The following is a 57,671-nucleotide window of genomic DNA, read 5'->3' as shown; positions in this document are numbered from 1 at the left end:
GTTCTCCTTGGCTAAGTCGTTCAGGTAGTCGAGCTCCTCGCAGCTCACCTCGTACTCCTTGCTCAGGCCGTAGTGGGTCTCATACATCTTCTTTCCCACCGTCTCGTAGTCGCCTTTTTCCAGTGCATCGCAGACAGCCAGCACGCGATCTTTCTCGCCGAGCACAAAGTGGGCGCGGGTATAGTCTTCCTGGCTCACCTCAGCTTTTACGGCCTCCAGCTCGTCCCAGTCGGCATCGCGCAGAGTCTCGAACGTCTTTCCCGGGAAGTGTGCGGCCAGCGCCTTCACCACGTTCTCGCAGGAATTGCGGCGGTCGTTGTAGGGAGAGCCCTTGAGTTCGTGCTTCACCTTGGAATTGAGCAGCACCAGCTTATAGCCTTTCGGCTCGAACGGGAAGTACTGGAACTCGCGGCTTCGGCAGTCGAGCCGCATGAGCTTGCCCTGCTGTCCGAACACAGAGGCAAACTGATCCATGATGCCACAGTTCACGCCGATGTACTTGTGCTCCGTGGCCTGACCGGCGAGCACCATGTCCCACTTGGACACTTTGTTGTCGCCGAAGAGGTCGTTCAGTGCATAGGCGAAGCAGCTCTCCAGGGCTGCACTCGATGACATGCCGGCGCCGAGGGGCACGTCGCCGGCAAAGGCGGCGTTGAACGGCTTCACATCTACGCCCAGCGCCATCATCTCACGGCAGATGCCGTAGATGAAGCGGGCCCAAGTGGCCTTGGGTCCCTGGGGGTCGTCAAGGGTGAAGTGGGCCATATCTTTCAAGTCGATGGAGTAAACGTTGCAGGTCTTCTGCCCGTTGGGGCGCACCTCGGCCATGATGCCTTGCTGCACGGCACCCGGAAACACAAACCCGCCGTTATAGTCGGTGTGCTCACCAATGAGGTTGATGCGGCCGGGAGATGCGTAAATATTTCCCGTCTTGCCGTCGAAATGCTTGATGAAGCGGCTTCTTACGAATTCTATATCCATATTTGTATCGTTTAAAAAGTGAATGGTTAGTCTTGTTGATGAGCGAGTCCCGTCTTCGATCCCCAGTTGCAGAACCAGATGATGTAGGCGTAGAAGACGAACAGGCAGCAGGTAGCCACGATGACGCTCGTGCTGTCCACCAGCTTGCCCATGAGGGGCATCAGGATGGCTGCACCGATGACACCCGTGTTGATGACGCCCGTGGCCGACTTGGTGTGGGGGCCAAGCTCTTGCAGACCCAGGTTGAAGATGAGCGGCCACATCACCGAATGGAACAAGCCTGCGGCAATCATGCACCAGATGCCCACCATTCCCGGCAGCACCACGCTCAGGGCGATGCACAGCGCGCCCAGGCAGAGACAGGCCGTAAGCAGCTTCCGTGGCTCAAACTTGGCCAGGATGGCGGCTCCGAGGAAACGGCCCACCATCATGCCTCCCCAGTAGAAAGCCAGGTAGCTGGTGGCCAGGGCGGTGTAGTCGGAGCCCTCGCCCACCATGTCGCGGAACTTGTAGGGCAGCATCGACGGCACGCCAATCTCCACGCCCATGTACATGAAAATGCCCAGGGCGCCGAGCCACACGTGCGGGTATTTGAACACGCTGCTCTTGTACTCGCGGTGCACGCCGGCCTCCTCGGCCTGCTTGCCCTCGTCGATTTTCGGCAGTTTCAGGAACACCAGAATGCCGCAAATCAATATGGTGAAGATGCCCAAGCCGAGGAACGGGCCGGGAACGGCTTTCGGCTCAGGGGTCTGTCCGCGGATGATGACATAGGTGATGAACAGCGGAGCCAGCGTGGTGGCCACGGAGTTGAGGGCCTGGCTCAGCGTCATGCGGAAAGCGCCCCTCTCCGGGCTGCCAAGCACCATCACGTAAGGATTGGCCACATTCTGCAACATCACCACGCCACAGGCCACCAGGCACATGCTGGCCAGGAACACCGTATAGACGTTTGCGCCGGCGGCTATGGCCGAATCGATGCCAATGGAGTTGATGACGAAGCCTGCACCGGCCACTCCAAGGCCCAGAATGAGCGTGCCTTTGTAGCCGATTTTGCTCATGAGCATGGCAAAGGGAATGCTCAGCAGGTAGGCCCCGTAAAAGGCGGTGTTGACGTATTGCCCCTGTTGGGCTGTCAGGTCGAAGGCTTTGGAGCAGAAGGAAATCATGGAGTTGTTCATCGTTGTGATGAATCCAATGAGGAAGCAGACGATGAACACCACGATGAGTGCGAACATATAGTTCGGTCGTTGACTGGTTGGGTTTTGTTCCATTTGATATTGGTTTTTACTGATTCATTCCAAGTAGAAAAAGGGAATAAGGGACGGATGCCAAGCCGTTGGCTGCCAACGCCTTGCTCATCCCTCCCTTATGCTTTGCCCGATACTACTCCACACCGAAACGATAGATGGTTTTCTGTTTGTATTGCTCGCCCGGATTCAGCACCACCGAGGGGAAGTACGGGTGGTTGGGTGTGTCGGGGAAGTGCTGGCACTCAAAGCAAATGCCCGAGCGACGGGGGAACGTAGCTCCGTGCTGGCCCTTGTAGCCGTCGGCCCAGTTGTCGGTGTAGAGCTGCACGCCAGGCTCTGTGGTGTACACCTCCATGGTGCGGCCGCTCACGGGTTCAGTGATTTTGGCGGCGAAGCTCAGCTCGCCTTCCTCCTTTTTGTTCAGCACATAGCAGTGGTCGTAACCAGCGCCGTTCTTGATTTGCTCGTCGTCGGCGTCAATGTCGCGCCCCACTTCCTTCGGCGTGGTAAAGTCGAACGGAGTGCCTTTGACGAAGCGAATTTCGCCCGTGGGGATGGAAGTGTCGTCGATGGGGAGGTAATAGTCGGCATTGATCTGGCACAGCAGGTTGTCGATGGTCGGTGTGGGGTTGGCGATGCCGCTCAGCGAGAAGAAGCCGTGGCTCGTCAGATTGATGACCGTTTTCTTGTTGGTGGAGGCCATGTAGTCGATGTGCAGCTCGTCGTCATCGGTCCAAGTGTAGACCACGGTAGTCTTCAGCTCGCCCGAATAGCCCTCTTCACCGTAGGCGGCCACGTAGTGGAGCACGAGCGTGTGGTCGTTCATCAGCTCGGGATCCCACACGCGGGCGTTGAATCCTTTCTTGCCGCCGTGCAAGGCGTTGGGCCCATTGTTCACCGGTACGAAGTATTCTTTGCCATGCAGCGTGAAGCGGCCCTTGGCAATGCGGTTGCCGTAACGTCCAATCAGCGTGGAGAGATAAGGCTCCGGCGAGTTGATGACGTCCTGTATATTGTCATGGCCTTGAATCACGTTGGCCCGCTTGCCGTTTCTGTCGGGCACCATGATGGCTACCAGCGCACCGCCATAATTGGTGATGGCCACCTCGTTTCCCTTACTGTTCTTCAGGATGAAGAGGTCGGTCTTCTTTCCGTTTACTGTGGCCTGAAAGTCTTCACGCTTCAGGCCACAGCTGTTTTCCGTTTCAGCTGTGTTCGTCATAAACAATAAGTTTTTAGTTGTCTTACGTATCTGCAAAGTAACTAAAAATAAAAGACAAATCCAAGCTAAAGCGTGAAAAAAACGGTGGAGCCGGTGTTAAAAATAGTTTAACGTCAGGAGGTCAGCCACGACATAGCTCGACCCGCCTATGAAGACGAAATCGTCGGGGGCGGCATCGGCCATGGCTGCCCGGAGGGCAGCGGCGACCGTGGGGTACTGGCGGCCGCGGAGTCCGTGGGCCGAGCCCAGGGCCTGCACCCGCGGGGCGGGTATGGCGCGGTGGTTGGCGGCCTGTGTCCAGTAGTAGACGGCGTTGCGGGGAAGCAGCCGCATCACGGCGTCTATGTCCTTGTCGTCGACCATGCCGAACACTATGCGCAGCTGTCTGCACGGCTGGGCCGCGATTTGCGGGGCCAGCAGCTGCCAGCCGCCCACGTTGTGCCCGGTGTCGCACACCACGCGCGGGGCCTCGTGCAGCTGTTGCCAGCGGCCCATCAGGCCGGTGAGGCTGGCCATGCGGGGCAGCGCCCGGCGCACGTCGGCGGCCGAGACGTGCAGCCCTGTCCTGTCTTCGAGCCGCCGCAACACGCTGACAGCCGTCAGCACCGTGTTGGTGTTGAGGGTCTGGCAGTCGCCGCCCAGCTCGCCGTGCAGCGGGCCGTAGCTGCGCGTCTGGTAGTCGCGGCCGCCCGTTGCGACGGCTGTTGAGGCCGTCACCTCGGGGTTGTTCTGGGCAAAGACGACGGGAGCCTGCCGGCCGGCAGCCGCCCGCTCGAACACGGGCCGCGTCTCGGCCACGGCCTCGCCTACCACTACCGGCACGCCGTGCTTGATGATGCCGGCCTTCTCGCCGGCTATCTTGGCCAGCGTGTCGCCCAGAAACTGGGTGTGGTCCAGACTGATGTTGGTGATGACCGAGAGCAGGGGAGTGATGACGTTGGTGCAGTCGAGCCGGCCGCCGAGCCCCACCTCGATGACGGCTACGTCCACCTTTTGCTCCTTGAACCAGAGGAAAGCCAGGGCCGTGGTGAGCTCGAAGAACGAGGGATGCAGCGGCTCGAAGAAGCCGCGCTCCCGTTCGACGAACGTCACGACACGCTCCTCGCTGATGGGTTCGCCGTTCACGCGGATGCGCTCACGGAAGTCCACGAGGTGGGGCGAGGTGTAGAGCCCCACGCGGTAGCCGGCCTGTTGCAGGATGGCGGCCAGTGCGTGCGAGCACGAGCCCTTGCCGTTGGTGCCGGCAACATGGATGGTGGGGTAGGCGTGGTGGGGGTGGCCGAAGTGCGAGTCGAGCGCGAGGGTGTTGCCCAGGCCCTCTTTATAAGCCGTGGCGCCCACGTGCTCGAATACGAGGGTGCTGCTGAACAAATAGGCTACAGTCTCTGGATAGTTCATGATGGTATGGAAACCGCACGATAATTCCGGTGAAATCGCAGTGCGAACACGCGGTAATCGCGTTGCGATTTCACCGGAATCATCGTGCGATGACGGGCTAATGGTTAATTGAAATGGCTGCGGAGCTTGTCGAAGATGCTCTGCCGGGTGGTCTTGTCACCCTGGAAATTCTCGCTCTCGCGCAGTTTTTCGATGGCCTTGCGCTCGTCGCGCGAGAGGGTCTTGGGCACATAGACGCTCATGCTGACAATGAGGTCGCCCATGCCCGAGCCGTAGCCCTTGACGGCGGGTAGGCCCTTGCCGCGCAGCCGCACGCTCTTGCCGGGCTGAGTGCCGGGGTCTACCTTGAGCTTGATTTTGCGGCCGTCGATGGTGGGCACGTCCACTTCGCCGCCGAGGGCAGCCGTGGGGAAGTCGAGCAGCAGGTTGTAGAGCACGTCCTGCTTGTCGCGGATGAAGGTGTCGTTCTTCTCTTCCTCCACCAGCACTTGTATGTCGCCGTTGATGCCGTTGTGGGCGCCGGCGTTGCCTTTGCCGTGCACGTTGAGCACCATGCCCTCTTCCACGCCGGCGGGAATGTTGATTTCGACCACTTCTTCGCCCTTGACGGTGCCCGTGCCGCTGCACTCCTTGCACTTGTTCTTGATGACGGTGCCCTCGCCGTGGCAGGTGGGACACTCGGCCTGGGTGGTCATCATGCCGAACATGGAGCGCACCGTGCGGCTCACAATGCCCGTTCCGTGGCAGGTGGGACAGGTCTCGGGCGCAGCGCCGCCCTCGGCGCCCGAGCCGTGGCAGTGGCTGCACGCCACGTCCTTGCGCACCTTGAACTTCTTGGTGACGCCGCTGGCCACGTCCTGAAGCGACAGTTTCACCTTGAGCCGCAGGTCGCTGCCGCGGTAGACGCGCTGCTGATCGCCGCCGCCACCGCCGAACCCGAATCCGCCGAACCCGCCGCCGTGGCCGCCGAAGATGTCGCCGAACATGGAGAAAATGTCGTCCATGTTCATGCCGGCACCGCCGCCGAACCCGCCGAATCCGCTGCCTTGCGGGCCGTTGAAGCCGAACTGGTCGTACTGCTGACGCTTCTGGGCGTCGTGCAGCACCTCGTAAGCCTCGGCGGCCTCCTTGAATTTCTCCTCGGCTGTCTTGTCGCCGGGGTTGCGGTCGGGGTGGTATTTGATGGCCAGCTTGCGGTAGGCCTTCTTGATGTCGTCTTCCGAGGCGTCCTTGGCGACGCCCAATACCTCGTAGTAATCTCTTTTCTCTGCCATGGATGTTCAGTTAGCGCGTGTGTTGCTTAGCGTTGCGATGGGGGCGGGGCCTACTGCCCCACGGCCACCTTGGCGTGGCGAATCACCTTGTCGTTGAGGGTGTAGCCGGTCTGCACGCAGTCAATTACCTTGCCTTTCTTGTCGTCGCCCATGCCGGGCACCATGGCAATGGCTTCGTGATAGTCGGTGTCGAAGTCGCGTCCGTCCACTTCCATCTTCTTCACGCCCAGGCTTTCCAGCGTCTTCAGGAACTTGTTGAAGATGACGCGCGTGCCTTCCTTGATGGCCGCGGGGTCGTCGCTGGTGTCGGCCAGGGCGCGCTCGAAGTCGTCGAGTATGGGCAGGATGGCCGTGATGGCCTTGGCCCCGCCGTTGAGTATCAGCTCGGTCTTCTCCTTGAGCGTGCGCTTTTTGTAGTTGTCGAACTCGGCGGCCGTGCGCAGCAGCTGGTCTTTCAGCCGGGCCACCTGCTCTTGTGCCTCCTCCAGCGGGGTCTTGGATTCCTTCGACTGCCCGGCTGCGGTCTCCGCTCCATCGGTCTGGGCCTCGTCCTGGGCTTCGTCGCCGGCCTTCTGGTCGCGTGTGTCGTCGTTCTGGGCGGTGCATGCTTCGGCCTGCTGTTCCTTGGGGTCGAGGTTGTCGCCCTCCACCTTTATCTTTCTTTCAGCTTTGTTTGTTTCTTCCATGATATGATGAATTGAATTTAAGAGAGTGGCTGCAAAAAGCATGCCACTCTCTCGTCTTTACGCCGCCAACGGGGTGGGGCGGTTGCTATAATATAATAAGGTGTCAGGCCTTGCCATACATGCGGGCCTTCTGCTCCTTGATTTGTTCGTCGTAGATGTACTCGTCGTAGGGCATGAGCTTGTCGATGGTGCCGCCGGGCGTGAGTTCAATGATGCGGTTGGACACGGTCTGGATGAACTCGTGGTCGTGGCTCGCGAAGAGAATGTTGCCCTTGAACGCCACCAAATTGTTGTTGAACGCCTGAATGCTCTCCAAGTCGAGGTGATTGGTGGGCGTGTCGAGAATGAGGCAGTTGGCGTTTTGCAGCTGCATGCGCGCAATCATGCAGCGCATTTTCTCGCCGCCCGAGAGCACGTTTACCTGCTTCTCCACCTCTTCCTGGCGGAAGAGCATGCGGCCCAGATAGGCTTTCATGGCCACCTCGTTGCCGGGGCCATACTGGCTGAGCCAGTCCACGAGGTTGAGGTCGGTCTCGAAAAACTTGGTGTTGTCCAGGGGCAGGTAGGCCGTGGTGATGGTTACTCCCCACTTGTATTCGCCGGCGTCGGCCTGGCGGTTGCCGTTGATAATCTCGAAAAGGGCGGTCATGGCCTTGGGGTTGTGGCTCAGGAACACCACCTTTTCTCCCTTTTCAATGTTGAAGTCCACATGGTCGAAGAGCACCGTTCCGTCGGTATCCACGGCCTTGAGACCCTGCACTTCGAGTATCTGGTTGCCCGGTTCGCGCTCCATCTGGAAGATGATGCCGGGATATTTGCGGCTCGACGGGCGAATCTCGTCCACGTTGAGCTTCTCCAACATCTTCTTGCGCGAGGTGGTCTGACGGCTTTTGGCCACGTTGGCCGAGAAGCGGCGGATGAACTCTTCCAGCTGTTTCTTCTTCTCTTCGGCCTTCATCTTCTGGTTCTGCGCCTGTCGCAGGGCCAGCTGCGAACTCTCGTACCAGAAGCTGTAATTGCCGGCAAAGACGGTTACTTTGCCGAAGTCGATGTCGATGGTCTGGGTCGAAACAGAGTCGAGGAAGTGTCGGTCGTGGCTCACTACGAGTACCGTCTGGCTCTCGTCAATCTCTCCAAGATAGGTCTCCAGCCACTCCACGGTGTCGAGATCGAGGTCGTTGGTGGGCTCGTCGAGCAGCAGGTTGTCTGGTTTTCCAAAGAGAGCCTTGGCCAGCATCACGCGCACCTTCTCGTTGTTGGAGAGTTCGCTCATCTGTTTCTGGTGCAGGTCGTCCATGATGCCCAGGTTTTGCAGCAGCTGTGCAGCGTTGCTTTCGGCCTCCCATCCGTTCATCTCGGCAAACTTCTCCTCCAGTTCGGCGGCGCGGTTGCCGTCTTCCTCGGTTATCTCGGCCTTGCCGTAGAGGGCGTTGCGCTCGTTCATGTTGTTCCAAAGGGCCTCGTAACCCATGAGTACGGTGTCCATCACGCTGTAGGCGTCGTATTTGAAGTGGTCCTGTTCCAGCACGGAGAGGCGCTCGCCCGGCCCCAGCTCCACGGAGCCTTTGTTGGGTTCCAGCTCGCCGCTGATGGCGCGCAGCAGGGTGGATTTGCCGGCTCCGTTGGCGCCGATGACACCATAAATGTTTCCGCGTGTGAACTTGATGTTTACGTCTTTGTAGAGAACTCGCTTGCCAAACTGGATGGCGAGGTTGGTCAATGTTATCATTTCAATGTTTTAATACCTGATTGAACGTTGTTGAAATCGGCTGCAAAGGTACAACAAATCCCCGAGATAACGGTGTTTTAACGGTAAAAAGCCGGTGCGTGGCAGGGTTTGGGCATGGATGCGGGCCTACTGCGCCTGGTCCGTGCACGGCTCTTTCATGGCCCGATGCTCCCTCGGCTGCTTGTGGCGTGCGCACGAAGACTTGAGCCGGCAACCGTGGCAGGGGTCGCCGGCATGCGTCAGGGCATGGTATACGCGGCGGGCCACGTATGCCGTGCACACTACGAGGATGAGTCCAATGAGAATATACTGTACTGCCATAAGCCGGAGCTATCAGAACGGCGACGGCCGTCCCGCCATGCCGACTTGCATGCTAATTTCATGCCAAAAGAGAAAAAGCAAGGGCAATTTCTTGTTCATGCTATTTATTTTGGTTATTTTTGCCCTTATCATTGCTTTAATTTCTGATCTATGTCTCGTTTGAATCATCATCTGGTCATCATGGCAGGTGGGGCGGGCGACCGTTTCTGGCCCGTGAGTACTGCCGAAACTCCCAAACAGTTTGTCGATGTGCTGGGCACGGGGCGCACGCTGATACAAATGACGCTCGACCGTTTCGGCGGGCTGTTCGAGCCCGACAGGGTATGGGTGGTTACCCATGAACGCTATGCCGGACTCGTGCGGGCGCAGCTCCCCGAAGTGCCGGCCGACCACGTGCTGCTGGAGCCTTGCAGCCGGGGGACGGCTCCCTGCATCGCCTATGTGAGCTGGTGCATCAAGATGGCAGACCCTAAAGCCAATGTCGTGGTGACGCCGGCCGACCACCTGGTGACCGATGTCGAAGCCTTTAAACACGTCATTGGCAACGGCCTCACCTTTACAAGCGAGACGGATGCCATCCTTACAGTGGGTACGAAACCCATGCGGCCGGAGACCCGTTACGGCTATATCCAGGCCGACCTGAGCTCTAATTCTGCGCGCAACAAAGGGGTGTTCCGCGTGGATCAGTTCCATGAGAAGCCCGACTTGGCCACGGCAACGCGCTACATTCAGGAGGGCAACTACTATTGGAACATGGGCATCTTTATCTGGAGCGTGGAGACCATCGTGAACGCACTGCGCATCTATGCGCCGCGCATCAACCGTATTTTTGAACGCCAGAAAGACGTGCTGGACACACCGGAAGGGCGGGAAGCCGTCGCCGGCGTCTATGCCGACTGCGAGGGGATCTCGCTGGACCACGCCGTGTTGGAGAAAGCAGAGGAGTTTTTTGTCTGCCCGGCCAGCTTCGGATGGAGCGATTTGGGAGCGTGGAGCTCGCTGCTCTTGGATGCGCCCCACGACCTTTACGGCAACGCGGTCGTGGGGAAAGACGTCAAATTGGTGGACTGCCGCAACTGCATGGTACACACATCGCAGGAGCGAAAGGTGGTGTTGCAGGGGCTGGACAACTGTATCGTGGCCGAGCGCGACGGCGTGTTGCTGGTGTGCCAGCTCTCCGAAGAGCAGCGCATCGCCCAATTTATTTAACGGTATTGAGCACCAGCTTCTGTGATTTTCCCTTGTCATCTCGGATGGTGAGCACCACCTTGCCGGCCTTTTTGCCGGCCCGGAGGATGACGAGGGCAGAGCCGTTGCAGAGGCTGCGCTCGGCAACGGCATGCAGTTCGTCGGAGGCATTGTTGCCATTGTCCACGGCCACGATGCGCGCATCGCCCGTCACGCTGAACGTGAGCCGCTGTTGGGCCGAGACCGCCCGCCGTCCGCGGCTGTCCAATGCAGTGATGCGCACGTGCTGTAAATCCTGCCCGTCGGCATGCCAGACCTCGGCATCGGGCTCCGCTTTCAGCCGTTTCATCTCGCCGGCAGTCTCGATGCGGTGGCTGGCCACGCGTTTCCCTTTCTCGTCGTAGGCCACAGCCTCCAGCCAACCGGGCTGGTAGGTCACTTGGTCAAACTGCAGCTGGTTGCGCTTCTGCGGGTCGGCCGTATTGGCTTGCTCGGCTATCTTATGTCCGTTTTCCACGAGTTCCACGCGATGTGCATTGGTGAACACCTTGACTGTGAGCTGCTGACCGGGGATGCGGTTCCAGTGGTCGCTCATGCCGTCGTTGGAAAAGACGATGCCGTTCCACTCGGTTTGGCGCGCCTTGCTGTCGACAATGCCAATATGGCAGACCGGTTCCTCGGGCTTAAACATAGAGCGAAGCAGCCACGCCATGGGCTTGGGCTGAAGCGAGATGTCGAACACGCCGTCGGTCCAGCCCTTTCGTGGCCAGCCCATGCTCTCGCCCAGGTAATCAATCATGCCCCAGTAGGCCAGCCCAATCACCTTGTCGAGGTCCATGCCGAAGAAGTTGGGGCCCATCATCGAGAGGTTGGCCTCGCTCTGGTAGAACGTCATCCAGGGAAACTTGCGGCCGTCGCCGGGGAAGTACATGTAGCGGTAGTTGTAGGCCTGAACGTCGGTTTGCAGGGCCAGGTCGCAGGGCAGCGAGTCGGTTTGCAGGTTACGGCCGCGCGGGTGCATGGCTACAGTGACCTTGCGTGTGTCGTCGTAACGCTGGAGCACGGCCTTGAGCATCCGATAAGGAGTGACTCCTCCGTCGTCGAAGGGCAGGTTGGCGTAGGTCTGCAACTCGTTGCCGAGGCTCCAAAGAGCCACGCAAGGGTGGTTGCGGTCGCGCTTGATCCACTCCGGCAACTGGTAAGGCCACTGCTGCATCCACGGTGTGCGACCTCCCGTGTACTGCTGCAACCACTTGTCGTAGAGCTCGTCCACGACGACAAAGCCCAGCGAATCGCAGAGATTGAGGAAACTCTCGGAATAGGGATTGTGGCTGGTACGGACATGGTTGAACCCGAAGTCCTTGAGCAGTTTGAGCCGCTTCTCCATGGCGCGCGGATAAGCGGCGGCACCAAGGGCACCCAGAGTGTGGTGGTTGGCTATGCCCTTGAGCAGCAGCTTGCGGCCGTTGAGCTTGAGTCCAAAGTCGGGACCAATCTCAAAGTTGCGGATGCCGAAACGCGTGGACACGCAGTCGACAGCCCGGCCCTCATGATTATATAAGGTGACGCGGGCCGTGTAGCGATAGGGATCGTCGATGTTCCACAGATGGGCATCGCTTACAACAACAGGTTCCCACCGCAGTTCGTTGGTCTTGTACCGCCGCATGTAGGGCATGTCCTGCCGTTTGGCGTAAACCGTGCGCCCCGTATTGTCGATCAGTTCCAACTGCAGATTCACGGAGTTGTACTTGGTCAAGTTGGCCACTTCTACCTGTACATGCACCTCTCGGTTGTCGGTGGTGGTGACGTAAAGCGGGTGGCGCGCAAAGTACAACTGGGCGTCAGTGGTGACCAAATGCACGTTGCGGAAGAGGCCGCCGCCGGTGTACCATCGCGAGTCGGTGGGGCTGCCGGTCGAGGCCCGCACGGCAATAGTGTTGGGTTGGCCGTAGCGCAGCTTACGGGAGAGGTCGATTTCGAAGCCCACGTAGCCGTAGTCGGTTCCTCCCACACGCTCTCCATTGAGATAAACGTCGCCTACATACATGATGCCCTCAAAGTCAATTAGCACACGCCGCCCCTGCCAACCGGCATCGGGGGTGATGGTTTTGACATACCAGCCCTCGCCCATCTCTTTGAAAGCCCGGGCCGAAAGCCGGCTCTTGAAGTTGGAGGCTCCGTCGGAATTGTTCTCCCTTTCGTCGGCCGAGGGGGCCACCCACGGCTGTTCTATCTGGAAATCGTGGGGCACGTCCACCGTGCGCCAGCCCTCGGTATTGAGGTGTTGCGGGTCGGCCTGTCCCCAATGGAACTTCCATCCGTCGTTCAGATATTCGACGGTGCGCTGTCCCATGGCCGGGGCGGCCAGCAGGAACAGCGTCAAAAGAGTGCAGATTGGTTTTTGCATGTTTGTTTTTTATTGATGGGTTGAGGATGATTTCAACTGATAGAGCGTCACGGGAGCGGTGAGGCCAGAGGGCATCGGGGCCCAGTTGGCGTAGCTGGTCTTCTTGTAATTGATGTCGACCACGTTGATGTCTTCCATCCGTCGCCAGGCCACGCCCTCGCGGTCGAGTTGGCTGATGCGGTTGGCCGGCAGGTTGGTCACCTCAATACGGATGATGTTGAGCCCGGGCTTGAATTTGTTGGAGAACTGAAGCGTATAGGGTACGGCCCAGGCACAGCCCACGAACGAGCCGTTGACGTAGAGGCGCGCGCTCTCGCGCACGTCGCCCAGGTCGATGATCCAGTCGTTGCTGGCGGCGAGTTCCTGCTTGGTCAACCTCACCGAACATTCGTAAACGCCCGTTCCCCGCAGCGTGCGCGTGGTGTCGTCGAGTGTCTCCCAACCTTGCAAGCCATCCAGATGGAACGTCTTGCCACAGCTTGGTTCGGCCTCGGTGAAGCGCAGGGTCCAGCCTCCGCGCAGCTCTTTGGCCTTGTCGGCGGCAGACAAGGTCTTGCGGCTGGCGAGGGCAGTGCCGTCGGGCAGCCGGCTGCTGTCGCCGTCGAGGCGCAGCGTCCCGCCATCGGTAAAGGTCTGTAGAATCATGCTTTCGCCCGAGCGCAGGCTGACATGCACGGCCCCATTGCCCATGTCGGCCCGGTAGCGACGGCCATTCATCGGGTCGAACCACAGGGCTTGGGCGCAGGGCACGGCCAGGCGCACGTCGCCATCAACGTCGCGGCTGCTGAGGTTGGCGATGAAATAATGGTGCCCCTTGTCGTTAGCCCGGCGAATCATCTTGAGCCCAAGCCGCGTCTTCAGCTCCTCCGGGCGGGCTGCACGGGCCAGCTCGGCGGCCTCGACACCCACAACAATCTGTGCACCCTGGGCGCGTAGGGCCTCGATGTGGCGGTTCACGGCGGGAGTAAGAATGTTGTCCTTGCCGGGGATGACCAGGGCTTTGTAGCGCGTGCCGGCGGCGGTTTGCAGCATGCCGCCGGTGAAAGTGGTGGTGAGCAGGTAGCGTTCGCTCACGTAGTCGCAGTCGTAGCCCATGCGATCCAGCTCGTCAATGGCATGCACGAAGTCGGGGGCGAGCCGCCCCATGGTGTGAATGGCCAGCTGCATGAGCCGTTTTCCCTTGGACTGCATGTTCCAGAGGTCGCGCACCGGCACGTAGACCAGAAAGTCATTGTCGGGCCGCCCCCACTGCAGGAAGCTCTGGCAGCGCGTGATGTAGTCCATGAAGAAAGGCGCGTCGCGCCAAATCGTGTTGGTGGGACTCATGTCTACCGAGGCGTAGAACTTCCACCCGGGCCACGCGGCCTCCCTGGGCGAATAGGCTGTGCCGTGGAAAAACATGTGGTTCACGCCGCCGCAGAACATCAAGTCCATGTCGGGCTTCATCTGCGAGAGCGAAGTACGAAAGTGTTCCGTCAGCCAGGTGAAGGTCTCGCTCGACGTGAAAGGCTTGCCGTTGATGTGTGCAGCCGACGAGGCCCACTTGTACATGGAGAAGTCGGAGTCGTTCTTTCGCGTCATGCCAGCGTCCCTGCGCAGCCCGCGAATGCCGAAGTCGGTAAGGCCGAAGCCCTCTATCTCCGGGATGTCGACGGCCGAATAGCAGTCGATGAGGTTGGCGGGTGAGCCGTGGGCCTGGTTGCGGGTGATGGCGCCATGGCTGTGCGCCCAGGCAGTCCAGGTCTGTGTGAAGTTCTCGAGCAGCAGGTCGGCCAGCGTCTCGCGGTAGTCGGCCACCACTTGGCGGTCGCCGTCGACGAGCTTGTCCATGCAGGCTTCGAGCGAATAGCCCCGCCTGCGTCGGAACTCATCGAAGAGTCGGGTGGTGTAGTCGCCCTCGGACACCTCGTAGCTGTCGTTGAAAAAGGTGTGGGGATAGGGAGTATGCGTGCGCTCAAAGGCCTCGGCAATGTGGTTCAGGTAGTGTTCTACGGCCGTTCGGTCGAAATGATCCACCACCCATCCACTGCCGCCGGGCGCGGGTCGCTTCACTTTCATCACGCCAAGCCGCTGCCACAGGCTGATGACGCGCCAGCTCTTCTTGCCGATGGGGAAGTAATAGCGGCCCACAAAGCGGGTTTGCCCATCCTTGTCCACGCCGGGCGTGCGGCGTAAAGCCTTGTAGCTTCTCCGGTCTACGGTGTCGTTTTCGATGACCATTTTGGAGGCGCTCTCCTCCAAGGGCACCCACGGGCCGCCGAAAGGCCAGCCCGTTCCGGTGGCCATGTCTATCTCTATGCCAAGCCGGCTGCCCAGGGTCTCGCAGTGGCGCAGCATTTCCATCCACCGGTCGGAGAGGTAATCGATGTTGTGTTGCGCGTTGCCCTGCACGCCATAGATGGGTGTTATCTCTACGGCTCCCACGCCGTGGGCGGCATATTGCCGCAGGTTCCATCCCAGATTGGCCGTGTCTACGGCCGACCCCAGCCACCACCAGCGGAGCCCGGGCTTAGCTTCCCGGCTTGCCGTCGGCCACTGCTGGGCTTTGGCAGGAGCCATGGCCATGGCTGCGAAAACCAGCGATAAAAGGATTTGTCGTTTCATTTTTTCAAATAGATTGTTTTTGATTGTTTTGTTTGTTTCTGTCTGTTCCTCGTTTTTCCCCTCGTCGTCTTGCCGCCTCTCACCTCTTTATATATAGCGTTGCCTACTCATGGTGGTAGGGTTCTCCCCGCATGATGGTGCATGCCCGATAGATTTGCTCGGCAAAGACCAGCCTCACCATCTGGTGGCTGAACGTCATGCGCGAGAGCGACAGCTTTTCGTTGGCCCGCTCGTACACGGCCGGCGAGAAGCCATAGGGGCCGCCAATGAGAAAGACCAGCCGGCGGGCCGTGTTCTGCCGCGCCTGAAGCCATGCGGCAAACTCCACGCTCCGCAGCTCCTGCCCGTGCTCGTCGAGCAATACCAACGTGTCGGAGGGCTGCAGGAGCTTCAATGCAAGCTCGCCCTCGCGCTCTTTTTGCTGGCTTTCCGTGAGGCTTTTGGTGTTCTTGAGTTCGGGAATCACTTTCACCTCGAACGGCATGTAGTGGGCCGTGCGGCCCACGTAGTCGTCGATGCCGGCGGCAAAATGCTTATTGACCGTCCTGCCGATGAGTATAAGTACTGTCTTCATCGCTGTAGATGGTTTTGCCCTTACGTACGGGACAGAGCGTTTCGTCGGGGCTGATGGCCTGGTACTGGTCGCGCCGTTTGGGGTTCATGGGGAACCAACCTTTCTCCACACGTTTCTTCTGGGCAAAGATTTCGCCGATGGACCAGAGCATGCTGGCACCCACCACACCCACGATGGACGAGACAATGGTATTCTCGATGAGCAGCGAACAGACGATGCAGACGACGCCTCCCACCAGGAAAAGCCACCACGGTTTGGTGCCCAAATAGTATTCGGTCTTGATGACAATGGGGTGGAAGAATCCGATAATCAGAAAGGTGCAGACGGCAATAATCAGGCCTGTGAAGTACAGCATAGGGTTGGCAGGGTGTTAATGATTGAATGGCAAACCGGGCGCGTGTCCGGTGTAAACGTGCGCAAATTTACGAAAAAATATCCATACGCGTGGGCCTGTTTCCGAAAATAATCACTATCTTTGCCCGTAAACACTTAAATATTAACATTCAACATCAACCATTATGGAAAATAACGCAGAGCTGATTGCCCAGTGTGAGGCAAAAGCCAGGCAGTGGTTGTCGCCCGCTTTCGACGAGGAGACGCGCCGGCAGGTGCAAGCCATGCTTGACAACAACGACAAAACGGACCTTATTGAGAGCTTCTACCGCGACCTGGAGTTCGGCACGGGCGGCCTTCGCGGCATCATGGGCGCCGGCACCAACCGCATGAACATATACGTGGTGGGCATGGCCACGCAGGGTTTTGCCAATTATCTGAAGAAAAACTTTAAGGACAAGCAGCAAATCTCGGCTGTTGTGTGCCACGACTGCCGCAACAACAGCCGTCTGTATGCCGAGACCGTGGCCCGCATCTTCTCGGCCAACGGCATCAAGGCCTATATCTTTGACGATCTTCGCCCCACGCCCGAGTGCTCGTTTGCCATACGTCACCTCGGCGCACAGGCCGGCGTGAACATCACGGCCAGCCACAACCCCCGCGAGTACAACGGTTACAAGGCCTACTGGGAAGACGGCGCACAGGTGCTGGCACCCCACGACAAGGGCATCATCGACGAGGTGAACAAGGTGAACATCGACGATGTGAAGTTTGAAGGCAACCCCAATCTGATCCAGATCATCGGCGAAGACATCGATGAGCCCTACCTGCGCCAGATTCGTACCATCTCCATTGACCCCGAGACCATCCGCCGCCAGCACGACCTCAAGATTGTCTACACGCCGCTGCACGGCGCCGGGCGCGTCATGATTCCCCGCTCGCTGGCTTTCTGGGGCTTCGACAACGTGCACTGTGTGCCCGAGCAAATGATTAAGGACGGCAACTTCCCCACCGTGGACCGCCCCAACCCCGAGTTTGCCGAAGCCCTCACACTGGGTCTGCGCGACGCCAAGGCGCTGGACGCCGACATCCTCATGGCCAGCGACCCCGATGCCGACCGTGTGGGCATGGCCTGCAAGAACAACAAGGGCGAGTGGGTGCTCATCAACGGAAACCAGACTTGTCTGCTCTTCCTTTGGTACATCATCACCAACCGCCAGGCCACGGGCAAGATGAAACCGACGGACTTCATCGTGAAGACCATCGTGACCACGGAGGTGATTCGCAAGATTGCCGAGAAGCAGCACATCGAAATGCGCGACTGCTACACGGGCTTCAAGTGGATTGCCAACGAGATTCGCCTCTCGGAAGGAAAGCAGCAATACATCGGCGGCGGCGAAGAGAGCTACGGCTTTCTGGCCGAGGACTTCGTGCGCGACAAGGATGCCGTGTCGGCCTGCTCGCTGCTGGCGGAGATCTGTGCCTATGCCAAAGACCACGGCAAGACGCTCTACGACATCCTGATGGACATCTACATGGAGTATGGTTTCTCCAAGGAGTTCACCGTTAATGTGGAGCGCCCGGGCAAGAGTGGCGCGGAGGAGATACAGCAAATGATGGTCAACTTCCGCAATAACCCGCCTCAAGACCTCGGCGGTTCCCGCGTAGTGCTGTGGAAGGACTATAAGACGCTCGAGGCCAAAGACGCCCAAGGCCGCACCACGAAGCTCGACATGCCCGAGCCGAGCAACGTGTTGCAGTGGTTCTGCGACGACGATACCAAGGTGAGCGTGCGCCCGTCGGGCACCGAGCCGAAGATTAAGTTCTACATAGAAGTCAAGGCTTCGATGACCTCGGCCGACCAGTATGTGGAGCTCGACCGGCAGGGAGCCGACAAGGTGGAGGCCATCAAGCGCAGCCTCGGCCTGTAACGGGCCGCCGTTCGCCACCCTGTCAGGGAGCGGCAAGCACGGGAACCGCACTTCGGGTTCCGCTGCTTGCCGCTCCTTTTTTCGTTGGTATTGTCCGTGCAATCGCCTGAACGATTGCCCGGCGGCTTGTCCGGCTTTTGTCTTCAGCCGTTAAACGCGATGCGATGAAGCGTAGATCGCGTTGCGATTACGGCCCAAACGCGCTGCGTTCTGCCCGTAATCGCAACGCGTTTGAACCGCGGACGCAACGCCGCCGGCTGCCGGCGGAATACGCCCGACGCCTTGAGCGCCCCGGGAAATCCAGCCGGCGGTCCATGCAGCCCCCGGTGGGGTCTGTGCCGGGCACGACACATGTCTTTGCCCCGAGGCCGGGATTTAATACTTTCTGCGCAGTGGATGGAGTTGTAGATTCAAGGAAAGGCAATTGCCGGAGTGCTGTTTCCGTCCGATGTGAGCGGGCACAAAAAAGGAGTACCGCTGTACTCCAACCTTGTTAACCTTAAATCTAATACTATGAAAAACACATTGCAAATTTACATAAAAATCGTGATTTATAAGCCAGTGGTAATAAAAAACCAAAAATAAATTCCCTGACGGCTTCCCTTGTACCGGTAGAAGTGTCAAGGCCAGCATAGATTTCCTTGTCCTAAACACATGCTCGTGGCACAATTTGTATTATCTTTGAGAGGTATTAATAATCCTCAAAATGTAGGCTTATGAGAATCGTATGCGGCCTTGACGTGCACAAAGATAGCATTTATCTTTGTATTTTGAGCAGCACAGGCGAAATTATTGAGAAAGTTTTCGGTGTTCTGACCTGCCAGTTACAGGAAATGCGTGATCTGATGCTCACACATCACGTAGAGGAGGCCGGCATGGAAAGCACGAGTGTCTATTGGATTCCTGTATGGCGTGTGCTTGAGCCGCACTTCAAGCTGAAGCTCATCAACCCCTACTTCATCAGGCAGCTTCCCGGCCACAAGAGCGATGTCAAGGATGCCCGGTGGATAGCGGAGTGCATGATGAAGGAACTTGTCCGTGGCAGCTTCGTCCCGCCCGAGCGCATCCAGCAGCTGCGCCAGTATGACAGGCGCATCTACGACCTTGACGATGAGATTGTCCGAAAGCTCGCCAAGCTCGACGCCGTCGTCCAGCGGTGCAACATCCGGCTGGGCAACTACGTGTCCAACACGGACAGCAAGAGCTACAAGTCCGTCATAGACAGGATCTGCGAGGGCGTGACCGACCCCAAGGTGCTTGTGGAGGAGATTCACGGCCGTATCATCAATCGCCACGGGAAGGACACCATCATCTCCTCGCTCACGGGATGCGTCACGGAATGCGACATGGACATCCTGCGCCAGCTCAAGGCCGAGATAGACATGGCCGGGCAACATAAGCAGGAATGCATGGACAAGATGCAGGCCGTCTGTGAAAGGGAATACTCCGCCGCATTGCAGAACCTACAGACCATACCGGGAATAAAGATGAGGGCCGCCACCTCACTGATTGCAGAAATCGGAACGGACATGGGCCATTTCCAGACGGCAAACCATCTTACTTCATGGAGTGGCCTGAGACCACGCAACGACCAGTCGAACAAGACCATAAAGTCACGCTGCATCACCCATGGCAACCGCTACCTGCGCCGCACCCTCATCCAATGCGCCTGGGGCGCGAGCCGCACCCAAGGCTGTTTCTTCAACCGCTTCTCCTATCATCAGACACAAGTCCGCAGAAAGAACAGGATGAAAGTACAGGTCGCCATTGCGCGCAAGATGCTTGTCTGCGCATGGCACATACTCAGCCGGAACGTCCAATACAAGGACTTCGACAACAGAATCGGGACTTCCGACGAAAACGGATGACACGATATACCGGTCATGGAAAGGCTATTATCTTTGTGATGGCACGCGACCTCGCTTTGCAAATTAACCCACGACATGGCCGGCGATGGAACCCAGTGTGAGCCCGGAGCTCGAAGAGGAAAGTATCATTATCGTTTATGCAGGCCTGGAGACGGGCCTGTACGCAACCAATATGGAACGAGGTGGCGAACTCCGGGTGTTTGAGTTACCTGGAAGGGCTTTTATTTTCGGTTTTATAGAGGAAAGATACGTTGTTTAGTCCATAGTTGCAAATAAATGGCCGGAATATAGTGTATTTGTAACATTTATTAGCGCTGACCTCCCCTAAATTAAGATCTGTTAGCCGTTATCTCTTGAATTTTCGGTATAGTTTCCATCCAAGCATAAAGGCGTCGAAGAGGCCCGCCCCCGTGTTGAGGAGGCTGTTTATGCGCTTGGCACGAGACGCATTCTTGCTCAAAGCCGCGGGCGGACTGAAGAGCGAGTGCCACTGGTTGCGGATTTTGCCATCGTCTTTCAGCATGTCTTTCTGCAGGAGTGACTTGCGAAGCTGAATCTCTTCGATGGTGTTGTAGGAGGCGGGAGAGGAAGGATTGGTGAGCATAAGGCCGGATTGACTTGACGGTTAGCTTAACAGGAGCGAGGCGAGAAACTTGACAAGCGGGCGCTCTATCCATTGCTTGCGAAAGGTGAGGCACAACAAGAGCATCGCCAAGTAGGCGCATGCAATGATGGCAAACGCCGCAACGCCGCCAACAAGCGGCATGAGGGCATAGGCTGCAGCGAAGCTCAGGTAGATCAACATGAGCGAAAGCAGCACGCAGAGTATGGCCATGATGGCGATGGCAGTGAGGATGCGCACCGTCTTTTCCACCATGTCCAGCTTGATGTATTCGCTTTTCAGTCCCACATAGTGCTTGATGGTTTCCACAAGCTGGCCTATGGTCTCTATATTCTGGTCGTTTGAAAACATAACAATTGACGAGGTTTACCTTCATGGTTGAGGCTCTCTGCCGGGCGGCAGAAAGCGAAAGTACGGATGAAACGGAAGACGGGCAGCGGCCCCCTGCTGTGATAGTGGCGTGCCGCTGCCCGTGCCCGTCTTGCGACATAGGAGCTTACTCGGCAGCTTCTACGGCATCTTTGATGTCGTCGACCAAGTCGTTCGCATCTTTGCGGTTGAGCTTGATGTCGTGTTTCTTACAGAAGTCGTCTACTGCGTCTGCGATTTTGCAGCGCGTCTCTTCGCCCTTTTCCGGAGCCAGAAGCAGACCTAAGGCCGCTCCGGCGATGGCACCCCCAAAGAATGCCCCAATGTAACCGATTGCTTTCATATTTTAATCTTTTCGTTAAAGTAAGAAATGTTCTTGTTGCAAATATAGCGATTTCGCGTAAAACGGCAAGGGTTGCGAAAGGTTTTTTTTGTTAAAAGGTGTCTATTTGCCTGATTTAACAAACTTTATGCGCCCTTGTTTTCAGCGTTTATGAATATTTTCGTAATTTCGCACAGCGAATATCAACAACTAAAATACAGAGAAATGAAGAAATTATCGGTAATGGGCATGGCCTTGTGCGTGGCTTTAGCTTTCACCAGTTGCAAACCGCAGGAGAGCGCCTACAAGAAAGCCTACGAGAAAGCCAAGGCTCAAGAAGAACAGTCGCAGGCTTCCCGGCCCGCACAGGAGGAGGCTCCGGTAGTGACTCCGTTGGTGGAAAAACCTGCCAGCCAGACCACGGTCATCAACGTGAACAACGCCACGGTGCGTACTGAAGACGTGACCGTGGTGAGCGGCGCCGGTTTGCAGGCCTACAGTGTGGTGGTGGGCTCGTTCTCGCTGAAAGCCAATGCCGAGGGCATGCAGAACACTTTGAAGCAGGGCGGCTACGACGCCCAGGTGGCTTATAACTCCAGTCTGAACATGTATCGCGTCATTGCGTCTACCTATGCCGACAAGGCACAGGCCGTGCAGAGCCGCGATGCCATCCGCGGCAGCCAGTACAATCCGAAGAGCGACGCTTGGTTGCTGTTCAAGAAATAAGGTTTGGGCCGAGACAACGACAAGACTTTTGCATATTTGGCAAGGATACTATCCATAGACTATGGCAAGAAACGCACGGGGCTGGCGGTGACCGACCCCCTGCAACTCATTGCCAACGGTCTGACAACAGTGGAAACCAAAGACCTGTTCGACTTTCTCTCGCAGTATGTGGTGCGGGAGGAGGTCGAACAAATTGTTATCGGCAAGCCCATGCAGACCAGTGGGCAGCCCTCGGAGAACCTGGCGAGGGTGGAAAATTTTGTGGGCAGATGGCGCAATGCCCACCCCGCGATTCCCATCGATTATTATGACGAGCGCTTCACTTCGGTGCTGGCCCACCGGGCCATGATAGAGGGCGGAGTCAAAAAGAAAGCCAGGCGTGAGAACAAAGGGCTTGTAGACGAGATTAGCGCCACGATTATTCTTCAGGATTACATGAACTCAAGAAAATGATATTACCTATCTATACTTACGGCCAACCCGTGCTGCGAAAGGTGGCCCAGGACATTCCCGCGGACTATCCCGACCTGAAACAGTTCATCGCCGACATGTACGAGACGCTCGAGGCCTCGTCGGGCGTGGGGCTGGCAGCCCCCCAGGTGGGCAAGTCCATCCGGGTGGTGGTGATCGATCTGGATGTGCTGAAAGAGGATTTGCCCGAGTATGCCGGGTACCGACACGCGTTCATCAACGCCCATATAGTGGAAGTAGACACCAAGTCGAAGCGGGAAACCATGGAGGAGGGCTGCCTTTCCATCCCCGGACTTAGCGAGAATGTGACACGCTACTCCCGCATTCATGTGCAATATCTGGACGAGGAACTGCAGCCGCACGACGAATGGGTGGAGGGCTATCTGGCCCGCGTGATGCAGCATGAGTTCGATCACCTGGAGGGAACGATGTATGTAGACCGGGTGACACCCCTGCGCAAGCAGCTCATCCGAAACAAGCTGCGCGGCATCATGCAGGGCAAATTCCACTGCAACTATCGGGTGAAGTCCAGTCGTAAGTAGTTTTTCTTTCCTCCTTTTACTTTTTTTGCAGGCATGAAGCGCAACATCATCGTCATGCTCATGGCGTTACTGGCCACCGTCAGGGCGGGTGCCCAGTACAATGTGGACCGGCTGATTACCAGCGGCGAGGTGGCCTTGCACTATGAAGATTATGTGCTCTCCATCCAGTATTTCAACAAGGTGCTGGCACTGAAGCCCTATCTGTGGCTGCCGTGGTACGACCGTTCGGTGGCCAAGTTCTATTTGGATGACTACGTGGGGGCTGAGCAGGATGCCACCAAGGCCATAGAATTGAATCCCTATATTGAGCAGATACTCGACCTGCGCGCCATCTCGCGCATCCGTCAGGAAAAATATGAGGAGGCCATCGGCGACTACACCAAGGCCATCAGACTGAATCCGTTGGTGTCGAGTTTCTGGCTCAACCGGGCCATCTGCCGTCTGAACGTGAAAGACTACGACCAGGCGCTGCTCGAAGCTGACACAATTATCCAGCGTTGGGCCAACGTAGCCACCAGCTATTCGCTCAAAGCGGAGGTCTATCTGAACAAGCGCGACACCGCGCAGGCCGACACATGGCTGGCCAAAAGCCTGGCCGTCGACCCCTACAATGCCGATGCCTGGACCACGCGCTCGTACATTGCCCTGAACCGCCGCCAGTGGCACGTGGCCGATACTTGCCTGAGCAAGGCCATTCACCTGCGGCCAAAATTGGCAAACAACTATGTGAACCGCGCTCTTGCACGGCTCAACACCAACAATCTCAGGGGGGCCATGGCTGATTATGACATGGCCATCGACCTGGAACCCAACAACTTTCTGGCCCACTACAACCGCGGACTGCTCCGCGTGCAACTGGGCGACGACAACCGGGCCATCAGCGACTTCGACTTCGTCATCCGGATGGAGCCGCAGAATTTCATGGCCATCTACAACCGTGCCCTGCTCAACGACAAGGTGGGAGACCTGCGGGCCGCCATCCGCGACTACACCGCCGTGATAGATCAGTTTCCTAACTTCTGGGCCGGATTGAGTAGCCGCGCCCGCTGCTACCGGCGGCTGGGCATGACGGCCAAGGCCGAAATGGACGAGTTTCGCATTTTCAAGGCACAGATGGACAAGCGCGTCGGCATACAACAGCGGTGGAGCAACAAGAAAATCAAGGAGATGCGCAAGCGGTCTGAGGTGGACATGGACAAATACAGCAGCATTGTTGTGGAGGACAAGCCGCGGGTGGAGCACGAGTACAAGAGCCAGTATCGCGGCGCGATTCAGAACCGCGACGTAGACGTAGCCTTGCTGCCCATGTATCAGCTGTCGTATTTCAGCTACGGCAACGGCGTGCGGGGCTATGAGGCCTACGACCCGGAGGTGGACGGTTTCAACAGCAAGCGCGACCCCTTGCGCCGGCTCACGCTCACGTGCAACCAGAGCCGCGAGAAGCTCACCGACGTGCAGTCCCGGCAGATTTTCCAGCTCATCGACGCCCTCAGCGAGGGCATCGGCGTGGAGAAAGACCAGCGTGTGCGTACCGCGCTCCTGCTGCAACGTGCCGTGGCCTATGCCGAGGCCCAGAACTACAGCGATGCACTGGCCGATTTGGACGACTATCTGGCTGTCGAGCCCGGCTCGGTCATCGGCCGATGGGAGCGTGCCGTGTGTCAGGCCATGCAGAACAGCTACGACGCCTCCAAGGGACAGAATGTGAGTTTGAAGGCTGCCCAGGCCGAGGGCGACTTTGCCGAGGCCCTCAAACTGGCCCCCAAGAATGCCTATCTGTACTTCGACCGGGGCAATCTGATGGCTGAGGGCAAGCATTACGACCGTGCCATCGACGACTATACCCGTGCTATCCAGATCGATCCGCGTCTGGCCGAGGCGTATTACAACCGGGGCGTGGTGCGCTGTCAGGCCGGGCACACCCAGGCCGGACTGGCCGACCTGAGCAAGGCCGGCGAGCTGGGGCTCTACGATGCCTATGCACTGGCCAAGCGGCTAGCCAAGGACAAATAGGCCCGACAGGGGAAATAAAAACCACGCTTTCATGGCCCCGTTCCGAAAATATATAGTACTTTTGTGGCGATTTCAATAAAACTAATTTGTAATATGGTTAAAATCACATTTCCTGACGGCTCTGTCCGCGAATACGAACAGGGGGTCACGGGTCTTCAAATCGCAGAGAGCATCTCGCCAGCTCTCGCCCGCGACGTTGTATCTTGCGGGATCAACGGCGAGACTACAGAACTGAATCGCCCCATCAATGCCGATGCCACCATCGCCCTCTACAAGTTTGACGACGAAGAAGGCAAGCACACGTTCTGGCACACCTCCGCCCATTTGCTGGCCGAGGCCCTGCAGGAACTCTATCCTGGCATTCAGTTCGGCTTCGGTCCGGCCATAGACAATGGCTTCTTCTACGATGTCATGCCGGCCGACGGACAGGTCATTTCCGAGAACGACTTCCCCAAAATAGAGGAGAAAATGCGCGAGCTGGCCAAAAAGAACGAGCCGGTGGTGCGCCGCGAAGTACCCAAGGCCGAGGCCGTGGCCGAGTTCAAGGCCGACGGGCAGGCCTATAAGGTGGAGCATATTGAGCAGGATCTCGAAGACGGCACCATCTCTACCTATACCCAAGGCCGCTTCACCGACCTGTGTCGTGGCCCTCACCTCATGAGCACGGGGCCCATCAAGGCCATCAAGATTACGAGCGTGGCCGGCGCTTTCTGGCGCGGCGACGCCAAGCGCGACCAGATGACGCGCATCTACGGCATCACTTTCCCCAAGAAGAAGATGCTCGACGAGTACCTTGTGATGCTTGAGGAGGCCAAGAAACGCGACCATCGCAAGATAGGTAAGGAGATGGAACTCTTCATGTTTTCCGACCGCGTGGGCAAGGGCTTGCCCATCTGGCTGCCCAAAGGCACCCAGTTGCGGCTGCGGTTGCAGGAGATGCTGCGCCGGTTGCTCAAGCCTTACAACTATCAGGAGGTCATCACGCCGGGCATTGGCGGCAAGAATCTCTACATCACCTCCGGCCACTACGCCCACTATGGCAAGGACGCTTTCCAGCCCATTCACACCCCCGAGGAGGACGAGGAGTACATGCTCAAGCCGATGAACTGCCCCCATCACTGCGAGGTGTACGCCCGCAAGCCCCGCTCGTACAAGGATCTGCCGCTGCGCATTGCCGAGTTTGGCACGGTGTTCCGCTACGAAAAGAGCGGCGAGCTGCACGGACTCACCCGTGTGCGCACGTTCACTCAAGACGATGCCCACATCTTCGTGCGGCGCGAACAGGTGAAGCGCGAGTTTGAAAACAATATCGACATCATCCAGAAAGTGTTCAATACATTCGGCTTCGACAACTACGAGGCGCAGATTTCACTGCGCGACCCGAAGGACACCGAGAAGTACATCGGCTCTGACGACATCTGGGAGGAGAGCCAGAATGCCATCCGCGAGGCCTGTCGCGAAAAGGGAATGAAGGCCAGCGAGGAGGTTGGTGAGGCCGCTTTCTACGGTCCGAAGCTCGACTTTATGGTCAAGGACGCCATCGGTCGGCGCTGGCAGCTGGGCACCATTCAGGTGGACTATAACCTGCCGCAGCGTTTCAAGCTGGAGTACACCGCCGAGGACAATTCCAAGGAAACGCCCGTGATGATCCACCGCGCCCCGTTTGGCTCGCTCGAGCGCTTCACTGCCGTGCTCATAGAGCACACGGCAGGGCACTTCCCCCTCTGGCTCACGCCCGACCAAGTGGCCATCCTGCCCATCTCGGAGAAGTACAACGATTACGCCCTCAAGCTCAAGACCTATTTTGATTCCCGCGACATCCGGGCCTATATAGACGACCGCAATGAGAAGATTGGCCGCAAGATTCGCGACAATGAGCTCAAGCGCGTGCCCTATATGCTCGTCGTGGGCGAAAAGGAAGCGGCCGAAGGCCTCGTGTCCATGCGCAAGCAAGGCGGTGGCGAACAGGCCACCATGTCCATGCAGGACTTTGCCCAGCGTATCAACAACGAGGTGGCCGAGCAGCTGAAGACGCTGGACTAATGTTCAATTCTAAATTCAGAATTCAAAATTTAAAATTACACGGAGGGTCTTAAGTTGTTGAACGTTGCAGTTCTGAATGCTGGATGAATCATCAACAAAACACGGTCTCTCTCATAAAAATGGCTTTCAGCACCTGCTGAAAGCCATTTTTTTGCCGGTTCAACGTTTTGTCCTTGGGCGAAAGCCATTTTTTTGCCGGTTCAGCGTTTCGCCCAGGGGCGAAAGCCATCTTTTTGTCGGTTCAGCGTTTCGTCGTTGGGCGAAAGCCTTTTTTTTGCCGGTTCAACGTTTTGTCCTTGGGCGAAAGCCATTTTTTTGCCGGTTTAGCGTTTCGTCCCTGAGCGAAAGCCATTTTTGCAGCCTCTCTGCAATGCAGGGGCAGCCCCCGCGTGTGCCCACAATCGTCCATGGGAATCATTGCGAATGGCAGACAAGCGGAACCAAAAGTTCAGCAGACACTATCCCATGAACAGGCTTGCACCATAGAGGAGCACGTAGTATCGGAAGATCTTGCCCAGTGTCATGCTCACCAGCGAAATGAACAAGTTGGCCCGCATGAGCCCCAGTGTGATGGTGATGGCCGACCCCAGAATGGGCAGGAAAGCAAAGAAGCCCATCCATGCGCCGTGCCCGGCCATGAAGCGCGAGGCCCGGTCGAGGCTTTGCTGGCTGACGTGCAGGTAGCGTCCTATCCACTCAAGTTTGCCCATTCGGCCGACGCCGTAGTTCAGCAGGGAGCCCAACACATTGCCTATCGTGCCATAGACCACCAACATCGTGGCATCCAGGCCGGCGGCCAACAGCCCCAACATGACGGCTTCACTGCTGAATGGGAGAAAGCTGCCGGCGAAAAAGGCCGCCAGCAGCATGCCCCAGTAGCCATAGTTTATGAGAAGATCGGTGATGGCATCCATAGATTATAGGCGGTGATGAGCACGGCCAGCGTCACGATGACGAGGAAGCAGATGTTGGAAAGACGCGAGTGGGCAAGGGCCAGATAGTGCCCGATGAGAGGCGCGGTGGTGACAATCGCCATGCCCAAGAGCGGGTCGAAGTGCTGCGGTTGCAGTATCATGAAGATGAAACTGCATGCAGTAAGCGTGATGAACAGCTCGTAAATCATGCGCGTGCGAATCTTGTCTTGATAGCTGTAGAGCAGGAAATGTCCCCCGCCAACAAGGGCCAGCACAAGCACGAATATGGCTGTCACCAGCCGGTGTTCGTCGAGTATGGAGAGGTCGAGCGGCATGCCCAGCTGCAACAAGCCGACGAAATGGTCGCCCAGAGCCTGGAGACAGCCCGTGTAGAACCTGTAGGCCGCCACAAACCAATAGGGAGTCAGCAGTCCCAGAATGGAGGCAAAGAAGGTGCGGCCACTGAATGCCAGCACATTGGTGGCCAGCAACACCCACAGCACCGGGACAAAAAACAGAATCTGGACAAACGCCATGCTGGCCACGCCGATGGCTATAAAGGCATAAAACACCTGCCCCGAGGCCGTTTGATTCTGGTAAGCCCGGAACAGAAAAATGAAGAAGACGATGTACGAAAGCTGCGTCACACCCACCCCCATGGAGGGCAGGAGGAAAGCCGCCGTTGTGGTCAGCACGAGAAAAGAACACGACACCGTGCGGCTGTAGATACGGATGAGGCTGTTGGCATTGTTGAGTTCCACCATCATCAGGGCGGAGACAACCAGCAGCAACACCTGCACCCACAGCTGGCGTGTGAGAAGCCCTGCCGCCAGACAGACCGCCACGGCATAGCCTGCCGTGGCGGGAAGCGTCCTGCGTGATTGTGCTATCCTGTTCTGTATTCTTTTGTTCATGCGGGGTCGGTCTACAAGTCTTGACCGATGTCTCTTCTGAAATATTTGTCGGTGAACTGAATTTTCTGGGCCTCGGAGAAGCTCTTGCGCAGTGCCTCCTCCTTGTCGTGTCCATAGGACGAGACTGCAATGACACGCCCGCCATGGGTCACCACCTGCCCGTTTTTCAGAGCTGTGCCGGCATGGAAGACGATGCTTCCCTCCACTTGGTCTATGCCGCTGATGGGATAACCTTTCTTATAGGCCCCGGGATAACCGCCGCTCACCAGCATCACGCAGACGGCTGCACGCGGGTCGAACTCCACCTTGCGGGTGTCCAGACGGCCTTCGGCCACGCCCTCGAACAGGTCCACGATGTCGCTTTTCAGGCGGAGCATCACGCTTTCGGTCTCCGGGTCTCCCATGCGGCAGTTGTACTCGATGACCATGGGCTCGCCCCCGACATTAATCAGGCCAAAGAAAATAAACCCTTTGTAGTTGATGCCTTCTGCTGCCAGTCCGTCCACCGTCGGCCGGATGATGCGGTCTTCCACCTTTTGCATCCACTCGGGGGTGGCAAAGGGCACGGGGCTCACGCTGCCCATGCCGCCCGTGTTCGGTCCCGTGTCGTGTTCGCCGATGCGCTTGTAGTCCTTGGCCTCGGGCAGAATCTGATAGTGACGGCCGTCGGTCAGCACAAACACCGAGCACTCGATGCCCGAGAGGAACTCCTCGATGACCACCTTGGCCGACGCGTTGCCAAACCTGCCGCCGAGCATTTCGCGCAGCTCCCGCTTGGCTTCGTCGAGTGTCGGCACGATGAGCACCCCCTTGCCGGCTGCCAGTCCGTCGGCCTTGAGCACGTAAGGAGCCTTGAGCGTCTCCAGAAACTTGACGCCCTGCTCTACGGTGGTGCCGTCGAACGTCTCGTAGGCAGCCGTAGGGATGTGGTGGCGTTTCATGAAAGCCTTGGCAAAATCCTTGCTTCCCTCGAGCATGGCACCGGCTTTGGACGGACCGATGACGGGGATGGCGGCCGTCCGTGCATCGTCTCTGAAGGCATCGTAAATGCCGTTGACCAACGGGTCTTCAGGGCCCACGACCACCATGTCCACGTGGTGGCTCAGGGTGAAGTCCTTGAGACGCTCGAAGTCGTTCACGCCGATGGCCACATTCTCGCCGGCAACTTGTGTCCCGGCATTGCCCGGAGCGATGTACAGCTGTTCGCATTTCTCACTTTGGGCAATCTTCCACGCCAGTGCGTGCTCCCGACCGCCACTTCCTAAAAGCAGTATCCTCATATTGTCTTTGAACTTTTATTCCTTTGAACTTTCTACTTTGAACCTTGAACATTGAGTTTTGAGCTTTGCCCTCCCGTGCCGGAATCAACCCGTCGCACGAGTCTCAAGTTCAATGTTCAATGCTACAGGTTGTCGTCGAAATACCGGCTGATGCGCTCGTGCAGATGGGTGGACTGGTGTCCGCGCATGTTGTGGGGCTCGCCGGGATAGACGAAGAAGTCGGGCTGCGTGCCGGCCCCGATGCAGGCTTTGAGGAAGCTGAACGCATGCTGCGGCACCACCACGGGGTCGTTCAGCCCGATGATGACCTGCAGTCGGCCTTTCAGTTCCTTGGCCTTGGGCAGCAGACTGCTGGCCGCGTAGCCCTCGGGGTTGGTCTGCGGCGTGTCCATATAACGCTCGCCGTACATCACTTCGTACCACTTCCAGTCGATGACCGGGCCGCCGGCCACGCCCACTTTGAACACGTCGGGGTGGGTAGTCATCAGGTTGATGGTCATGAAGCCGCCGAAACTCCAGCCGTGCACGCCCATGCGGTCGGCGTCCACGTAGGGCAGCGACTTCAGAAACTTCACCCCTTCCATCTGGTCGGCCACCTCGTTGTCGCCGAGATGGCGGAACGTGGCCTGCTCGAAAGCCTTGCCCCGGTTCTCGCTTCCGCGGTTGTCGAGGATGAAGAGCAGGTAGCCTTTCTGGGCCATGTAGGTCTCCCATCCCCGACTGGCCCAGTGCCAGCGGGCGTCCACGTTGTGGGCATGGGGGCCTCCATATACGTAGACGATGGTGGGATATTTCTTCGTGGGGTCGAAGCCCACGGGCATCACCATGCGGTAATACAGGTCGGTCTGCCCGTCGGCCGCCTTGATGGTTCCGCTCTTGTATTCGGGAACGGCGTATCCCTGCCAGGGGTCGTCGGCCGTGAAGTATCGCCGGGACTTGTGCGAGTCCAGGTCGATGATGTCTATATTGCGTGGCACGTCGGGTTCCGAGTAGCTGTCGCAAAGGTAGCTGCCGCTGCCGCTCAGGCTGGCCGAGTGCCATCCGCGGCCGTTGTCGAGCAGCGTGCGGCGGCCCGTCTTGAGATTGACCATCCATGTGTTGCGCTGCAGGGGGCTGCACTCGTTGGACGCATAGACCACCGCGTGCTGCTTTTCGTTGAATCCCAGCACCTCCATCACCACCCACGGGCCGCTGGTGAGCTGGCTCACGAGCCGGCCATCACGGCGGTACAGGTAGAGATGGTTGTAGCCGTCGCGCTGGCTTTGCAGCACAAACAGACTGCTGTCCCAGGGCAGGAACCGGATGGGGTGCAGGGGCTCCACATACTTATCGTCGGTCTCGCACCAGAGCTCGGCCAGCCGTTTGCCCGTGGCAGCCTCGTAGCTCACCAGCCGGCAGTCGTTCTGGTCGCGGTTCAGCTCGAAGAGAAACACCGTCTTCGAGTCGGGGCTCCAGGCGGGATTGGTGAAGTAACGGTCGGTGGGGTCGCCGCCTTGCAGGTATGCTGTGCGTCCCGTCGCGGTGTCGTACACGCCGATGGTCACCTTGTGCATCGGCTCGCCGGCCATGGGATACTTGGTGGGGGCGGGGGTGGCGATGCGGCTCTGGCCGGGCGCGGGCTTCCAGTCCACCTCGGGAATGTCGGTCAGCGGATAGTCGGTCACCATGCTCTGGTCCATGCGTGTGAACATCAGCTTCTTGCCGTCGGGGCTCCAGAAAGTGCCTTTCTCGTAGCCAAACTCGTCGCGGTGCACGCTCGTGCCGTAGAGCACGTCGCGCGAACCATCGGTCGAGAGCTGCCGGTCGCCGTTGCCGCCGGCCGTTGTCGCTGTGCGCACAAAGAGATTATGGCCACCCTCTTCGGTGTAGGCCATGAAGCGCGAGGCGGCGTTCCAGTCGCTGTTCCCGGCACCGGCCGTGCTCTGACTGAACACCACGGCATGCTTTCTGAAGTCCACCAGCACCCGTTGCGCCCCGGCCTCCACCATCACGAGCGGCTTGCCGGGGTAGGGGAACGAGGCATGGTAGAGGGCATGCAGCCGGTTCTCGCCGTCGGTGCCCATCCATTTGTTCATCTGGTCGAGGGTGAAGAGCGTGCGTTCCCGGCCCGTCTTCTTGTCCACGAGGCAGCACTGCTCCACGTCCAGCCGCACCAGCTCGTCGCCCCACCACGTGGTCCAGCGGTTGCGGGGCGTCATGTTGTGGTAGTTCGTGCCGCCGAAGTTCAAGTCTTCCAGCGTGAACTGCTTGCCGCCGGCCTGTGCGGCGGCGGGGGCTACCGGCCCGATGATGCTCGTCATGACCATCAATGCCTTGACCATCCAACTGTTAGTCTTCATCTTCAAAGCGTCTGTCGCGTCCAAATTTGCTGCCGCCGTGGCGGTCGCCTCCCTTGAAGCCCTTGCCGCCGCGGCCCTTGAAGTCGTCGTCGCGGCGGCGGTTCTTGAAGTCGTCCCGACCCTTGAAGCCGCCGCGGCTGCCTCCGAAGCCTCCGTCGCGGCGGCTGCCCCCGAAGTCGTCACGGCCCTTGAAGCCGTCCCGGCCGCCCCTGAAGCCCTCGCGCTCCCCCTTGAAGCCCTCGCGTCCCTTGAAGCTGGCGCGGCGGTCTTCGCGCTCGCGGCGGGCAAACACGGCGTCGTCGTGGCTCAACGAGTGGAAAGTGAACGAGCGGATGTCGCCCTCCTCGTTGGATTCGTTGGATTCCAGGCGCATCTTGAACTCGCGGTTCTTCTTGAAACGGTGCTTCTGCGCCATCTCGCGCTTCTCTTCTTCGGTCTTCACCACGCCGCCTTCGTGGCGGAATTCGCGCATCTTGCCGTCGAAGAGCGCGTATTTGCGGAACTCGCACTCCAGGCTGCCGTTGAACACCGGAATCTTGATGCTGGGCTTCAGACCTATCTGTTCAAAGCATTCCTCGCGGTAGCTCAGTATCCAGGCCTCGTTGCCGCCGAACTCATGCTTCAGCCGTTCGCCTATCATTTTGTAGGTGCCGAGCAGGTTGGGCGTGGAGATGCGCTCGCCGTAAGGCGGGTTCATCACGATGATGCTCTTCTCGGTGGGCTTGGTGAAGTCCTTGAAGTCCTGCTGTTCGATGGTTACCTCCTTGGACAGGCCGGCGGCCCTCACGTTGAGACGAGCCGTATTTACGGCCTTCATGTCCACGTCGTAGCCATAGATGTGGTGCTCGAACTCACGCTCTTGCGAGTCGTCGTTGTAGATGGAATCGAAGAGATTCTGGTCAAAGTCCACCCATTTCTCAAAGGCAAATTCCTTGCGGAACACGCCCGGCGAGATATTGCGGGCAATGAGTGCGGCCTCCACGGCCAGCGTGCCCGAGCCGCACATGGGGTCGATGAGGTCGCAGTCGCCCTTCCATCCCGTCATGAGAATCATGCCGGCAGCCAGCACTTCGTTGAGCGGGGCCTCGACACTCTCTTGGCGGTAGCCGCGGCGGTGCAGGCTTTCGCCGCTTGAATCGAGGCTCAGCGTGGCGTCGTCGTCGGCAATATGGATGTGCAACCGCAGGTCGGGATTGCTCACCGAGATGTTGGGACGGTCGCCGGTCTTCTCGCGGAACTGGTCGACGATGGCGTCTTTCACCTTGTAGGTCACGAAACGCGAGTTGCGGAACTCCTCGGAATACACCACGGAGTCCACCGAAAAGGTCTTGCCCTTGAGTATATATTCGCTCCAATCTATCTTCTGCACCTCGTCGTACACCTCTTCGGCCGAGCGGGCCTTGAAGTGGCGGATGGGTTTCAGGATGCGGATGGCTGTGTGCAGCTGGAAGTTGGCACGGTACATCATTTCCTTGTCGCCGGTGAATGATACCATGCGTCTGCCGATTTGTACGTTGTTTGCGCCCAACTGGGTGAGCTCTTGGGCCAAGACTGGCTCCAAGCCCATGAAAGTCTTGGCTATGAGTTCAAATTCCATTTTGTTTGAATTGTGATATTGTGGTTCCTTGGTCTTCGTCTCCAACGGCGGCGGTCTCTACCTGGCCTTGTTGTAAACGTGGGTCTGCGGGGCCATGTCGTCCATGACCCAGGTGTTGGCTCCCACCACGCAGCCCCTGCCGATGGTGATTCGTCCCAGCACGGTGGCGTTGGCATAGACCACCACATCGTCCTCGATAATGGGGTGGCGGGGTATTCCTTTGATGGGGTTGCCGGCGTCGTCGAGGGGAAAACTCTTGGCTCCCAGCGTGACTCCTTGGTAGAGTTTCACGTTGTTGCCGATGATGCAGGTCTCGCCGATGACCACGCCCGTGCCGTGGTCGATGGTGAAATACTTACCGATGGAGGCCCCGGGATGAATGTCGATGCCGGTCTCGGAGTGGGCCATTTCGGTCATCATGCGCGGGATGAGCGGCACGCCGAGCAGCAGCAACTCGTGGGCCAGCCGGTAGTTGGTGAGGGTTTTGATGACGGGGTAGCAGGAGATGATCTCGCCGTAGCCCGTAGCAGCGGGGTCGCCGTTGTAGGCCGCCGTCACATCGGTGCCCAGCGTGTGGCGCACGTGGGGCAGCCGCTCGATGAGCTGTGCCGCCATTTCGCCGGCGCGTGCTTTCAGGCACGCGAGCGAGTTGCAGCCGTCGGAGCCGAGCGAAAAGCTCAGTCCGGCCAGAATCTGGTCGGCCAGCAGCTTGTGCAGCCGCTCGACATTGACACCGATCTGGTATCTAATCGTGTTGATGTTGACTTGCGATTTCCCAAAATAACCAGGGAAAAGGATGGCGCGTGCCAAGTCGACAATCTCTTCAAGCACCTTGCCTGAAGGGAGGGGGTATCCGTCACAATGCTGGTGAAACAGTCCTTTCAACGATGCCGGCTCGGAGAGCCTTGCCACGGTTTCGGTCAGCATGAGGGTCGTGTTGTGGGCGCTCATCTCTGTGTATCAGTCTTTTCAATGGCAAAGGTACTAAATAATGCGGAAACGTGAACAGATTGCCCTCAATTTTTTTTCGGCTTTTCATGCAGGCCCACTGGCTTTCGGCGGCGGCCGGGGCCCTGCGGGCGTTTTGCCGTTGCGGCCTGGCGGCCCTGCGTTTGCGCCGTCATCGCGTGGCGTTTGCGGTGCATTCGCATCGCGTTTACGGCGTTGTCGCGCGGCCGTTACGGCGCAATCGCAGGGCCTGTGGCCGGCCGTTGCCGTGCGCGGGCCCGTTTGCGGTGCTTTCGGCTACACCCTCTGCTGCATCTGTTTCAGCGCGAGCATGTCCTTGGGCACGGCGGCTTGTATCTCCTCCACCAGCATTTGGCGCAGGGTGGTACGGATGAAGTTCTTGGCGGTCAGCATCACAATGTCGCGCGTGGGGATGGGGATGGCGAACGGACGGACGAGGCTTTTCTGCTTCTCCGTGAGTTGCAGTATCGCCAGTTCGGGGATGAACGTCATGCCCTTGCCGCTCTCCACCATGCGCATGAAGGTCTCGATGCTGCCCAGCGAGTAGGCCCTCTGGCTCTGGCTGGCCCCTTTGAGCTGGCAGAACTTCACGAGCTGGTCTCTGAAACAGTGGCCCTCGTCGAGCATCCAGAGGTATTCCCCTTTCAGGTCGGTGGTCTTGATCACCTTATTATTATAGAGGTTGTCGCCCTGGGAAACGTAGCCGAAGAACTGTTCGTAGAACAAATGCAGGCTCTCGAAGTCGTCCATGTCGTCGAGCTGGGCCACGATGCCCACGTCGATGTCGCCGTGGCGCAGGGCCCGCTTGATGTCCTCGGTCTTCATTTCCATGATGCGTATGTCCATCTCCGGGTATTTCTTCATCAGCTGTGGGAAGAATCTGGGAATCAGGTAAGGGGCTATGGTGGGCAGGATGCCTATGTGGAACGTGCCCAGCAGCGAGTGTTTCTCCTCCTCGACGAGCTCTTTCAGCCGGCGTGCGCGCACCAGCACCTTCCATCCCTGCTCTATCACCATGCGGCCGATGGGCGTGGGCACGACGGGCTGCCGCTTGCGGTCGAAGAGCTTCACGCCCAGTTCGTCTTCCAGTTTCTGAATCATCGAACTCAGCGTGGGCTGCGTCACGTTGCACGCCTCGGCCGCCTTGACAAAATGTTTGTGCCGGTAGACGGCCATCACGTATTCAATTTGTTGGAGTGTCATAATCGTTTCATTTTGTGTTGCATGGGCAGTTGGCAGACTGCCCGTTGGGCCATGATGACATGCAAAGATAGCCTTTTTCCCACATTCGCCATCCGATGGCGGCTATATTTTTCCCTTTTCCGCGACAAATCATCATAAATGGTGAGGCCCGTAAACAGTGGGATTGCGCGGCATGGATAGATTTCTTCAATGCGGGGATAGATAATATCTGTTTGAAGCAACGGGAAGCATGATTAACTTTGCATCGGAAAATAAAACAAGAGAGCAATCGTCAATCCATAAAAAGAAGCGAAAATGATAGCAATGGAAATGCCCCCCACGCCCTGCTTGCAGCAGGCACTCGAGCCGGAAGTGAGCTTCCGACTGGTGAAAAGTGAAAGAAACCAAGTCATAAACAACAAAAACAACAAGCAAATGAAGATACAAATGCCGCAGCTCCCCTATGCAGCCAATGCCCTGGAGCCCGTTATCAGCGAGCAGACCATCAGTTTCCACTACGGAAAGCACCTGCAAAACTACGTGAATACCATCAACAATCTGGTGGAGGGCACGGAGTTTGAGGGCCGGAATATCGAGGAACTGGTGAAGACCGTGCCCGAGGGACCGATGTACAACAACGCCGGGCAGAGCCTCAACCACACGCTCTACTTCCTGCAGTTCATGGCTCCGGTGAAAGACAACGCCCCCAAAGGTCGCATGGCCGAGGCCATCAACGCCGCGTTTGGCTCGTTTGAGGAGTTCAAGAAGCAGTTTGGACAGGCCGCCACGTCGCTCTTCGGCTCGGGCTGGGCCTGGTTGTCGCAGGACAAGGACGGCAAGCTCGTCATCACCAAAGAGGCCAACGGCGGCAATCCGCTGCGCAGCGGGCTCAACCCGCTCATGGGCATCGACGTGTGGGAGCATGCCTATTATCTGGATTATCAGAACCGACGCGCCGACCATATCGCCGCCGTGTGGGACATTATCAACTGGGAAGTGGTCGAGGGCAGACTGAAATAAAAGCCCGTTGCCGGAAACACCCCTTTTGGAATCATCATTAAAATATAAACAATAAACCCGCTTCCCCCGCGGCCTCGCGGCCATCTTCTTTGCCGAAGAGCCGGGAGGGAGGCTTAAAATCTCAAAAATTTATGGAATCAATTATCAACGCACAAGCACCCGAGTTTAAGGTAAACGCTTTCCAAAACGGCGAGTTCAAGACCGTTTCCAGCGAAGACATCAAAGGCAAGTGGGCCTTGTTCTTCTTCTATCCCGCCGACTTCACCTTCGTTTGTCCCACGGAATTGGTGGACCTCGCCGAGAAGTACGACCAGCTGAAAGCCGCCGGTGTGGAGGTGTTCTCGGTGAGCTGCGACACCCATTTTGTGCACAAGGCCTGGCATGATGCCTCCGACAGCATCAAGAAAATCAAGTACACCATGCTCGCCGACCCCCTCGCCGTGCTTGCCAAAGGCTTCGGAGTGTTCAAGGAAGACGAGGGACTGGCCTATCGCGGCACGTTCCTGGTTGACCCGGAGGGCAAAATCAAGGTAGCCGAAATCCAGGACAACAGCATCGGCCGCAATGCCGACGAGCTCGTTCGCAAGGTGGAGGCAGCCCAGTTTGTAGCCAGCCACGACGGCGAGGTGTGCCCCGCCAAGTGGAAGAAAGGCGCAGAGACGCTGAAGCCGAGCATCGATCTCGTAGGAAAAATCTAAGGACGGCTTGCTTTCCCATGCCTGGAGAATCAGTTTCAGACAGTCTTCCTCTACCGTAGGGGAGGACTGTCTTTGTCTCCAGAAACGGGCAAGGAGGGCTGAAAGCCGTCGGCAACGCTCGCAAGAGGGCTGTCGGCCAGCTTGAAACAACAGTACAAACACTCTCCGCCAAGGGGAGAAGAAAAGAGAAACAGCGTGTTAGACACAAACATTATAGAACAGTTGAGAGGCATTTTCGGCGTGCTCGAAAATCGCTTTGAGCTGCGTGTGACGGCCGACGAGGCCCATGAGCATGCGGCAGAGATGAGGGATTTTGTCAACGATTTCTGTTCGACCTCCGAGCATCTGTCGGCTTCTTTCGACGGAAGTCGGGCGGGCCGTCTGGAGTTTGAGCTGCTCAAGAACGGCGAGGAGACGGGCGTGAAGTTCCGCGGAATACCCAACGGCCACGAGTTCACCTCGCTCATCATGGCCGTTGTCAATGCCGACGGCAAGGGAAAGAATCTTCCCGACGATGCCATTTGCCGGCGCATACGCTCGCTCAAGGGCGACATCCGGCTGCAAACCTACGTTTCGCTCACCTGTACCAACTGCCCCGACGTGGTGCAGGCCCTCAATCTCATGGCCATTCTCAACCCGCGAATGAGCAGTGAGATGGTGGATGGGGCACTCTTCGAGGAGGAAGTGAGCCGCCTTAACATCCAGGCCGTGCCGTCGGTCTACGCCAACGGCGAGCAGTTGCACATCGGCCGGGGCGACCTCGGCGTGCTCTTGCAGAAGCTGGAAGACCGGTTTGGAAGCGAGTTGGACGAGAGCCGGGAGGTGGTGGAGCGCGAGTTCGACGTGGTTGTGCTCGGCGGAGGCCCTGCCGGAACGTCGGCCGCCATCTATTCGGCCCGCAAGGGACTGCGGGTTGCACTCGTTGCCGGACGCATCGGAGGCCAGGTAAAAGACACCGTGGGCATAGAAAATCTCATCTCCGTGCCCAAGACCACCGGGGCGCAACTGGCCGATGACCTGCGCAAGCACCTCTACAATTATCCCGTGGAAGTGTTCGACAACCGTAAGATCGACACTGTAGACCTTGCCGGCAGCCGGAAGCGCGTGCACGTGAAGGGGGGCGAGGTGTTCCTCTCGCCGGCCGTCATCATCGCCACGGGGGCCAACTGGCGCAAGCTGAACGTGGACGACGAGGCCCGTTACATCGGCCACGGCGTGCATTTCTGTCCGCATTGCGACGGGCCTTTCTACAAAGGCAGGCATGTAGCCGTGGTGGGCGGAGGCAACTCCGGCGTGGAGGCGGCCATCGATTTGGCCGGCATCTGCTCTAAGGTGACGCTTCTGGAGTTTGGCGAAGAGCTTCGCGCCGACACCGTGTTGCAGGAGAAGCTGGCCTCGCTGCCCAATGTGGAGGCGTTCACCATGGCGCAGACCACGCGCGTGCTGGGCAACGGAGAAAACGTGACAGCCCTGCGTGTGAAAGACCGCAACACCGACCAGGAGCGCGAGATAGCCGTCGACGGCGTGTTTGTACAGATTGGTCTGGCTGCCAACAGCGACCCTTTCCGCGACCATCTGCCGCTCAACGCCCGCAAAGAGATAGAGGTAGACGCTTTCTGCCGCACGTCCGTTCCCGGTGTTTATGCCGCCGGCGACGTCACCAACGTGCCTTTCAAGCAGATCGTTATCGCCATGGGCGAGGGCGCCAAAGCCGCCCTTTCGGCTTTCGACGACCGAATCAGAGGTGTGATTTGACGCGTGGCGGCATCGTCCAGGCCCTTTGTACAAAGGACTTCTGCGCCGGATGATAGCTCCGTTCTATCGCGTTATAGTTTTTTTCTGTTGCGTGGAACACGGATTCGCAGTATCTTTGCATCAGAAAAGAAACAAGAAGTGTAACCATCAAAAAAAGAAAGGAACAAGTTATGAACACATTGAATTATCTGGCTTTGGACGAGAAAAAAGTTGCCAACGTAGTAAGCGGACTGAGCCAATTGCTGGCCGACCTGCAGGTATTCTACTCCAATCTCCGCGGTTTCCACTGGAATGTGAAGGGCAAAGGCTTCTTTACGCTCCACGCCAAATACGAGGAGCTTTACAACGACGTGGCCGGCAAGGTGGACGAAGTGGCCGAGCGCATCCTGCAGTTGGGCGGCACACCCGAAAGCCGCTACAGCGAGTATCTGAAGACGGCCCGTGTGAAAGAAGAGGGCAACGACCCTGAATGCGGCCGCGAGGGCATGGTGAAAGTGCTCGATACGCTGGCCCTGCTCATCGCCCAGGAGCGTAAACTCGTGGAACTCGCGGGCGAAGCCAACGATGAAGTGACCACAGCCCTCATGGACGATTACCTGAAATCACAGGAGAAGACCGTTTGGATGCTGGTTGCTTTCCTTAGCAAGAAGCCTGAATAAGCGACACAAGAACATCAGTATATTATATTTTATTTAGCGACAAATCCCATGGCCGTCGGACGACGGTCATGGGATTTTCGTTGTCGTACGGCTTCTTTACCCGGTCAGACCGTCGAGGAAGAGGAGCAGACGGTTGGTGACGTTGACCGAGGAAACGCCCGAATCGAAGTCGAGCGACACCAGATTGAGCTCGGGGAAGCGGCGTTTGAGCCGCTTCTCGATGCCTTTCGACACCACGTGGTTGGCTATGCAGCCAAAGGGCTGCAGGCTGGCCACGTTGGTTACGCCCTGCCGCACCATGCTGATGATGTCGCTGGGCAGCAGCCATCCCTCGCCAAACTGGGCCGCCAGCGACACCACGCCGTCCACGTCCTTGGCTTCCTCGAAGATGTTGGTAAAGGGACGGAAGTAGCGGAAACGGGAAGCCACGCGGTTGATCTGCTTCTCACGCCGCCATATCAGGCTGTAGATGCTGCGTATTACAAAGTCGGGCACGTTGGAGCAACGCAGTCCCATGTGCTTCTCGACAATGACATTGACGAAGTTTTGCAGGAAGAAAGGCGAGAGCAAGGCCGGCACCACCTCGATGCCCCGGCTGATAATCTTGTCGGCAATGAACTGATGGGCAAAGGGATTGAACTTGAGAAATATCTCGCCTACGATGCCCACGGCCGGCACTTCGCGGTCTTCGGTGATGGCGTCGAACGCCTCGGCGGCCTCGCCGATGAGCTCCATCAACCGGCCGGGCCGGTTCTTGAGGATGGGCTCGGCGGCCAGCCGCAGGTACTTTTCGCGGAGGGCCTCGGCTGCATTGGCAAAGGGACCGGTCACGCGGAGGGCGTCGGGACGCAGCCGCACCACGGAGGCATGGTACATCTTGGAGATGGCATCGCCGTAGAGAAAGGTGGTGACGATGGTGGGTGCCAGCCGCAGCCAAGGCACGTTGAGCGTGCCGTCCTGATTCTTGTCCTCGTCTTCGGCACTGGTGGCAACGCCCAATGTGATGAGCGGCACCTGCCCGAAGCCATTGGCATCGAGCGCCCGACGGATGAGAGCGGCATAGTTGGTGGCCCGGCATTGGCCGCCCGTTTGGGTCATCACCACCGACACTTGGTCGGGGTTGTAGCGGCCCGAACGCAGGGCTTTCACAAAGTCGCCCACGATGAGCGTGGCCGGATAGCACACTTCGTTGTTGGCATATTTCAGTCCGTACTCGGCACTCTCGGCGTCGCCTGGCGGCAGCACTTCCACGTCCCAGCCGATGAGACGGCACAGCGGCGGCAGTAGTGGGGTGAGGTATTCGGTGAAGTAGGGGGCCAGAATGTGGCGCGTGATGGGCGGCAACTTCTCCTCGTCGTCCTCGGTTGGGGCGTGCTTGGTTCCCCTCGCAACGGTTTCGCCCGGTTTGTCGGCCCCGACGTCGGCGGAGCTTGACGCAGGAGCCTTGTCATCGGCGGGGCGCAGCGACTCGACCAGCGAGCGCACCCGCAGCTTCAAACTGCCGATGTTGCTCACGTCGTCTATCTTGAGTAGGGTGTAGGGCTTGCCGTGTTCTTTCATGATGCTGCGTATCTCGTCCTGGATAAACGAGTCGGGACCACAGCCGAAAGAGGTCATTTGCACGAAGTGCAGGTCGTCCGGCTGCTCGGCGCACCACTGTCCGGCCTTGATGATTCGGTTCATATAGGCCCACTGTCGCACAATCCTGGTGTTGCCGGTGCCCACGCTGAGGTCGCCGCGCACCACGTCTTCGGAGATGACGTTCACGCCCAACGAGGCTATCATGTCGGATAGCTTGTGCTGAATGAGCGGGTCGGTGTGGTAGGGCCGGCCGGCCAGCAGAATGGTAAGACGGCCCTCACGGCGGCTCGCGGCCAGCAGGTCGAGGGCTTTCTGCCTGACGAGGCGGGTGTATTCGTCCTGGGCTGCGGCGGCTTGGCGACAGGCCCGGCGTATGGTCTGGCGGTCTATGCCCAGCCCGCGCAGGTAGCCGGTGAGCTGCCTGACGAGTAGTTTCTCGTCGCGGAAGTTGATGACGGGCGAGTCCAGCCGTGCGTGCAGCGTCATGGCACTGCGTATCACGTCCGAGTAGGCCGAGACAATGGGGCAGTTGTAGCTGTTGGTGTTGCGGGCATCGTCCTGCCGCTCGTAGACCACGTAGGGCATGAAGATGAACGCCCCGGCCGGCATGTCCGGCGCAGAGAGCCGCTCGTCGAGCTCTTTGACGTGGGCATGGACGAGCTTGGCCGGGAAGCAGATGTTGTCGCTCATGACACTGCCCAGCGCGGCTTCGTAGCGACTGAACACCGATTCGCTGCTCAGCATCACCTCGAAGCCGGCCGTCGTGAAGAGGGCATGCCAGAAAGGATAGTCCTCGTACATGTTCAGCACACGGGGTATGGCCACCAAGCGGCGTGGCCCGGCGGTTGTGGCTGGGAGCTTTGCGGAGCTGTTGGCAGGGATTGCCGGCCGGTCGAAGAGCAGGTGGTACTTATAGGTGTAGATGTTTTCGCCTCTTTCCCGGCCCCGCCCGTGGTTGCTGAACACGCGTTCGCACTTGTTGCCCGAGTGGAAATGGCGGTTTCCGCTGAAGCTGTAGCGGGTGACAAGGCAATGGTTCTCGCAGCCCTTGCAGGTGAGCAGTCGGGTTTCGTAGTCCGACGTGCCGAGCAGCTCGCCGATGCTGCGGCCTGTGCCGGCGCCGAGTGCGTGCAATTGCTCGATGGCATGCAGGGCGCAGCCGTAGGCTCCCATCATTTCGGGCATGTTGCTGCGGGCCACTTCGGTTCCCGTGAGCAGCTCAAAGGCCCGCACCACAGAGTCGTTTTTCATCGTGCCGCCCTGTACCACGATGCGGTTGCCCAGGTTGTCGTTGCCATGAAGTTTGAGCACTTTGTAGAGGCAGTTGCGCACCACGGAGTAGGAAAGTCCCGAGGCAATGTCGGCCACGGAGGCTCCTTCGCGCATCACCTGCTTGACTTTGGAGTTCATGAACACCGTGCAACGCGTGCCCAAGTCGCAGGGATGGGTGCCCCGGCAGGCCAGTCCGGCAAAGTCCTGCACGCGATAACCCAGGTTGGTGGCAAAGGTCTGGATGAACGTGCCGCAGCCCGACGAACAGGCTTCGTTGAGTTCCATGCGCACCACGGCGCCGCCATCCACAAAGATGGCTTTCATGTCTTGTCCGCCAATATCGAGGATAAACGACACGTCGGGCATGAGCCGGGCGGCGGCCCGATAGTGTGCCATGGTCTCGATGATGCCGCTGTCGAGGCCAAAGGCCGTCTTGATGAGTTCCTCGCCATAGCCTGTGGAGCACGAGCCCACGATGCGGAGGTCGGTCCCATTCTCGTCGGCGGCCGTTTGCAACCGGCGCAACCCCTCGGCCACGGCCTTGATGGGGTTGCCCAGATTCATGCTGTAGTCGCTGAACACCAGCTGCCCCTGCTGCTCGCCGCGGGCCCGCACGGCCACGAGCTTGGTGGTGGTGGAGCCGGAGTCGATGCCGACGACCACCTCCTCCATGCCTTGCCGCATGGGGTAGACGGGCGTGGCGTAACACTCTTTGCTGCGGAGCCAGCTGTCGTGCTCGGCCTCGTTGCGGAACAGTGGGGCCAGTTCCTCTTGTACATCGGACCTTTGTTGTCGCTCGGGATTTCGCTTGTCTTCTTGAGAATGGGCTTCGGGTCTGTGTGTCAGTTCCCAATCCCGTTTCAGTTCAAGGAAAGAATCGCTCTGCCCCGCCCTGATGGCGCAGCCGATGGCAGGGATGAGATTGCCCTCGTGGACAACGATAAAGTCGGTCGTCGACAGTTCGAGATAGTCGGCGAAAGCCTTGCGCAGTGACGGGAGAAAGGTGAGGGGGCCACCGCAAAGCAGGATGGGCGGCGTGAAGTCGCAGCCGTGGCTCAGGGTGGTGACGGTCTGCACGGCGATGCTGTGGAAGATGCTGGCCGCAATGTCGCTCTTGGGCAGGTTGCGCGACATGAGGTTTTGAATGTCGGTTTTGGCAAACACACCGCAGCGGGCAGCCATGGGATAGAGGTGGGTGGACTGCCGGGCCAGCTCGTCAAGACGGGCATTGTCGCAGCCCATGAGCACTGACATCTGGTCGATAAAAGCTCCGGTGCCACCCGCACAGTTGCCGTTCATGCGGAGCTCCATGCTTTGCCCGTTGAAGAAAACCACCTTGGCGTCTTCGCCGCCAATATCGATCAGGGCCTTGGCCTCGGGGTGTCGGTGGCGGGCAAAGACGGTGGCGGCCACTACTTCCTGAACAAATTCAGCCCCCAACTGTTCGGCGGCCGACATGCCGACAGAGCCTGTGACACAGAGCCGTAAGCGGACATCGCCCAGCTGCTGCCGGATTTCGTGCAGATAGTTATGAACGAGTTCGTTCACCTTGGCGTTGTGACGCTCGTAACGCGAGTAGACAAGGCGGTCGTCATGGTCGAGTACTGCTATCTTGGCCGTCGTCGAACCGACATCCAGTCCCACCCTGTATGTTTTATCCATGTTGTTCTGCCGTTACGGAATCCCGGCGGATTCCCACCATTAATTAGGCTGCAAATTTACGAAAAAGACGTAAACTCGACAAAGGTTTTTCGGTTTTTTCGACGAAGTTTTTGCCGTATTCGTGCAACCTTTGCCCCGTAGAACACGTCCAAAAAACGGAAAATCAATCGATGAGAAAAGGATGAAGAAACTTGTTTTTCTATTATTGGGTGCGGCCTTGCTGACTTCCTGTTACTACGAACAGCGCCGGCAAGGGCCCCAGGTGACCAGTGTGCGCGGCGTGCGGCCTTTCAATAGGATCGAGGTCAGAGGGGTCTGCGACGTGAAATATGAGCAGGGCGACACGTTTGCTGTCAGGGTGGTTGGCCGGCGCGAACGGGTGAACAGCGTGAGAACCACGTTTGTCGGGCAAACGTTGTTTGTCGACATGGACAACCGTGACAAACTGATGTCGATTGGCCGGTGGAGGCATGCGCCCGTGGTTTACGTCACTTCGCCCGACCTGCTGTCGGTGCGTCTGCTGGGTGCGGGCGACTTCGAGGCACCGGGCACCGTCGATACCGACACGCTGGACGTGTATCTGAAAGGAGTGGGCGATGTGACGTTTGGGCACGTGGTGTGCGACGCGTTCCGCGGTACGGTGTACGGCACGGGCGATATGGACATCAAAAGGCTCACGGCCACGCAGTCCGACCTGCTGCTGCAAGGGGTGGGCGACCTCGATGTAAACTTCAGAAACTGTGGTACGGCACGCTGCACGCTGCGCGGCACGGGAGACATCGAGCTGTCGGGCACCCTGCGCCGGCTGGTCAAGACCGTGCAGGGCACGGGCGACATAGACACCGAGAAGCTGACAGTGGGCCGGCCATAGACAGTGACGGTTCAGAATTCGAACCCCAGATTGATGAAGAAATCGGCCCCGCGGCTCTTGTTGGAGTAGCCCAGCGAGGCCCCTACGGGACCCAGCAGAGTGCGGTAGCAGTAGGCCAGCTGCCAGCCCAGCAGGGGCGTGCGGTCGAGCAGACGGCGAGGTTTGTCGGCTTGTTGTCCCCAGACAGCCTTAAACAGCACAAAGTTGTTGGTTGTGAGCTGCTCTTGAAGTTTCAGTTGGAGGGCTGCAAACTGCCGGTCGACGAACTCCACATGGTGCACGCCGACAAAGGGCATTTGCTGGTCAATGTAGTGCCCGAACCACTGTCCGCCAATCAGATTGCGCCGTATGTGAGGAATGTCGCGGCCGAAGAGCATGCGCCCGTAGAACATGGGCTGGAGGGTGAGGTGGCGGCTGAGGCCGAACGACATGCGCCACGAGGCACTGAGTTCGCTGAATCCGATGCCTCCGTCGTACTGTGCAAAGTTGTCCGTGACGTAGGCATACTCGGTCTGAAACTTGGCCCCGCGGGTGGGAAAGTTCCAGTCGTCCTCGGAGTTATAGTGCAGATTGGCATGATAGCTGAAGAAGTGGGCATCGGGCATCTTGAAGCCCTCGGTGCCCAAACGGCTCGAAACCAGTATCTTGTGATAGTTGTAGAAGTCCCACCGGGCCGACACGTCCATGGCCAGATTGCGCACGCTGATGTTGAGCAAACTCAGGCGGGCTTGGTGTTGATTGTAGGTGATGCTGTAATCGTTGGAGCCGCCTTCGTAGACGTTGAGGCTGTTGTGCCTGAGAGTGTAGCGCAGGGCCACCTCCAGAAAGCCCTCGGGTTTGAGCGACGTCTGCACGGCCCACATGATGTTGCGCCCCAGACGGAGCGTGGTTTCGGCGTTGAATGGACGTGCGGCGGCGGTGTAGGCACCGTTGAGCTGCAGAGCCACCATCTCTTCCGTGTCGAACCGCACACCAATGCTGCCCCGTATCTTGTCGTGGGATGGACGGATTGCCGCCGCACTGTCTGCAAAGACCACTGGCAACAGAGCCTCGGGATGCGGCGACCGCTGCACGGGGCGGAAGTCGGCCGGCAGCCCAAGCCGCTGTTTCAGGGCCATGAGCTCGTCCCAGTGGTGCATCGCCTCGGCTTCGCCCCGGCGTATGAGCGTGTCGATGGCGGCGGAGGTGAAGCTGGCCACGCTGTAGCCCGTGGTGTTCACACGGATGGGAATATCGGTGATGGCCAGATTGTCATCGTACTTGTTTTTACAGTTGACATCGATAATCTGGCCAATCACAGAGGCGCCGTTGGTCAGGTCGTCGGCAGTACGGGGAGCCCCCTGCACGGTGGAACCAATGATAAAGTCGGCCCCCATCCTGCGGGCGATGTCGGCCGGATAGTTGTTGCGCAGACCACCGTCGACAAGCACCATGTCGCCCATTCGCACCGGTGAGAAGGCTGCCGGGATGGCCATGCTCGCCCGCATGGCTACGGGCAGCCGGCCGTGGTGGAAGTCAACCTCGGCATAATCCACGATGTTGGTGGCTACACAGGCAAAAGGAATGGGCAAGGAGTCGAAGCTCAGAGAGTCGTTGTAGCCCGCCGTCAGCCGATTGAAAAGTCGGGACAGGTTGCGCCCCTCGATGATGCCGCCCGAAGCTGCCTGCACTTTCTGTCCGCGGATAAAGGTTTTGGAGAACAAGTAGGTGTTTTGTTTCTTGCGGTTTGACAGGTCCTGGTCGTAGTAAACACTGCGGTCGCTGAGCAGGAACGCCCAGTTCTGCCGCCGCACCACGGAGTCGAGGGCCGCTGCGTTCCAGCCACAACTGTAGAGCCCGCCCACGATACTGCCCATTGAGGTGCCGGTCACCACGTCTACAGGAATGCCGGCCCGCTCAATCACCTTGAGCACACCGATATGGGCCACGCCCTTGGCACCGCCGCCCGAAAGTACCACGGCCACCCGCTTGCGGGGTGCAAAAGCGGAGTCTGCGGGCGGCTGGGCCATCAAAAAATCCAGATGAAGCAGGAATCCGAACAGCAAGAGAAGAGTACAGGCAGACTTGTTCATGGGCAAAGCATAGGGATAGCCGTCGGCTACAAGTGAAACATGGTGCAAAGATAAGACTTTTCATGAAAAAACAAAAATATACTAAAAAGTTTTCTGTTGTCGCCGAATATGCTTAATTTTGCACTCTATATTATAATAGGTATTAGAATGAAATTCGCCATTATAGCCGCGGGAGAGGGTTCCCGACTTGCCGCCGAGGGCATTGTTGAGCCCAAGCCACTTGTCCGAGTTCAGGGTGAGCCGCTTATTGACCGACTGATTCGCATCTTCATGAAGAATCAAGCCGAAGAGATAGACGTGATTTGCAATGACCGGACATCACTTGTGAGCCGGCACCTCCAGCAAATCCAGGCCGATGGTCTTCAGGAGCAGCCCGTCCCTTTGCAATTCAAAGTGAAGAGCACGCCCAGTTCCATGCACTCGTTTTCAGAGTTGAGTCCGCTGTTGGCGGGCAGCCCCTTTGTGCTCACCACGGTGGACACCATCTTCCGCGAGGAGGAGTTTGCCGACTATGTGGCAGCTTTTGGGCGGATTCTCAGCGAGGGCGGCGACGGCCTGATGGGTGTGACCGACTATATTGACGACGAGAAACCGCTCTACGTGGGTACCGACGCCGGCATGCGGGTGACGGGCTTCTATGACGACCGCCAGCCGGACAGCCGGTATATCTCGGGAGGCATCTACGGGCTGGCCCCGTCGGCTCTCGACACACTGGCCGGCTGCATGGAACGAGGCGAAAGCCGCATGCGCAACTTCCAGCGTGGACTTGTGCGCGACGGCCGGCAGCTCAACGCCTATCCTTTCTCAAAGGTGCTCGACATAGACCATGCCACCGACATCCAGAAAGCCGAGGCTTTTCTCGGACAGCAATTCGATCGGTCGTGATGGGGCAGGGGACTGAACCTTTTCTGGCCATTCGCCGGGCCGACCGGTTCTCGCCGAACTCGGTAGAGAAAGACCGGAACATCCTTGAGGCTGTGTGTCGAGAGGTGGAAGCTCGCGAGGGCTTGACGCAACCCATCCGGATGGTCGACGAGGAAGATTTTGCCCGGCGGCCGCAGTCGGCCGGGACGTATCTCTCGATGGCCCGCTCCACGGAAGCCTTGCGCGTGCTGGCTCAGTGTGAAACAGCCAGAAGCCGGGTGGTGAACCGGGCGCAAGGGGTAACCTTGTGCCAGCGCACGTTGCTCGATCGGCTGATGCGCGACCACGGTGTGCCGATGCCGCCGCTCACGGGCACCCATGGCTATTGGCTCAAGCGGGGCGATGCCGTCGCCCAGTCGAAGAGCGACGTGGTGTTCTGTGCCGACGGCCAGGCCTTGGCCGAAGCCCGTGAGGCTTTCCGTCGGCGGGGCATCGTGCAGACGGTGGTCAGCGCCCATGTGCCCGGCGACCTGATTAAGTTCTACGGTGTGGGCATAGGTTCGGATGCGGATGCCGACCGGGTTCAGGGCGAAAAGTTCTTCCGCTATTTCTATCCCAGCGACGACGGCATCTCGAAGTTTGGCGACGAACGGCATAACGGTGCGGCCCACCACTACAGCTTCGATGAGAACCGGCTCCGATGCGAAGTGGCGCGACTGGCCCGGCTCACGGGTATAGAGGTTTATGGAGGCGATGCCATCATCGACGAACAAGGAAAGATCTACCTCATCGACTTCAACGACTGGCCGAGTTTCTCGCGTTGTCGCGACGATGCTGCCCGGGCCATTGCTTCGCTGGTGGCGGGCAGACCTTAAGCAACAATCTCTTAAACAAAGATACAGAGTAAGAAAACTAAACGGTTATGTCAACATTTAAAGAATTATTGCAGGCCTCATTCAAATCGAACGATACGGAGGAATGGCTTGATGTGCACTTCAACCGGCCCATCGGCCTGGTGTTCGCCCTGCTGTGGAACAAGCTGGGGGTTCATCCCAACGTCATCACCATCCTTTCTTTCTTCCTTGGAACGGCGGCCGGCTGGATGTTTTACTACACCGACCTGACGCACAACCTCATGGGTGTGGCCCTGCTGGTGCTGGCCGATTTCTGTGATTCCACCGACGGCCAGATGGCGCGCCTCACGGGCAAAAAGACGCTTGTGGGCCGCGTGCTCGACGGAGTGTCGGGCGATGTCTGGTTTTTTGCCATCTATGTGGCCCTCTGTCTGCGCATGCAAGACCAGAACATTCCCGGCACCGATGTGCAGTGGGGCGTATGGATATGGGCGCTGGGCATTATCGCCGGCATACTGAGCCACTCGCCGCAAAGCTCGCTGGCCGACTATTACCGCCAGATACATCTTTTCTTCCTCAAGGGTAAGGAGGGTTCCGAGCTCGACAACTATGCCCAGCAGCGGGCCATCTTCGAGTTGACTCCCAAGAAGCAGCTTTTTGCCCGCATGTTCTATCGCAGCTATGCCAACTACTGCAAGAGCCAGGAGCGGCGCACCCCACGTTTCCAGACATTCTTCTCATCGTGGAAACAGGCTTCGGCCAGCCGCGACCGACAGGAGTTGGAGGGCATCCGCCAGCAGTTCCTCACAGGCAGCCGCCCGCTCATGGCCTATACCAACGTGCTCACGTTCAACACACGCGCCATCGTGCTCTACATCACTTGTCTGCTCAACTGCCCGTGGGTGTACCTGCTCTTCGAGATCGTGGTGCTCAACATACTCTACGTGTACATGCACAAACGCCACGAAAGCCTTTGTGAGCGCATGACCACAGTCATGGCACAACAATAGACTTTGATACAAAATTACAGCAAACATGATTAAAGGATACATCTTCGACTATGGGGGCACGCTCGACACTGCCGGCTGTCATTGGGGCCAGATGCTCTGGCATGCCTACCAGCGCCAGCAGGTGCCGGTCAGCGAACAGCAGTTTCGCGATGCTTATGTCTACGGCGAGCGCACGTTGGGGCGAGAGCCCATCATCAAGCCCGACTATACATTTTACAAGACGCTGGACACCAAGCTCAGGCTGGAGATGGAACAGCTCTGCACCTCGGGGGCATGGGATGCCGACGAGACGGGATTCCAGGCTGCCCACAATGCCGTGCTGGCTGATGTCTATGCCCGTGTGCAGACCATCACGGCCCACAGTCGCGAGGTGCTTGCACAGCTGGCCCGGCAATATCGGATGGTGCTGGTGAGCAACTTCTACGGCAATGTCGAAGTGGTGCTCAAGGAGTTCGGACTGGACACATTCTTCGAGAGCGTGGTCGAGAGTGCCGCTGTGGGCATTCGTAAGCCCGACGCCCACATCTTCACCATCGGCGTGGAGCGGCTGGGGCTGCAGCCTAACGAAGTCGCGGTAGTGGGCGACAGCTTCTACAAAGATATAGAGCCCGCCCTCAAGGCCGGATGCCATGCCGTGTGGTTCAAGGGCGAAGGCTGGACAGACAAGGCTTACGACGAGACCCTGCCCGACAGGGTGATTACCGATTTGGCACAATTATTATAAGGAATGAAAAGGTTCAGGATATACACAATCATGCTGTTGCTCCTGCTTGTGACAAGTGTGAGCGCACAGATACGGGGCGTTATCACGGATGCCGAAACCGGCGACACGCTGCTCTATCCCAGTGCCTCTTACAAGGGGCACCACGTGGCCGTGAGCGGCAACGCCATGGGCGAATACGCCATAAAGCGTCATGAGGGTTGGCAGCTCACGTTCTCGGCCGTGGGCTACAAGTCGAAGACCATCAGCGTGAATGCCAGGACTCCCAACAGGCTTGACGTGAAGCTGCGCCCCGACACCAAGCAGCTCAGCGAGGTCGAGGTAAAGTCGAAGCGCGGACGCTACAGCCGCAAGGACAATCCGGCAGTGGAACTCATGAAGCGCGTCATTGCTGCCAAGAAGCGCACCGACCTGGAAAACCACGACTATTTGCAATACACCAAGTATCAGAAGCTGACCTGTGCCATCAATGACATTACCACGGCCGACATCGACTCCGGTTTCATCGGCAAGCACAAGTGGCTGCTCGACCAGGTGGAGACGAGCCCCTACAACAACAAGCTCATCCTGCCCATCAGCGTGGACGAGACCGTGACGCAGCATATCTACCGCAAGAATCCCAGAAGCGAGAAGGACATCATTCAGGGGCAGAGCTCCACGGGCGTGAACCAGCTCATCCAGACGGGCGACATCCTCACCGTGGCGGCCAAGGACGTATTTACTGACATCGACATCTACGACGACCAGGTGCGCCTGTTGCAATATCCTTTCACATCGCCCATCGGCAAGGATGCCATCTCTTTCTACCGTTATTACATTGAAGACACGGTCTACGTGGATCGTGACCTTTGCTACCATCTGCAATTCATCCCCAACAACCAGCAGGACTTCGGGTTCCGCGGCGAACTCTACATTTTGGCCGACTCCACGCTCCACGTGAAGCGGTGCAACCTGACTATTCCCAAACGCAGCGACGTGAACTTTGTGGAGAATCTCCAGGTGCGGCAGGAATACCGCCGTCTGCCCAACGGCGAGTGGGCGCTGAGCGTGGACGACATGATTGTGGAAATGAAAATAGCCAAGTTCCTCTCCAAAGTGCTTGTCGTGCGCACCACGCGACTCAGCGACTACGCTTTCGACGCACTGCCCCGCCAACTCTTCAAGGGCAAGGCACGCGAGCGGCGCGAGGCCAACGCGCAGATGCGCGACGAGGCCTTCTGGAACCAGTACCGCACGGTGGAGCTCACCAAGGGCGAGAGCTCCATGGATGCCTTTATCCACCGCATCGAGCAGGTCAAGGGCTTCAAGTATATCATCTTTGGAGCCAAGGCCCTCATCGAGAACTTTGTCGAGACCGGCGACGAGAACCATCCCAGCAAGGTCGACATCGGGCCCATCAACACCATGCTCACCAAGAACTTCATCGACGGCTGGCGCACACGCGTGAGCGCCCAGACCACGGCCAACCTCAATCCCCACTGGTTCATGGCCGGATATTTTGCCCGGGGCTGGCACTCCAAGAAGAACTATTACAAGGCCGAGCTCACCTATTCGTTCGACAAAAAGGACTATCTGCCCCGCGAGTTCCCCAAACGCACCCTCACCTTCAGTTCCACTTACGACATCAGTTCGCCGTCGGACAAGTTCATCCATACCGACAAGGACAATGTGTTCACGGCATTCAAGTGGTCTACGGTGGACAAGATGATGTTCTACAACCGCCAGCAGCTCCAGTTCGAGTATGAGCAGGAGTGGGGGCTCAAGACCACCATCGGCATGAAGACCGAGGAGAACGAGGCTGCCGGCCGGCTCTTCTTCAACAAGCTGAGCAGCGGCACCACTTTCAGATTCCCCGACGGCATCGTGGCGGGCGACCAGCTGCACAACGGCCGTATGCGCACCACCGAGCTGACCCTGCAGTTCCAGCTGGCTCCGGGCCGCACCTACATCAACACCAAGCAGCGCCGTCTGCCCATCAATCTCGATGCCCCTGTCTTCACGCTGGGCCACACCATGGGACTCAAAGGCGTGCTCGGCGGCGAGTACAGTTACAACCTGAGCGAGGCCGGCATCTACAAACGTTTCTGGATGAACAGCTGGGGCAAGATAGACACCTACGTCAAGGCCGGCGCCCAGTGGAACCGCGTGCCCTATCTGCTGCTCATCATGCCGGCCGCCAACCTGAGCTACATCATCGAGGACGAGTCGTTCAATCTTATCAACAACATGGAGTTCCTCAACGACCGCTATGCCAGCCTCGATGTGAGCTGGGATCTCAACGGCAAAATCTTCAACCGCGTCCCTCTGCTCAAGAAGCTCAAGTGGCGTGAATACATCGGCGTGAAGTGTCTCTGGGGCAAGCTCACCGACAAGAACAACCCCCTGTTGGCCGAGAATGCGGGCAACGACGCGCTCATGCAGTTCCCGGAGGGTTGCTACGTGATGGATCCCAAACGGCCCTACGTGGAGTTTGCCGCCGGCATTCACAACATCTTTAAAATAATTCATGTGGAGTATGTGCACCGTTGCAACTACACCGGCTTGCCCACGAGCAAGCGCAACGGCATCCGCTTCATGTTCCGCATGACGTTCTGACCATGGACCACAGGCTTGCGCACGTCATTCTGGCCGACCGGCAGGACATCACCCGCGCCGGACTGATGTATCTTCTCGCACAGATGGAGGCCCCGACCTCCATCCCTGCGTCTTCCGCCGGAGGCTCTTCCTCCGGTGGTTCTTCCGCTGGTGCCCGTGTCTCCGTAGCCACCGACCGTGCCGACCTCATTGCCCGGCTACGGGCCGAGCCTGTCGGCATTGTCATCATTGACTACACGCTCTTCGACTTCAACGATGCCGCGGAGATGCTCATTCTGGCCCAGCGGTTCCCCCGGTCTCGCTGGCTGCTTTTCAGCGAAGAGCTCAGCGTCGTCTTCATCCGTTTGGTCGTGGCCAGCAGCACGCAGTTTGGCATCGTCATGAAAGAGTCGCCCCTGTCCGAAATTCGCGAAGCCCTGCACTACGCCCTCGACGGGCGCCGCTTCGTGTGTCAGCAGGCCACCGAGCTACTCCTTGCACCCGAGCCTGCCGCCCCGGAGCACGTCAACCTCACCAAGACCGAAACGGAAATTCTCAAGGACATCGCCCTCGGCAAGACCACCCGCGAGATTGCCGAGGCCCGCTTCTCCAGCTTCCACACCGTCAACACCCACCGCAAGAACATCTTCCGCAAGCTCGGTGTCAACAATGCCCACGAAGCCACCAAGTATGCCTTGCGCGCCGGCCTCGTCGATGCGGCCGAGTATTATATCTAAGGCAACAAATCTCACTTCCCGTTGTCTTGGACGAATTTCCCGCGGGAAATGTTCACTTCCCGTTGTCTTGGACGAATTTCCCGCGGGAAATGTTCACTTCCCGTTGTCTTGGACGAATTTCCCGCAGGAAATGTTCACTTCCCGTTGTCTTGGACGAATTTCCCGCGGGAAATGTTCACTTCCCGTTGTCTTGGACGAATTTCCCGTGGGAAATGTTCACTTCCCGTTGTCTTGGGCAAATTTCCTGCGGGAAATGTTCACTTCCCGTTGTCTTGGACGAATTTCCTGTGGGAAATGTTCACTTTTCATTGTCTTGGACAAATTGACGACCGTCAACGTTCACTTCCCGTTTTTTGATGGGTTGACCAGGACAACAAATAACAACGGCAGTACCGTGGTGTATGGTTGTTTTCTGTTGTCATGGTTGTCTTTCAAATCCTCATACGCTGTTGCTTTGTGTGCCCTTCATGTGTTGTGCATCTAATTGAAGAGGATGTCGAAGCCGTCGTCGGCCGATGACTCGCCGTTGCGCGGCTGGAGCTTGGGCTTGGGTGGGTTCTTGAGGCGGCCGTTCTCGTCGAACATGCCATAGGTGGTGCGCAGCACGGTGAACTCCGTGCGGCGGTTCATCTGGTTGCAAACCTCCTGTTGTTGTTCGTCCTTGAGGGCTTTGATGAAGGCTTCTGTGAGCACGTCGCCCTCTTTGAGCCACGGATACTTCTCGGTGGTCTTCTTGCGGATGGTCTTGGGCCGCTCCTTGCCGTAGCCTACGGGCGTGAGCCGGTCGGCCGCAATGCCGTGGGCGATGAGATAGGCCACCACCGACTCGGCGCGCCGCTGGGAGAGCCGCTTGTTGTAGTCGGTCGAGCCTTTGTAGTCTGCATGGGCGCTCAGCTCGATGGTGACGTTGGGATTCTCGTTGAGCAGCGTCACGAGCTTGTCGAGCGCGGTCTTGGAACTGTCGCGCAGAGTGGCTTTGTCGAAGTCGTAGAAGATGTTGTCGATGAGCGTGGGGGCCGAGATATTGGCCAGTGCAAACTGGAGTGTGGTCTCGTGCGACTCCTTGGGAGCGGTCTGGGCACGCACTTCTTCCTGATGGTTCAGGAAGCCCTTGCAGGTGGCCAGGAAGAGATAGGACACGCCTTCGTCGAGCACTTTGGTGAACGACCCGTCGCTGCGCACGCTGAGTCGCTCGTTGGTACCGTCGTCGCCGACGACGTAGACCTGGGCGGCGGGCAGCTCGTAGCCCTCCATTTCGTAGACCCATCCCTTGACCGTCTGCACGATTTCGGGATTCTCGAACGCGTAGATATGGTCCCAGCCACGGCCGTCGCCCCGGTTGCTGGAGAAGAAACCGCGGTTGTAGGCTCCCTCGAACGTCATGCCGAAGTCGTCGCCTTGGGAGTTGAGCGGGTAGCCGGGGTGGGTGAGATGGTACCGTTTGTCCTTGCCAACATGGGCGATGAAGATGTCGAGCCCGCCAAGCCCGGGGTGCCCGTTGCTGGAGAAATAGAGGTCGCCGTTGGGCCGAAAGGTGGGAAATTCCTCGTCGCCGGCCGTGTTGATGGGGGCGCCCAGATTCTCTACGCCGCCGAATCCGGCTACCGTGAGGCGCACGCGCCAGATGTCGAGACCGCCCTTGCCGCCCGGCATGTCGGACGTGAAGTAGAGCCATTCGCCGTCGGGCGAGAGGGCGGGATGGGCAAAACTCGACAGCGTATCGCTGGTGAGCTTCACCTCCGAGACCTTGCCCCAGGCGGCATCCGCGCGGCTGGACTTCACAATCTGTGCGTAGCGGGGGTATGACGGGTCGGTGAGACACTGCGTGAGATACATCTCGCGGCCGTCTGTCGAGAAGCAGCACGCCCCCTCGTCAAAGTCGGTATTGAGTCCGCCGGTGACGGCTTCGGGCTTGCTCCACTTGCCTTTGTCGTCTTTTTCGGAGAAGAAAATGTCGGCCGGCTTGGTGCCGGTGATGCCGCTGAGCTCGTTGCCCTGCGCCTCGTTGCGCGTGGAAGTGAAGTAGAGCAACTCGTAGTTGTCGCCCTGAAGCATGGGCGAGTATTCGGCTCGGCGGGAGTTGAACACCTCCATTTTCCGTACCGTGTAGCGGCTTCCTTGCTCTCGAATGGCGGGGGCTTGGCGCGACGCGTCCAGCCCGTTCAGGGCCAACGTGTTGCCGGGAAGCGAGTCGAGCACAGCCTGGAATAGGCCCTCGGCCTCCCGGTAACTGCCATTCTTGAGCAGCAACCGGGCCATGTCCAGCCGGTCGGCGGGGGTGAGGCGGTGGTAACGCTCGGCATTGCGATAAGCAGCAATGCCTTTTCCTGTTTGCAGGCTGCGGTCGTAGCAGTAGCCCATTCGGCGTGCGATGTCGCCTCGCTTGTCGCGATTCTTGGCTTCGGTGCGCTGATAGGCCTGGCGGAACTCATTGGCCGCATCGTAGTATTCGCCCAGGGCCAGATATTTCTCGCCCCGCTTGATATTGCGGTCGGCCCCGCAGGAGACGGCCATCAAGGCCAGCACCGGCAGGAGCGCCGCCAAAAAGAGGTGTCTCGCAGTCTGCTTCATGCCTTATTTAACGTTCCGTCCGCGCGAATATTGCTCCCGCCGGTTGCCCGATTGTGGCGATTTCGGCCGTCGGTTGTGCGGTCGCCGGCCCTGCGTGGGCTGGCCCTTGGGCTGCGCAGACTGCTCGCCCTTGGGTGCCTTGGACTGTTGGCGCGCGGGCTGGGCGGGCTGTTCCTTGGCTGTCTGCGCGGCCTCGGCTAGCGATTCCTGCAATGTGTTCTGGGCGTCAAGGCGGCGACCGGTGAGCTTCTGGATGTCGCGCAGCATGGGAAGATCCTCTTCTGTGCAGAAAGTGACGGCCAGCCCGCTGTGCCCGGCGCGGCCCGTGCGGCCGATGCGGTGCACGTAAGTCTCGGCCACATCGGGCATGTCGAAGTTCACCACCAGCTCCAAGTTGGCAATGTCGATACCTCGGGCAGCGATGTCGGTGGCCACGATGACGCGCGTCTTGTTGTCCTTGAAGTTGGAAAGTGCGCGCTGCCGCGCCGTCTGGCTCTTGTTGCCGTGGATGGCGTCGCAGAGAATGCCGCGGGCTTTGAGCTTGCGTGCTATCTTGTCGGCACCGTGTTTGGTGCGCGAAAAGACCAGGGCCGAGCGGTTCTCGTCGGCAGTCAGCACCTGGGCCAGGCGGTCGATCTTCTGCGGTTTCTCCACATAGTAGAGCTGTTGCTCGATGGT

At 58.4% G+C, this 57,671-nt stretch carries 46 protein-coding genes (2 of these 46 only partly in view); 19 read left to right on the top strand and 27 right to left on the bottom strand.

What is annotated here, in order from left to right; all coding sequences use genetic code 11:
* The 8 genes from galK to PREDE_RS08490 form a co-directional block, all read right to left on the bottom strand.
* Positions 1 to 981, bottom strand: the 5' portion of a protein-coding gene (gene galK, locus PREDE_RS08525; protein WP_005846528.1) for a galactokinase. It extends 180 nt beyond the left edge of the window; the window shows 981 of its 1,161 coding nt (coding positions 1-981); its start codon is at positions 979 to 981; its stop codon lies off the left edge, out of view.
* 26 nt (positions 982 to 1,007) lie between these two features.
* Positions 1,008 to 2,219 carry an MFS transporter gene (locus PREDE_RS08520; protein WP_005846527.1) on the bottom strand — a complete coding sequence of 404 codons (1,212 nt, stop codon included), beginning with the start codon at positions 2,217 to 2,219 and terminating at the stop codon, positions 1,008 to 1,010.
* A 148-nt stretch (positions 2,220 to 2,367) separates the two neighbouring features.
* Positions 2,368 to 3,456, bottom strand: coding sequence for an aldose epimerase family protein (locus PREDE_RS08515; RefSeq protein ID WP_005846525.1), 1,089 nt, complete (start codon positions 3,454 to 3,456; stop codon positions 2,368 to 2,370).
* A gap of 96 nt (positions 3,457 to 3,552) precedes the next feature.
* Positions 3,553 to 4,854: a bifunctional folylpolyglutamate synthase/dihydrofolate synthase gene (locus PREDE_RS08510; protein ID WP_005846523.1), complete on the bottom strand. Its 1,302-nt coding sequence runs from the start codon at positions 4,852 to 4,854 to the stop codon at positions 3,553 to 3,555.
* Between the two features lie 104 nt (positions 4,855 to 4,958).
* Entirely contained in the window at positions 4,959 to 6,128 is a 1,170-nt protein-coding gene (gene dnaJ, locus PREDE_RS08505) for a molecular chaperone DnaJ (RefSeq protein ID WP_005846521.1), read from the bottom strand.
* A 50-nt stretch (positions 6,129 to 6,178) separates the two neighbouring features.
* Positions 6,179 to 6,814: a nucleotide exchange factor GrpE gene (locus PREDE_RS08500; RefSeq protein ID WP_015310381.1), complete on the bottom strand. Its 636-nt coding sequence runs from the start codon at positions 6,812 to 6,814 to the stop codon at positions 6,179 to 6,181.
* 103 nt (positions 6,815 to 6,917) lie between these two features.
* Positions 6,918 to 8,543 carry an ABC-F family ATP-binding cassette domain-containing protein gene (locus tag PREDE_RS08495; RefSeq protein WP_005846517.1) on the bottom strand — a complete coding sequence of 542 codons (1,626 nt, stop codon included), beginning with the start codon at positions 8,541 to 8,543 and terminating at the stop codon, positions 6,918 to 6,920.
* Between the two features lie 126 nt (positions 8,544 to 8,669).
* Entirely contained in the window at positions 8,670 to 8,864 is a 195-nt protein-coding gene (locus tag PREDE_RS08490) for a hypothetical protein (protein WP_005846515.1), read from the bottom strand.
* Between the two features lie 150 nt (positions 8,865 to 9,014).
* Here PREDE_RS08490 and PREDE_RS08485 point away from each other — a divergent pair, with 150 nt between their 5' ends.
* Positions 9,015 to 10,073 carry a mannose-1-phosphate guanylyltransferase gene (locus tag PREDE_RS08485; RefSeq protein ID WP_005846511.1) on the top strand — a complete coding sequence of 353 codons (1,059 nt, stop codon included), beginning with the start codon at positions 9,015 to 9,017 and terminating at the stop codon, positions 10,071 to 10,073.
* Here the strand turns inward: PREDE_RS08485 and PREDE_RS08480 are convergent.
* The 4 genes from PREDE_RS08480 to PREDE_RS08465 form a co-directional block, all read right to left on the bottom strand.
* Entirely contained in the window at positions 10,066 to 12,459 is a 2,394-nt protein-coding gene (locus PREDE_RS08480) for a glycoside hydrolase family 2 TIM barrel-domain containing protein (RefSeq protein WP_005846510.1), read from the bottom strand. The genes PREDE_RS08485 and PREDE_RS08480 overlap by 8 nt on opposite strands.
* A gap of 9 nt (positions 12,460 to 12,468) precedes the next feature.
* Positions 12,469 to 15,063, bottom strand: coding sequence for a glycosyl hydrolase (locus tag PREDE_RS08475; RefSeq protein WP_005846508.1), 2,595 nt, complete (start codon positions 15,061 to 15,063; stop codon positions 12,469 to 12,471).
* A gap of 103 nt (positions 15,064 to 15,166) precedes the next feature.
* Positions 15,167 to 15,637, bottom strand: coding sequence for a 23S rRNA (pseudouridine(1915)-N(3))-methyltransferase RlmH (gene rlmH, locus PREDE_RS08470; protein ID WP_005846506.1), 471 nt, complete (start codon positions 15,635 to 15,637; stop codon positions 15,167 to 15,169).
* Positions 15,597 to 15,992 carry a DUF4491 family protein gene (locus PREDE_RS08465; RefSeq protein WP_005846504.1) on the bottom strand — a complete coding sequence of 132 codons (396 nt, stop codon included), beginning with the start codon at positions 15,990 to 15,992 and terminating at the stop codon, positions 15,597 to 15,599. Before PREDE_RS08465 ends, rlmH begins: the two co-directional genes overlap by 41 nt.
* Before the next feature lie 163 nt (positions 15,993 to 16,155).
* On the opposite strand from PREDE_RS08465, the gene PREDE_RS08460 reads away from it, so the two are divergent.
* Together PREDE_RS08460 and PREDE_RS08455 are read left to right on the top strand one after the other, a co-directional pair.
* Positions 16,156 to 17,901, top strand: a complete 1,746-nt coding sequence (locus PREDE_RS08460; RefSeq protein WP_005846502.1) for a phospho-sugar mutase — start codon at positions 16,156 to 16,158, stop codon at positions 17,899 to 17,901.
* 716 nt (positions 17,902 to 18,617) lie between these two features.
* On the top strand, positions 18,618 to 19,769 hold the full coding sequence (locus PREDE_RS08455) for an IS110 family RNA-guided transposase (protein ID WP_005848072.1): 1,152 nt from the start codon (positions 18,618 to 18,620) through the stop codon (positions 19,767 to 19,769).
* Between the two features lie 346 nt (positions 19,770 to 20,115).
* On the opposite strand, the gene PREDE_RS08450 is transcribed toward PREDE_RS08455, so the two are convergent.
* The 3 genes from PREDE_RS08450 to PREDE_RS08440 all read right to left on the bottom strand — a co-directional run bounded on the left by PREDE_RS08450 (position 20,116) and on the right by PREDE_RS08440 (position 21,103).
* Positions 20,116 to 20,373 carry a hypothetical protein gene (locus PREDE_RS08450; protein ID WP_005846501.1) on the bottom strand — a complete coding sequence of 86 codons (258 nt, stop codon included), beginning with the start codon at positions 20,371 to 20,373 and terminating at the stop codon, positions 20,116 to 20,118.
* Positions 20,374 to 20,394: 21 nt separating this feature from the next.
* Positions 20,395 to 20,742, bottom strand: a complete 348-nt coding sequence (locus PREDE_RS08445) for a phage holin family protein (RefSeq protein ID WP_005846499.1) — start codon at positions 20,740 to 20,742, stop codon at positions 20,395 to 20,397.
* Between the two features lie 145 nt (positions 20,743 to 20,887).
* Entirely contained in the window at positions 20,888 to 21,103 is a 216-nt protein-coding gene (locus tag PREDE_RS08440; RefSeq protein WP_005846498.1) for a YtxH domain-containing protein, read from the bottom strand.
* Positions 21,104 to 21,307: 204 nt separating this feature from the next.
* Between PREDE_RS08440 and PREDE_RS08435 the strand changes: the two genes are divergently transcribed.
* The 5 genes from PREDE_RS08435 to thrS all read left to right on the top strand — a co-directional run bounded on the left by PREDE_RS08435 (position 21,308) and on the right by thrS (position 26,877).
* Positions 21,308 to 21,808 (top strand): SPOR domain-containing protein, encoded by a 501-nt coding sequence (locus tag PREDE_RS08435; protein ID WP_015310380.1) that lies wholly within the window; start codon positions 21,308 to 21,310, stop codon positions 21,806 to 21,808.
* Positions 21,809 to 21,844: 36 nt separating this feature from the next.
* Positions 21,845 to 22,261, top strand: coding sequence for a Holliday junction resolvase RuvX (gene ruvX / locus PREDE_RS08430; RefSeq protein WP_027952505.1), 417 nt, complete (start codon positions 21,845 to 21,847; stop codon positions 22,259 to 22,261).
* The gene (gene def, locus PREDE_RS08425; protein WP_005846491.1) at positions 22,258 to 22,821 is read left to right on the top strand and encodes a peptide deformylase; all 564 of its coding nucleotides are present in this window, start codon (positions 22,258 to 22,260) and stop codon (positions 22,819 to 22,821) included. The genes ruvX and def overlap by 4 nt, the downstream gene beginning before the upstream one ends.
* A gap of 33 nt (positions 22,822 to 22,854) precedes the next feature.
* Positions 22,855 to 24,834 carry a tetratricopeptide repeat protein gene (locus PREDE_RS08420; RefSeq protein WP_005846489.1) on the top strand — a complete coding sequence of 660 codons (1,980 nt, stop codon included), beginning with the start codon at positions 22,855 to 22,857 and terminating at the stop codon, positions 24,832 to 24,834.
* A 93-nt stretch (positions 24,835 to 24,927) separates the two neighbouring features.
* The gene (gene thrS / locus PREDE_RS08415) at positions 24,928 to 26,877 is read left to right on the top strand and encodes a threonine--tRNA ligase (RefSeq protein ID WP_005846487.1); all 1,950 of its coding nucleotides are present in this window, start codon (positions 24,928 to 24,930) and stop codon (positions 26,875 to 26,877) included.
* A 35-nt stretch (positions 26,878 to 26,912) separates the two neighbouring features.
* Here thrS and PREDE_RS14185 read toward each other — a convergent pair whose 3' ends face one another.
* The 8 genes from PREDE_RS14185 to PREDE_RS08380 form a co-directional block, all read right to left on the bottom strand.
* Positions 26,913 to 27,065 (bottom strand): hypothetical protein, encoded by a 153-nt coding sequence (locus tag PREDE_RS14185; protein WP_168109904.1) that lies wholly within the window; start codon positions 27,063 to 27,065, stop codon positions 26,913 to 26,915.
* Between the two features lie 270 nt (positions 27,066 to 27,335).
* Complete coding sequence (locus PREDE_RS08410) at positions 27,336 to 27,791, bottom strand: YqaA family protein (protein ID WP_005846483.1); 456 nt, start codon at positions 27,789 to 27,791, stop codon at positions 27,336 to 27,338.
* Positions 27,764 to 28,705 (bottom strand): hypothetical protein, encoded by a 942-nt coding sequence (locus PREDE_RS08405; RefSeq protein WP_005846482.1) that lies wholly within the window; start codon positions 28,703 to 28,705, stop codon positions 27,764 to 27,766. Before PREDE_RS08405 ends, PREDE_RS08410 begins: the two co-directional genes overlap by 28 nt.
* An 11-nt stretch (positions 28,706 to 28,716) precedes the next feature.
* Complete coding sequence (purD, locus tag PREDE_RS08400) at positions 28,717 to 29,985, bottom strand: phosphoribosylamine--glycine ligase (RefSeq protein WP_005846481.1); 1,269 nt, start codon at positions 29,983 to 29,985, stop codon at positions 28,717 to 28,719.
* Positions 29,986 to 30,107: 122 nt separating this feature from the next.
* Entirely contained in the window at positions 30,108 to 32,324 is a 2,217-nt protein-coding gene (locus PREDE_RS08395) for a S9 family peptidase (protein ID WP_005846480.1), read from the bottom strand.
* A complete protein-coding gene (locus PREDE_RS08390) occupies positions 32,314 to 33,921 on the bottom strand; it encodes a THUMP domain-containing class I SAM-dependent RNA methyltransferase (RefSeq protein ID WP_015310379.1) in 1,608 nt (535 codons plus the stop codon). Before PREDE_RS08390 ends, PREDE_RS08395 begins: the two co-directional genes overlap by 11 nt.
* 57 nt (positions 33,922 to 33,978) lie before the next feature.
* Entirely contained in the window at positions 33,979 to 34,872 is an 894-nt protein-coding gene (locus tag PREDE_RS08385) for a serine O-acetyltransferase (RefSeq protein WP_005846476.1), read from the bottom strand.
* A gap of 294 nt (positions 34,873 to 35,166) precedes the next feature.
* Positions 35,167 to 36,093, bottom strand: a complete 927-nt coding sequence (locus tag PREDE_RS08380; protein WP_005846474.1) for a hydrogen peroxide-inducible genes activator — start codon at positions 36,091 to 36,093, stop codon at positions 35,167 to 35,169.
* A 294-nt stretch (positions 36,094 to 36,387) separates the two neighbouring features.
* Between PREDE_RS08380 and PREDE_RS08375 the strand changes: the two genes are divergently transcribed.
* From PREDE_RS08375 to PREDE_RS08360, 4 genes are all read left to right on the top strand, one after another.
* A complete protein-coding gene (locus tag PREDE_RS08375; RefSeq protein WP_005846470.1) occupies positions 36,388 to 37,092 on the top strand; it encodes a superoxide dismutase in 705 nt (234 codons plus the stop codon).
* Positions 37,093 to 37,223: 131 nt separating this feature from the next.
* Entirely contained in the window at positions 37,224 to 37,790 is a 567-nt protein-coding gene (ahpC, locus tag PREDE_RS08370) for an alkyl hydroperoxide reductase subunit C (protein WP_005846468.1), read from the top strand.
* A 195-nt stretch (positions 37,791 to 37,985) separates the two neighbouring features.
* Positions 37,986 to 39,545, top strand: a complete 1,560-nt coding sequence (gene ahpF, locus PREDE_RS08365; RefSeq protein ID WP_005846466.1) for an alkyl hydroperoxide reductase subunit F — start codon at positions 37,986 to 37,988, stop codon at positions 39,543 to 39,545.
* A gap of 170 nt (positions 39,546 to 39,715) precedes the next feature.
* Positions 39,716 to 40,204 (top strand): Dps family protein, encoded by a 489-nt coding sequence (locus tag PREDE_RS08360; protein ID WP_005846464.1) that lies wholly within the window; start codon positions 39,716 to 39,718, stop codon positions 40,202 to 40,204.
* 96 nt (positions 40,205 to 40,300) lie between these two features.
* Here PREDE_RS08360 and PREDE_RS08355 read toward each other — a convergent pair whose 3' ends face one another.
* Complete coding sequence (locus tag PREDE_RS08355; RefSeq protein WP_005846462.1) at positions 40,301 to 44,719, bottom strand: acyl-CoA dehydratase activase-related protein; 4,419 nt, start codon at positions 44,717 to 44,719, stop codon at positions 40,301 to 40,303.
* A gap of 181 nt (positions 44,720 to 44,900) precedes the next feature.
* Between PREDE_RS08355 and PREDE_RS08350 the strand changes: the two genes are divergently transcribed.
* Complete coding sequence (locus tag PREDE_RS08350) at positions 44,901 to 45,590, top strand: GIN domain-containing protein (RefSeq protein WP_005846458.1); 690 nt, start codon at positions 44,901 to 44,903, stop codon at positions 45,588 to 45,590.
* A gap of 11 nt (positions 45,591 to 45,601) precedes the next feature.
* On the opposite strand, the gene PREDE_RS08345 is transcribed toward PREDE_RS08350, so the two are convergent.
* Positions 45,602 to 47,710, bottom strand: a complete 2,109-nt coding sequence (locus tag PREDE_RS08345) for a patatin-like phospholipase family protein (protein ID WP_005846456.1) — start codon at positions 47,708 to 47,710, stop codon at positions 45,602 to 45,604.
* Positions 47,711 to 47,809: 99 nt separating this feature from the next.
* Here PREDE_RS08345 and PREDE_RS08340 point away from each other — a divergent pair, with 99 nt between their 5' ends.
* The 6 genes from PREDE_RS08340 to PREDE_RS08315 are packed head-to-tail and all read left to right on the top strand — an operon-like array spanning position 47,810 to position 54,422.
* Positions 47,810 to 48,547, top strand: coding sequence for a sugar phosphate nucleotidyltransferase (locus tag PREDE_RS08340; protein ID WP_044127030.1), 738 nt, complete (start codon positions 47,810 to 47,812; stop codon positions 48,545 to 48,547).
* On the top strand, positions 48,547 to 49,401 hold the full coding sequence (locus tag PREDE_RS08335; protein WP_005846453.1) for an ATP-grasp domain-containing protein: 855 nt from the start codon (positions 48,547 to 48,549) through the stop codon (positions 49,399 to 49,401). Before PREDE_RS08340 ends, PREDE_RS08335 begins: the two co-directional genes overlap by 1 nt.
* A gap of 47 nt (positions 49,402 to 49,448) precedes the next feature.
* Positions 49,449 to 50,390 carry a CDP-alcohol phosphatidyltransferase family protein gene (locus PREDE_RS08330; protein WP_005846451.1) on the top strand — a complete coding sequence of 314 codons (942 nt, stop codon included), beginning with the start codon at positions 49,449 to 49,451 and terminating at the stop codon, positions 50,388 to 50,390.
* 25 nt (positions 50,391 to 50,415) lie between these two features.
* Positions 50,416 to 51,114 carry an HAD family hydrolase gene (locus PREDE_RS08325; protein ID WP_005846449.1) on the top strand — a complete coding sequence of 233 codons (699 nt, stop codon included), beginning with the start codon at positions 50,416 to 50,418 and terminating at the stop codon, positions 51,112 to 51,114.
* A 30-nt stretch (positions 51,115 to 51,144) separates the two neighbouring features.
* The gene (locus tag PREDE_RS08320) at positions 51,145 to 53,706 is read left to right on the top strand and encodes a DUF5686 family protein (RefSeq protein ID WP_015310378.1); all 2,562 of its coding nucleotides are present in this window, start codon (positions 51,145 to 51,147) and stop codon (positions 53,704 to 53,706) included.
* A 2-nt stretch (positions 53,707 to 53,708) separates the two neighbouring features.
* The gene (locus tag PREDE_RS08315) at positions 53,709 to 54,422 is read left to right on the top strand and encodes a response regulator transcription factor (protein WP_005846446.1); all 714 of its coding nucleotides are present in this window, start codon (positions 53,709 to 53,711) and stop codon (positions 54,420 to 54,422) included.
* Between the two features lie 480 nt (positions 54,423 to 54,902).
* Here PREDE_RS08315 and porE read toward each other — a convergent pair whose 3' ends face one another.
* Together porE and PREDE_RS08305 are read right to left on the bottom strand one after the other, a co-directional pair.
* Positions 54,903 to 56,993, bottom strand: a complete 2,091-nt coding sequence (gene porE, locus PREDE_RS08310; protein WP_005846439.1) for a PorE family type IX secretion system protein — start codon at positions 56,991 to 56,993, stop codon at positions 54,903 to 54,905.
* Positions 56,994 to 56,996: 3 nt separating this feature from the next.
* On the bottom strand, positions 56,997 to 57,671 hold the 3' portion of the coding sequence (locus tag PREDE_RS08305) for a DEAD/DEAH box helicase (RefSeq protein WP_005846438.1). 648 nt of this gene lie beyond the right edge of the window; 675 of the gene's 1,323 nt are visible here — the last part of the coding sequence; the start codon falls outside the window, past its right edge; its stop codon occupies positions 56,997 to 56,999.

This window comes from Prevotella dentalis DSM 3688 (genome assembly GCF_000242335.1).
Taxonomy (GTDB): domain Bacteria; phylum Bacteroidota; class Bacteroidia; order Bacteroidales; family Bacteroidaceae; genus Prevotella; species Prevotella seregens.
This window is presented reverse-complemented; position numbering and strand designations above follow the sequence as displayed.

Excerpts from the sequence above, each read along its gene's own strand:
- PREDE_RS08335 (WP_005846453.1), top strand. The coding sequence starts at position 48,547 with ATGGGGCAGGGGACTGAACCTTTTCTGGCCATTCGCCGGGCCGACCGG.
- porE (WP_005846439.1), bottom strand. The coding sequence starts at position 56,993 with ATGAAGCAGACTGCGAGACACCTCTTTTTGGCGGCGCTCCTGCCGGTG.
- PREDE_RS08445 (WP_005846499.1), bottom strand. The coding sequence starts at position 20,742 with ATGTTTTCAAACGACCAGAATATAGAGACCATAGGCCAGCTTGTGGAA.
- PREDE_RS08340 (WP_044127030.1), top strand. The coding sequence starts at position 47,810 with ATGAAATTCGCCATTATAGCCGCGGGAGAGGGTTCCCGACTTGCCGCC.
- PREDE_RS08440 (WP_005846498.1), bottom strand. The coding sequence starts at position 21,103 with ATGAAAGCAATCGGTTACATTGGGGCATTCTTTGGGGGTGCCATCGCC.
- dnaJ (WP_005846521.1), bottom strand. The coding sequence starts at position 6,128 with ATGGCAGAGAAAAGAGATTACTACGAGGTATTGGGCGTCGCCAAGGAC.
- PREDE_RS08385 (WP_005846476.1), bottom strand. The coding sequence starts at position 34,872 with ATGAGCGCCCACAACACGACCCTCATGCTGACCGAAACCGTGGCAAGG.
- purD (WP_005846481.1), bottom strand. The coding sequence starts at position 29,985 with ATGAGGATACTGCTTTTAGGAAGTGGCGGTCGGGAGCACGCACTGGCG.
- PREDE_RS08350 (WP_005846458.1), top strand. The coding sequence starts at position 44,901 with ATGAAGAAACTTGTTTTTCTATTATTGGGTGCGGCCTTGCTGACTTCC.
- def (WP_005846491.1), top strand. The coding sequence starts at position 22,258 with ATGATATTACCTATCTATACTTACGGCCAACCCGTGCTGCGAAAGGTG.
- PREDE_RS08450 (WP_005846501.1), bottom strand. The coding sequence starts at position 20,373 with ATGCTCACCAATCCTTCCTCTCCCGCCTCCTACAACACCATCGAAGAG.
- PREDE_RS08475 (WP_005846508.1), bottom strand. The coding sequence starts at position 15,063 with ATGAAACGACAAATCCTTTTATCGCTGGTTTTCGCAGCCATGGCCATG.
- PREDE_RS08500 (WP_015310381.1), bottom strand. The coding sequence starts at position 6,814 with ATGGAAGAAACAAACAAAGCTGAAAGAAAGATAAAGGTGGAGGGCGAC.
- PREDE_RS08390 (WP_015310379.1), bottom strand. The coding sequence starts at position 33,921 with ATGGAATTTGAACTCATAGCCAAGACTTTCATGGGCTTGGAGCCAGTC.
- thrS (WP_005846487.1), top strand. The coding sequence starts at position 24,928 with ATGGTTAAAATCACATTTCCTGACGGCTCTGTCCGCGAATACGAACAG.
- PREDE_RS08520 (WP_005846527.1), bottom strand. The coding sequence starts at position 2,219 with ATGTTCGCACTCATCGTGGTGTTCATCGTCTGCTTCCTCATTGGATTC.
- PREDE_RS08465 (WP_005846504.1), bottom strand. The coding sequence starts at position 15,992 with ATGCTGTACTTCACAGGCCTGATTATTGCCGTCTGCACCTTTCTGATT.
- PREDE_RS08510 (WP_005846523.1), bottom strand. The coding sequence starts at position 4,854 with ATGAACTATCCAGAGACTGTAGCCTATTTGTTCAGCAGCACCCTCGTA.
- PREDE_RS08405 (WP_005846482.1), bottom strand. The coding sequence starts at position 28,705 with ATGAACAAAAGAATACAGAACAGGATAGCACAATCACGCAGGACGCTT.
- PREDE_RS08395 (WP_005846480.1), bottom strand. The coding sequence starts at position 32,324 with ATGAAGACTAACAGTTGGATGGTCAAGGCATTGATGGTCATGACGAGC.
- PREDE_RS08330 (WP_005846451.1), top strand. The coding sequence starts at position 49,449 with ATGTCAACATTTAAAGAATTATTGCAGGCCTCATTCAAATCGAACGAT.
- PREDE_RS08325 (WP_005846449.1), top strand. The coding sequence starts at position 50,416 with ATGATTAAAGGATACATCTTCGACTATGGGGGCACGCTCGACACTGCC.
- PREDE_RS08515 (WP_005846525.1), bottom strand. The coding sequence starts at position 3,456 with ATGACGAACACAGCTGAAACGGAAAACAGCTGTGGCCTGAAGCGTGAA.
- PREDE_RS08435 (WP_015310380.1), top strand. The coding sequence starts at position 21,308 with ATGAAGAAATTATCGGTAATGGGCATGGCCTTGTGCGTGGCTTTAGCT.
- PREDE_RS08455 (WP_005848072.1), top strand. The coding sequence starts at position 18,618 with ATGAGAATCGTATGCGGCCTTGACGTGCACAAAGATAGCATTTATCTT.
- PREDE_RS08485 (WP_005846511.1), top strand. The coding sequence starts at position 9,015 with ATGTCTCGTTTGAATCATCATCTGGTCATCATGGCAGGTGGGGCGGGC.
- PREDE_RS08360 (WP_005846464.1), top strand. The coding sequence starts at position 39,716 with ATGAACACATTGAATTATCTGGCTTTGGACGAGAAAAAAGTTGCCAAC.
- PREDE_RS08320 (WP_015310378.1), top strand. The coding sequence starts at position 51,145 with ATGCTGTTGCTCCTGCTTGTGACAAGTGTGAGCGCACAGATACGGGGC.
- PREDE_RS08410 (WP_005846483.1), bottom strand. The coding sequence starts at position 27,791 with ATGGATGCCATCACCGATCTTCTCATAAACTATGGCTACTGGGGCATG.
- PREDE_RS08355 (WP_005846462.1), bottom strand. The coding sequence starts at position 44,719 with ATGGATAAAACATACAGGGTGGGACTGGATGTCGGTTCGACGACGGCC.
- PREDE_RS14185 (WP_168109904.1), bottom strand. The coding sequence starts at position 27,065 with ATGGCTTTCGCCCAAGGACAAAACGTTGAACCGGCAAAAAAATGGCTT.
- PREDE_RS08315 (WP_005846446.1), top strand. The coding sequence starts at position 53,709 with ATGGACCACAGGCTTGCGCACGTCATTCTGGCCGACCGGCAGGACATC.
- PREDE_RS08480 (WP_005846510.1), bottom strand. The coding sequence starts at position 12,459 with ATGCAAAAACCAATCTGCACTCTTTTGACGCTGTTCCTGCTGGCCGCC.
- PREDE_RS08380 (WP_005846474.1), bottom strand. The coding sequence starts at position 36,093 with ATGACACTCCAACAAATTGAATACGTGATGGCCGTCTACCGGCACAAA.
- PREDE_RS08490 (WP_005846515.1), bottom strand. The coding sequence starts at position 8,864 with ATGGCAGTACAGTATATTCTCATTGGACTCATCCTCGTAGTGTGCACG.
- PREDE_RS08375 (WP_005846470.1), top strand. The coding sequence starts at position 36,388 with ATGATAGCAATGGAAATGCCCCCCACGCCCTGCTTGCAGCAGGCACTC.
- PREDE_RS08420 (WP_005846489.1), top strand. The coding sequence starts at position 22,855 with ATGAAGCGCAACATCATCGTCATGCTCATGGCGTTACTGGCCACCGTC.
- ahpC (WP_005846468.1), top strand. The coding sequence starts at position 37,224 with ATGGAATCAATTATCAACGCACAAGCACCCGAGTTTAAGGTAAACGCT.
- rlmH (WP_005846506.1), bottom strand. The coding sequence starts at position 15,637 with ATGAAGACAGTACTTATACTCATCGGCAGGACGGTCAATAAGCATTTT.
- PREDE_RS08460 (WP_005846502.1), top strand. The coding sequence starts at position 16,156 with ATGGAAAATAACGCAGAGCTGATTGCCCAGTGTGAGGCAAAAGCCAGG.
- PREDE_RS08495 (WP_005846517.1), bottom strand. The coding sequence starts at position 8,543 with ATGATAACATTGACCAACCTCGCCATCCAGTTTGGCAAGCGAGTTCTC.